The organism is Dyadobacter sp. 676, assembly GCF_040448675.1.
GTDB lineage: Bacteria > Bacteroidota > Bacteroidia > Cytophagales > Spirosomataceae > Dyadobacter.
In genome coordinates this window covers 1-57,024 of record NZ_CP159289.1, presented here as the reverse complement: position 1 = coordinate 57,024, position 57,024 = coordinate 1, and the positions used below count along the sequence as shown (strand labels likewise).

Below are 57,024 nucleotides of genomic sequence, written 5' to 3'. Positions count from 1 at the left end.
ACTCGACGTGAAAGCCAATTACATCGGTCAGAAAGGCGAGAACCGCCCGACGGTGTCGGATGCGAGCGATAACCCGGCCTATCTTTTCATCAGCCAGCCGCGCAGCATGCCCATGAGCATCCTGGCCAATTCGGCATGGACGGCCGAGGATGTGGCCAGGCAACTCGGGTATGGTACCGTTCCGTTTGTGGGAATGGAGAAAACCTACGCGACCAATTCATCAACTGCGAATCCGTACTGGACCGTCGATCATACCCGCAACTTCGACGACCGCCAGCGCTTGCTCGGGTTGATCCGGCTGAGCTACCAGTTCAACGACTGGATCCGGCTGACCGCCAAAACAGGTACCGATTTCTACACCGACCAGCGCCTGCGTTACCGCGAGAAAGGCACTTACCAGAGCGCCAACCGCAATGGCGACATATCGGAACAAGTAACCCGCGTGCGGGAAGACAACAGCGACATATTGCTGTCGCTCACACCGCAATTGACCAAAGACATTTCCCTGGGCCTGAACCTGGGAGCCAACCATCAGAAATTCTATTCGCGCACTACCGGTAACACCGGTACCGAGTTTATCGTACCAGGCCTGTACGCGATCAACAATACGCTGATCAACTCCTACGTATTCGGTTTGACGGAATCTTCGATCAACTCGGTGTATTTGTCGGGGCAGGTCGGGTTCAAGGAATACCTGTTCCTCGATTTCTCGGCACGCAACGACTGGTCTTCGACGCTTTCGCCGGAAAACAACTCTTTCTTTTACCCGGCTGTGAGTGCGAGCTTTGTGGTAACCGATGCTTTCAATATCCGGAGCAATGCATTGAGCTTTCTGAAAGTACGTGCATCCGTGGCGCAGGCGGGTAGCTCGGGATCGCCCTACCAGCTTACTGGGACCTATTCGCTGGATCAGGTAGCGCACGGGGGCGTGCCTCTGGCATCGTTTTCGTCGACCATTCCGGACCCGAACCTGAAAAATGAGCTTACGACTTCCATCGAGTTCGGTGTAGAGGCCAGGTTTTTCAAGAACCGCGCCGGACTTGCGTTTGCCTATTACAATGCATCCACCAAAAACCAGATCCTGGACGTGCCCCTGCCACCTTCGAGCACATTTGCTTCGCGGCGGATTAATGCAGGTGAAATCCGCAACCGCGGGGTAGAACTGACATTGAACGGCACACCCATAAAAACCGCCGACGGGTTTACCTGGGACGCGACTTTCAATTTTTCCAGGAACCGCAACCGGGTAATGTCGCTAGCGGAAGGGGTAGATACCTACGTACTCGGTGCCGACCGCGGTGTGAACGTCGTGGCCGAACCCGGCAAGCCGTTCGGAACGCTTATCGGAAACGGTTTTCAATGGCTGCGCGATGAAAACGGCAACCGCCTCATCGACCCGACGACCGGTTTACCGCTGAAATCCAATTCCAAAATCCTGTACGAATTGGGTAATGCCCTGCCGAACTGGATCGGCGGCTTCAATAATACATTCCGCTACAAGGGCATCAGCCTGTCGGGACTGTTCGATATCAGCCAGGGCGGCAAAATCTATTCGCAAAGCCTGCGCGAAGAGCTCATTTACGGCACCATTAAAAGGACATTGCCCGGCCGCGATGGTACTTATGTGGCCGAGGGGGTGGTAGCGTCGAAATCCGAAAACGGCAAGTGGGCAGGCACCGGTCAGGCCAACACCAAACAGGTGAAAGCGCAGGATTACTGGAATGTGGTGGCGCCGGACAAGGATAACGTAATCCCGGAAGAAATGCTTAACGACGCGAGTTATATCATGTTCCGCGAGCTGACGCTGAATTACCAGCTACCGAATTCGCTGGTGAGCCGGACGCCGTTCAAGGGCATCCGTGCAGGGATTTACGGCCGTAACCTGTTCTATCTCCAGCGCAAAACGGAAGGTTTCGCGCCCGAGGCCTCATCGTTCAACGTCAATAACTCGTCGCTTGGGTTGGAGTCGACCGCGCTGCCGTTGCTGCGGTATTTCGGGGTCAGCCTGAATGTGGAGTTGTAATTGTTCAAAACCGGAAATTTTTTTAGAAATGAGAAATATATTCCAAACCATCCTGTTGACCGGCGCGATCTGTATTACGCAGGCCTGCACGGGCGATTTCGAGGAAATTAATACACCGCCAACTTCCGTAACGACCATCGATCCGGGCCTGTTGCTCTCGAAGGTGCAGAAAGACGCCGCGTTTGCGGAAGGATACGAAGTACCCAACAGCCAGTACGGCTCCTGGATCCAGCATTGGGCGGGCGGCGTGCTGGTATCGAGCTCACGCTACATCGAGCAGAGCGACAACAGTACCTGGGACGCGCATTATACGCTCATCCGCAACATCAGCCAGATCCGCAACGAAGTGCTGAAAGGGAAGGAGAGCGATCCCTCGGGCCGCAGCAAGATCGCCATCGCCCGCATTGTCGAAATCTCCATATGGCAGCGCCTGACCGACCTTTTTGGCGATGTTCCGTATTCGCAGACGGCATTGGGCCCCGACGAAGTGAATACCAAGCCTGCATTCGACACGCAGGAATCGATTTACAAATCGCTGATCAGCGACCTGGACGCGGCCATGGCGCAACTTACGCCGGGCGATGCGAGCTACGGAAGCGCGGATTTTTATTACAAAGGGGATATTAACAAATGGAAAAAATATGCCAATTCGCTGAAACTGCGGCTCGGCATGCGCATCCGCTACGCCGATCCGGCATTGGCCCAAAAGACAGTGACGGAAGCGATGGGGCAGCCATTACTGGAAAGCGCGGCCGACGACGCCACCGTACCAACCTACAACAACGCCACCAACGCCAATGTGCACCCGGTCCTGAACCAGTTCCTGGCCGGCAGCCCCGACCTGAAATACCTCGCGGAAGGACTCGTAACACAGCTTGTAACAACCGCTGACCCGCGCCTGCCGCGTATCGCGCAGCCTTCGGTGAATTCGGTCAAGGCAGGTACGCCCGCTTACAAGGGCATGGGCGTTGCATTGACCGACGAACTGCTGAAAACCATTATCAAGGACGATTACAGCACCGTTTCGACCGCTACTTTCTTCAATCGCGAATATAGCCCGGCGATCCCGTGTATGGTAATGTCCTTTGCGGACGTATCTTTTTACAAGGCGGAGGCGGCGCTGGAAGGCTGGGGGAGCACTCCTGCGGAGGCCGAAAAGTATTATCAGGACGGTGTGAAGGCGGCGTTGGCCCAGAATCCGTACAACATCACGGCCATTCCAGCAGCATTTGAAAAGGAACTTTCATGGACGGGCCTGACTAAGGAGCAGAAGCTCGAAAAAATCGGCACTCAGAAATGGATCCAACTTTTCGGCCGGTCGTACGAAGCATTCATCGAATGGCGGAGAATGGGATATCCCGCATTGAAGCCCGGCCCTTTCCAGGGCTCCACCGGCGGTACGATTCCAAGAAGAACGATCTATTCGTCGCGCGAGGCGCTTTTGAACAAAGCCAACTACGAGCAGGCGGTAAGCCGGTTGTCGAATGGGGATTCCTACGTTTCAAAAGTGTGGTGGGATAAAAGATGATATTGAATATAGGTAAGCAGAATGCCCGGAATCGGTAATATTCCGGGCATTCTGCTTATCTATTATATAGATGCAGCTTCGCCGAAATGGTATCGATTTGAGAAATTGACCCGACGAAATGCGGTTTCGGCCAAACACCGGGAAGGGATCTCGTAATCTGACGCTAAAAACAGGACAGGTATGGTGCTTTTGGGGACGAATGATTGAATTTCGCGTATCTAATTTTCGGGCTCAGCGGTGCTCAAAGCCCTTATGTATTTTTCGATGTACTGGTTTTTTGCCGAGCTTTTATATTGCATGATAAACCTTGGGTGCTCCAAGGGTATGATCTTACGAAAAAAACCATGATCGTCATTGAGCTGCTTCAAGAACCTGGCGTTCTTTCCCGTCCCAAGGCAAAAGCAGATGTCCGTAGCTATTCCCAGGTCAATTAACTGCCGCATACTCTCAACAATAAAAGGTTGAACAGCTTTCATGAGCGTTGCGTTGTCGTAATAATTATAGTTGATTTCCTTTCCTTCCGAATTTATCTTCGTGATCGCCAGAGGGAATGGCGAATTGATATAAAATCTGCTGTAAAAATCGCTTACGCCTCCAAAAGCATTAATCATTTCGTAAATGAAAACAGAGGAAATTTCATGTGTGGGTTTTCCGTTGTATGGAATTTTACACTCGCTAACCAATCTTTTAGTATCTGTAAAGGGGATGCCTGTTACTCCCGCACCGAACCGGCTCGGATTGATACCCAGAATGATCCGGCGTTGTTTGTGATCGTCGAGGTACTTTTCTGCGAATGCCCTGAGGTTATTCATAGCCGTCGTTGACTCAACAAATGGATTGATAACGCGGATGCCGTCCGGTAACGATGGACCCGGATAGACCAACCGCTCATGAAATCGGATAACGTTTTGCCCAAAAGTCATAAATTTTTAATACTGCCCGCCGATGCATGTCAACGGCGGCGTGAATATCGAAAATATCTCAATTTTTTCCTGATATATATTCCAGGCGTTGCATACCGGCCGACAGCAGGCGCCCACACTTGCCGGTCACCGCTGTTTCGGTAATCGATTTATGATTTCTTTTAAGAATGGAAAAAAAACTTAGCCGGATTCGGAATATTTTCTGAAAACTTAACCGTCCGTTGGGGCAATACGTCATCCGGAGCTTACATGCTCAGGGACTGTCGGTGACTTAAATAGACAAGTGTCTGTACCAGACATCATATGGCAGAAGGCCGGTAAGATGGGTGTCGTTGTTATGGTTTGATAAAATCCTGAAAAAATGGTGACATCATGTGTTTGTTAAATATCATACATAGGTTACTTTTATAATCCAAACGCGTTTACGGCAAGTATCACTTACATCTTCAAAACCTCTATGAAACACCTCTTCCAATTTTTAATTGCCAGCCTGCTGTTGTTGCTGGTTGCGGTATGCTCGGTTCTAGGGCAAGCTACGTGTCCCGCAGACAGGTCAGTTTGTGCTAATGAAGCACCTTTCGCACTTTCGGGTGCCAGTCCTGCGGGCGGTACGTATAGCGGCCCGGGTGTTTCCGGTGGAATTTTTTCACCAGCGATAGCCGGAACCGGGGCGAAAACCATCACCTATACTTACCAGGATGGTGAAAACAACGTTTCCTGTACATTTATAATCACTGTTAATCCCGCGCCTGAGAAAATGGAGGTTTTGGGGTTAATACCTGTATGTATCGACGAGAGCGCAAACCTTCCCGAATATTTCGGAACAATAAAGTCATTTTATACAATTCCATCGGAACCTGTTTCAGTGTCGTGGTCGGGCGCAGGGATTACAGGAGACTCGGTAACCGGATACCAGTTCAATCCCGCGATGGCCGGTACAGGATTCCATAATATTTATGCTACGGCTACCACAAGCCAGGGGTGCACCTCCGGTCCGTTTGCAAGTTCAATTGCGGTTGACGGTCAATCTGCTGTATCCTGTCCAGGTGATACAACCATCTCCGTTCTTGACAGTGCGTTTACATTAACGGGGGCGAAAAATCTTACTGTCAGCGGTTTACCCTCTTCGTCGGGAAACCCTACTACTGCCGATGCAGGAGGAATATATGCGGGTATAGGTGTGAACAGTGCAACCTCGACCTTTGATCCATCGGTTGCGGGAGAGGGGGCGCATCAAATCACATACACTGTTGATACCGGTTGTGGCCCGGCCGCCTCGTGTATCTTCAATGTTAGAACAACCCCGATGCCCGTTAGGCTCGTAAGTTTTATGGCGAAGAAAAATGAAAACAAAATTCTTCTTAGCTGGAAAACATCGGAGGAAACCGGCTTTGACCGATTTGAAATTGAGAAAAGCGAAAGCCCGGACAAGCGTTTCGTCAATATTGGACACGTCGCGGGAAAAGGTGCCAAGCATGCTTACAGCTTCCTGGATGACAGTGCGATCGCACCGGGAACGACAGTTTACTATCGTCTTAAAATGGTCGATCTCGATGGGACATATGCTTACAGCAAAATCGTCCGGGAAGGGGTAGATGGTATTAATGTCACGATGGTTTACCCGAACCCGGTCTCTGGCGAATTATCCATTTTTTCTCAATCAGATCTGGTTGATATTCAATTGATCAATTCGAAAAATGTGACCGTAATGGCCCAAAAACCGGATCGATCGAAAATCAACAGACTGGATATCAGCCGGCTGCCGGTTGGTACGTATATTGTCCGCACTACGGACATTGACGGCCGGATGCATCAGTCGAAAGTGGTTATACAGAGATAGCGCGGCATCACGTAAACGGGAGATTTAATAAGGCGGCATACGCAGCAGGGCATTTTTGGAAAGGGCTTTTGTCCCGGCGTTGCCGCAACGTCCTCCCCGAGGTGAGGGCTGCTTATATTGGCGGAGCTGACCCGCTATTTATCGCTGGTGCGGGGATGATTTGTGACGGCCGATTCAGCGATACATAGGGCAAATGTTCCGGGGCCATACGAGACGGGAAGTCGAAACGTATGTCTCCGGGTTGAAAAAAATGAAGGTGAAGGATCGAGAAAACAAGGGAGCTGGATCGTAATTTCCCCGATCCGTCCCGGATAAATCACAAAGCCATGACAGTTCGGGAATTTTTGCGCACGAGGTTTACAATGCCGGTACTCTTAGCCGCAATGCTTTCCGGTTGCCACAGGGACAATGCTCCCAATCCGGGCTGTCGAGAACAACCACGAAATGATTCCGGCTGCTACGCGGCCTATGATCCTGTCTGCGGGTGTAATGGCAAAACATATAGCAACGACTGCGAAGCGCTCGCTCATGGAATCTCTTCATATCAACGCGGCAAGTGTCCGGATTCCAGGTAATCGTAATCGCCCGGGTTTGGCATGTCGATAAATAGGGGGCTTCTGTTCCAACTCCGCATTCAATCCTTTTCGAAGGCGACATGCCGGGCTTTTCCGGACGGTCTGGTGAATAAGGGCGATGCAGCTACGTAATTGTTCCACAAATTCGGTATTGTCTGCAAATTTGTCCCACGATTTCGACATCACCGTTTTCCGTATCTTTTCATTAATAAAAATGACTTCATAAGTAGCGGCATCAAAGAAACGTCGCCTGGGTGGTTCAATAATTCATGCCAGAATTATGCACATGTTACCTGGTAACAATGCTAAAAGTAATTAAACTATTTGGCGCTTGATTCATGTGATAATTTAATACTTCCGCAATTCCCGCCCGTCCCGCCGGGCTAGTTCAATGCCGGGGCATTGGGCAGGCATTTAAAACTCATTTAGGGTTAAAGAGGATTTTTACCTTTAAATAATATGCTCGGAATTACTTATATATTTTGATGGAAAAATTCTAATATGCATTATGTAACCATCTTCTATCTTTTTCATGCGTTTTAAACTGACACTCAAACCCCTTAAAGACAAGCAACAGCTTCTATTTAACTATCAATATCCGCTTCAAGCGTGGATCTATCAATTATTGCGGAATGCCGATTCCGACTACGCAGCGTTTTTGCACCAAAAGGGTTATGTTGTTCCGGATCGTTGTAAAACCTTTAAGCACTTTACATTTTCGTCCCTGATCATCCCGAAGATAGAAAGACCCAAGCCGGGGGACTCGTATATGATATTGAGTTCGAAAGAAATCGGATTAATTGTTTCTTTTTACATTGACAAGGCGGCAGAAGGTTTTATTACCGGCCTTTTTCAGAATCAAAGGATTAGTTTATATAACCGCGATTATCGGGCGGATTTTGTCGTGGAACGTGTGGAAACATTGCCGGTTCAAATTCCCGCCGGTAATCTTCCTACCGTTCGCCTTCGCACACTTTCGCCGATGGTAATTGCCGAGAAAATTGAAAATATGGACCGGTACCTGATGCCGGGAGACGAGAAGTTTGCTGCTTTACTTGCACATAATATGGTGGACAAATACCGGAGCATACAACATAACGGCGGCTTAATGATGGACGCGGAAACTGCCCGACGACTTGTCAGATTTGAGCTATTACCCAATCAGAAAATTAAGCAGCGTGGCATGTTGGTAAAAGAGGGAAAGGGAAATGAACAAACCAAGGTGATTGGTTATCACAACTTTGAATTTAATCTGACTGCCCCCAGGGCAATCATGGAAGCTGCGCTTGCGAGCGGGATTGGAAAGTATAGCAGTACGTTAGGATGTGGCTGTTGCGAGGTGGTAGAGTGAAATAGTAATCTTTTGCTCGATGATTGGTTTTTCGAGGAAGACTTTATCTACACTGTTGACTACGATGTGATAAGAAATGAAAATATATCCGTTTGACTATTAGAAACGATGATAAAAGAAATCGCTCAATTCGTAAACTCGCTAGACCCGGATTTTAAATCTCTTGGCCTGAAACCAAAAGACGGACTGCACATTCTGCTGCGGATACAGTCTGTCTCGGAAATCGATGTGCTCGCTGACGAATCACTTGTCACGGCTGTTTATACAAAAAGTAAGAGCCTTTTGCCGGAAGAACTGAATTGGTTGGACCATTTTGCGAGTTTGGCGCAATTGTCCTGGTGCGTAAACACAAATAAATGTTTCGATTTGCCCACGAAGGCGATTCATAGTTGCTCCCCATATTGTGTGGCAATGAAAAGGGAGAATCTGGTGAATGGAGAAAAATATCTTGTAAACGCGGCAAGCGGCAAATCACAAGTTTATGACCGGATTAATACATATTTATCGAAGGGGCAGGATCTGCTGGAAAACGAATCCGACAGGCAGCGGGTCGAAGTTTTTAAGCACGCATTGAACAATGAAGCGAAAATGCACGCCTGGCTGGACAGAATTTGCGCTTTTTCGGAGATGAAGGATGCCGAATATGTTATTTTTTATCTTGATGAACCAATAGAAAAATACCAGGCAGCTAATGCGAAGTATCTATCAGATAAGCTGTTCAATACGAGTGATTATAACAAAGTAGTTGGCGAGGAAATGTACGGGACCAGTGATTTTTTCAATGGATTCTCTTCGAAGAAAATGTTTCTAGTCCATCAGTCTGCAAGTTTCGATATATCCGGTCGTATATCGGCGAAGGATGCCAAATCCCTGTATGAATTTCAGGATTTAATGGGCCGGAATATTTTTCCACGGCCTCTTCCAATTTTTATTAACCCTGATGAACTGACGGAATCGTTGGCCCTCTTTAAGAAGAATGCCGAGGACGGCGGCAAAATGAGCTACAAGGAAATTATCGAGAGACTTTATGATAAGCATCGGTCAGAACTTGGAAATTATTACCTGCTTTTCCATCAGGCGGGCGTAATCAAGGACTTTGATTTTGTGTCAAAATTTGAGTATTACCTCACAGGTGAGAATGACAAACCGTGGAAGGTGGACGATATGTTCCACTGCAACTACTCGCCAGCCATAAAGAATGTTTTTGATTTTCAATATATTATACTATTTAAAATTTTTAACAACGCGCTTATCGTCAAAACCAAGAAGGGGGACTTTCAGCATAAATACTTTGACGACATCGATTCGGCGTATTGCAAATCGGATGTGACTTATCTGCAAGTCATGAGATACCGCCGGGCATTTTATGACTTTGTCTTTAAATCCAAACGCGGGTCCGTCACCCGGCAAATGTTCGATGACATTCTGCGGGCCAGTATTATAGAGGATATGAGGCTGGATGAATTTAAAAATAACAGTCATTCGCAATATTATCCTATCCGTGAAAAATTGAATATCTGGTTTAGTCTTTCCGAAAAATTTGACTTAAAATATAACCAACCTTTCACTATGGCGAGTAAACTAAAAGAGCACAGGGCATTTATCCAAAAGCTTACGAAAGGAGAAGCATCTATTGAAACAGATGACCAGTACGCTTTTACGGTCGGGCAGGTAATCGCTTATCTGATGTCTAAGAGCAAGACAGGGGACAAAAGTTACCAAAGGCTTGAACCCTTTTTGCAGCAAGTTCGATCCAGGGAGTTGAACAAGGCAATTGCTCGTATGTTTGACACTTACAAGCATGAAAACTTTTCAGCTAATTTTCGAATCCCTTTTGCCGAGGTTCTTGAATTTGAAACGAATTCCGTCCGCGACCTGATCCCCACCATACTAGCAGGTATTTTTTCAGAAAACGCGCTTTTTAGCGACAATGAGATGGCTCCCACCGACGTCACTGCGGAGCACGAAGTATCTGTATCAGAATAAACCTTTCACATTCATAAACCATCTAACATGAGCAATTCATTTAAAAATCGCGTATTTGGCTGCGTCATTATTAAATCTATTAATTCAAATTATAATGCCGATTTTTCTCACCAACCACGTACATTACCGGATGGAACGGTCTATGCGACGGATAAGGCTTTGAAATACTCCATTCGAAATTATATAGTGAAGAACTTTCCGGACGAAAGGGTTTTCTACTTTAAGAGTCTAACCGATACGATGCAACCGCGGGACCTGGACCAGACTTATATCAAACTTTTTGGAGAGTTCCCCAAAGTCGATAAAAAGGACGGGGCCAAAGCGAGAAAAGCGATTTTGGAGAAATTGCTTGAATGTATTGACGTAAGACTCTTCGGAGGAACATTTGCCAGTGAAGGTGCTAATTTGTCGCTTCACGGAACGGTTCAAATAGCCCATGGAGTAAATCGTTTCTCTGAAAATATTATCTATTCCGAGCAAATATCGTCTCCGTTCCGAAATTCGAATGATAGAAGTGCTGATTCCATGCAGACCACACTCGGTACTCAATTCAAATTGAAGGAAGGGCATTATGTTCACCATTTTTCGATCAATCCACGAAATTTGGAGGACATGGCCGGGCAAGTGGGAAGCGAAGGATTGACTTCCGGAGATATCGTAAAATTGAAGGAATCTTTACGTGCCGGAGTGACCTTTTACGATTCGGCGGCTAAATCGGGAACCGAAAATGAATTGTTACTTTGGGTACAGTTGAAAGAAGGTTCCAAGCTGGTGTTGCCATCCTTCATGGAGTCGATATTCATTAACGAGAATCGTGAAATTGACCTTGGCAAGGTATCTGCGATCCTTTCTCGTCAAAGCGTTGCAGCGGAAATAGCCGGTATTGAATTGTATTACGACGATGCGGTTACGAAGGTGTCGAATGCTCCCGTAGGTGCTAAAAAATTCGAACTGAATTAACCATGACGAAGAAGTTAGTCTCATTTGATCTCACCGCGGATTTTGGTTTTTTTAAGAAGCCCGACTACAATGATGGGATATTATTGTCCTATAATATGCTTCATAGGCCAGCGCTGCTCGGAATTTTAGGCTCGATTATCGGTTTAAGAGGATACGAACGAAAGGGTGAGCTTCCGGAATATTATCAGAGACTTTGCGATTTGCCCGTGGGAATTGAACCATTGTCCCACGAGCGGGGCAATTTTCAGAAGACGACCGTGAAATATACCAACACCGTTGGATATGCAAATGCCGACGGAAATTTGCTGGTCGAGGAGATGATGCTTATCAAACCGGCTTACCGATGTTACCTGCTGCTCGACGTGTCGAATGCCGATCATGAAAGGCTTTTTGTCAATTTGAAGGAAGGCAGGGCGGATTATATTCCTTATCTGGGTAAAAATGAATTTCAGGCCTGGTGGCTGGACGAGCACGGAGAGCCGACTTTTCGGGAACATGAATTTGAAGAGCGGAAGGGTGGCTTGGACGGATTTGGTGTTAGTACATTAGTTGATAAGCGCAATGTCACATTAAAAGACAGGATTGTCGAGGACGATTTTTTTGAAAACTACAACCCTTATGAGATCGTACTATCGCGGAATACCACCTTTATGTATTTTGAACGCCTGCCGGTTGGTATCGATACCGAATTGTTTCAATATGAAATGCACGATTTTGCATTTTCTAACTTTTCGTTGAAATCCGATACACCAATAGGTAGCTTGTATTTCTTGCGTGATCTACAAAGCTATGTGCAGCTCTCTTAGTTCAGTAAAAGAGATTCTTTCGACCATTCCGAATTTGAGGGAGTGGTTGAAAGACGCTGACAAATACCTCGCGCACAGATCGGCCGGGCGCGTATCGGAATCGCTCGAAGCGCACGTGGGGCTGGTAAACAGATATTTTGAAGACCTGGTGATAGTCCATAACCTTGATCCGGTGATCGATCGGCTGATTGGTAAATTGATTGAAGAAATTGAGTTTGAGTCGGTTGACAGATATCGGATTGCTTCGTTTGTCAAAAGGGCTATTGTAAAAGCAATTCACTTTCATGATTTCGGAAAGGTTAATGAGGATTTTCAGGCAAATCCCGGTAAAATGAACAACCCATTATTCAGGGCGATTGTAAATAATCCTCTTGGAGCGAGGCATTCGGCTTTGGGAGCTTATCTTTTCATTGTTACCCATTTGCAGGAGTCGATGACATTGCCAATCAAGGGAAGAGATTTATGGAAAATACATTTTATTATCATTTTGCTGTCGTATCCTATTTTCAGGCACCACGCCTCGTCCCTGTCAAAACCGATAGAGGGGGACATAGGATTTGGCGATGAGGTCGATGCCATGAAGAATTACCTGGATTTGTATCGATTTGATATTCATCCCGCATTTCAACAGCAATTCCCTAAGGAGCTTACGGCGCGTTTTTTCGGGCGATTTAGAGATCTCCCCATTCATTTTTCTTTATTTGCGCTTATTAAACTCAACTTTTCATTACTGACAGCGTCCGATTATCTGGCTACGCACGAGTACATAAGCGGGGAGAGAACTTCGGACTTCGGTGTTTTTCATACTCGTGAGCGGATTAAACAGATAGTTTTCAATTTGAGAAGCACGCAGGAACATAATCGAAACATATTTTCAAATATTGATGATTTTCGGTTCAATGAAGAAAATTTAAGGAACAAGTCCCGGGAAAATCTCAATGCGCTAAGGCACGAGATGGCAGTGGAACTGATTCAGACTGTCCGGGCACGCGCCGATAAGCATTTATTTTACATTGAAGCTCCGACGGGTGGCGGAAAGACGAATCTTTCCATGATCGCACTTACTGAGCTAATGGAAGCGAACGCGGAGTTGAACAAAGTTTATTTCGTGTTCCCTTTTACAACACTGATAACCCAGACCTGCAAGGCACTCAGGGAGACTTTGTTGCTGGATGATACTGAACTGGTCGAGCTTCATTCGAAGGCAGGATTTCACAGCAAGGAGGTTGCTGAGGAGGAGAGGAGGGATGGCGAATACGGGTCGGAAAAGAAGGACTTTATCGATAATCTGTTTGCACTCTACCCGCTCACAGTCCTTTCACATGTGAAATTTTTTGAAGTTCTGAAAACCAACAGGAAGGAAGCAAATTATCTTCTGCATCGGTTGGCTAATTCCGTTGTTGTGATTGACGAGCTCCAGACCTATAACCCCGGAATCTGGGACAGAATGTTGTATTTCATCGGGCAATATGCAGTTCCATTCAACATCCGATTTATTCTGATGTCGGCAACGTTACCTAAAATCAGTGACTTGAACATTCCTTCTATTGTCAAACCAGAATTTATAGAGCTGCTTCCGAATGCGCGAAAATACATTGTCAATCCAAATTTTGCAGAACGGGTTAGATTTAATTTCGAGCTTTTTGCACGAAGAGATTTGCAGTTAGACGAACTGGCACAATTCGTCATAGATAAATCAAGACTTCGTGGGCAGCAGAATGGCAGGGTACATACGATGGTGGAATTTATTTATAAGAAATCTGCGTCGGAATTTAAAATTATCATGGATTGTATCGACCATGGTTTTGATGAAATATTTGTGCTTTCAGGAACGATATTAGAGCCGCAGAGGAGAAAAATAATAGCGTATTTGAAGGATAAGGTTAATGCCGATAAAAACATTTTGCTAATCACTACGCAAGTTGTAGAAGCAGGTGTGGATATCGATATGGATTTAGGATTTAAAAACATATCATTATTGGACAGTGACGAGCAATTGGCGGGAAGGGTCAACCGAAATGCCTCAAAGATGAATTGCGAGGTATACCTGTTTAGAGTTGATGACCCGAAATTGCTTTATAAAAATGATAGCCGATTTAAAGTAACCAGCGAACGAATCTCCCGGGACGAGTATGAACACATTTTGAAGGACAAAAATTTTAAATACTTGTACGAATTGGTTTTTAAGCGTATGGATAGCTTCAATGGAAATGCGGGATGGTCCGATAATTTCACAAATTCTTTTCTGGAAAACGGGATTAATAAGCTTAGTTATGAGGTAGTTAATCGTGAGTTCAGGATCATCGACCAGCAAAGCGAAACCGTTTTTGTTCCCATAAAAATAGCGATTGACCAGGGCGATGGGGAGGCCATCTTTTCGAAGAAGGATCTGGATTTTTTGGAAAAGTCAGAGGTGTACAATAAGGGGGGACTTACATATTGAAGGAGAGAAGATCTGGGAACTGTACGAATCGTTGATTTTTCAAGCCATGGAAAACAGGAGGAAGAAGATAGGATTTGATATGGGAGGAGCGGTTTTATATAAAACCTTGCAGAGCGTCATGTCCAAGTTCACGTTTTCGCTTTTTTCGCATTCCAGGACGGTCGACAAAATCAAAGCTTTGGGATTCGGGGAAGAAAAATTCGGGTTTTTGTACCTCCACGCACGCGATTCCGATTTGGAACGAATTTATACCTTGGAAGGTGGTCTGAGCGAGGCGGAGTTAGACAATGACGGCGAAAACCTGTTCTTATAACCATGAACATCAACGCTACCCTCATCAATCTCTATCATGTATGCAAGCGGGAAATGTGGCTACACGCGCATGCGATCCGGATGGAGCATACGTCGGACGTCGTATATGAGGGAAAGTTAATCGGCGAAACAAGCTACCCGCAGCGGGCGGAGCGGTACACGGAGGTTGAGATATCGGTGGAGCCGGATGTTCCGGATGGAACCGGGCTGGCGGCGAAAATCGATTTTTATGACCCCTATAGTGGCGTGGTTCACGAGGTAAAGAAGTCGGCGGCGAAGGAGACGGCGCATATCGCGCAGGTACAGTTCTATCTCTATGTTCTGCGAAAAAACAACGTCAGGGCGGAGTATGGGATCATCGAATATCCCAAACTCCGGCAGACCGAGAGGGTGGAGCTGGACCGGGAAGGGGAGAAGATTCTGGAGGGTTGGATTGCCGATGCTACACGAATTATAGAAACGGAACAATGCCCGCCTTTGCTGACCAAGTCAAAGTGTAAATCGTGCAGTTACTTTGATTTTTGCTGGACGACGGAGGAATAATTCACACAGGTAATCGCAGGCTACCATAAAACGATGGTCAATGAAAAAATCTTTTTACTTGTTTAACCCGGGGCGCTTATCTCGAAAGGACAATACGCTTTGTTTTCAGCCGGTAGATGAAGATGGAAACGAATTGCAGCCCAGGTACCTGCCCATCGAGACTGTCGATAATTTGTATTGCTTCGGAAGTCTCGACGCCAACAGTGCGTTGTACAATTTTTTAGGAAAGCATCAGGTTGCAGTCCATTTTTTCGATTATTATGAGCATTATACCGGATCGTTTATGCCTAAGGAATATTTGCTGGCAGGTAAGATGCAGGTAGAGCAGACACGCCATTATTTGTCAGAGAAAAAACGACAGCTGATTGCCTGTAAGCTTGTAGAGGGTGCATCTTTTAATATCTCCAAGAATCTCGCCTATTACGCCAACAGGGGTAAGGACGTCAGTAGTTCTGTCGCTAAAATCGAGAGTTATCATGCAATGATCAATGAGGCCACTAAGATTGCGGAGTTGATGGGTATCGAAGGGAATATCCGTCAGGCTTATTATGATTCGTTCGATATTATTATTAATGATTTTGAAATGGGAGGCCGGAGCAAGCGGCCACCCAGAAATGAAATCAACGCGCTGATATCATTTGGCAATATGCTTTGCTACACCGTTTGTCTGGACCAGATCTATCATACGCAACTTAATCCGACGATCAGTTTCCTGCATGAGCCTGGCGCGCGGCGTTTCTCGCTGGCCCTCGACCTGGCGGAAATTTTCAAACCGTTGCTTGTCGACCGGACGATTTTCAGCATGCTTAACAAGCGTCAGATTCAGGCGTCGGACTTTCGCCAGGAATTGAACAGATGCGTGTTGAAGGAAGGAGCGCGTAAAACATTTGTACAGACATTCGAGGAGCGCTTAAAGGAAACGTTTAAGCATCGGAGTTTAGGAAGGAGCGTTAGCTATAAACATTTGGTAAAACTGGAATGCTACAAATTGCAGAAGCATCTTTTGGGGATGGAGGATTACAAGCCGTTTCGGATGATGTGGTGAATTTGGAGATTGTCCTGCTATGATAACGGGCATTTGTAAGATAATTTTTGCTTTATCTGCTTATTTTAAAGTACTGAATCATGTACGTTATCCTGGTTTACGATATCGGGGAAAAGCGAGTCGGGAAGATGCTAAAGCATTGCCGCAAATATCTGAACTGGATACAGAATTCGGTTTTTGAAGGGGAGATTACAGAAGTGAAATTGAAGGAAATGATCCATAATGCGCGCAAGATTATGGAAGAGGACCAGGATAGTTTGATTATCTTCAAGAGCCGGGACGAGCGTTGGCTGGACAAGGAAGTGATCGGCCAGGAACGCATGCCGACAGATAATTTTCTATAATCTGCGGCGACCGAAGTCGTCGAAGTTGTTCCCGGTATTTTCTTTGATGTCCTGAAAATTATACGGGCGGCTGTGGTAGCTGCTTAACATGCTGATTTTCAACAGTCGTCGATATCCCATCAAAATCATATGATCGGATATCGACGATTTTTTTGTTTGTTTTAAACGGAAAAATATGCGTTTATTGTAAAACAGGCCCGTTTCCGCAACGGGTCCTAATCGTACCATTGTGGAATTGAAATAAGTATGACGACTCTTATCCGGAGTTGGCAAGGAAGTCCTAATCGTACCATTGTGGAATTGAAATGTGCAAGAAGTAACCCCTTAAACGAAAACGAAAGAGTCCTAATCGTACCATTGTGGAATTGAAATGCGGTCAACTATACCATACCGTTGGAGCTGGTACTAGTCCTAATCGTACCATTGTGGAATTGAAATTAGATATAGGCTGGAAAGAACTATGAACCTACGCCTTGTCCTAATCGTACCATTGTGGAATTGAAATATTTATGTTCATAACCACTCTCGCTATGCAGTAAGCGGTCCTAATCGTACCATTGTGGAATTGAAATGCAAGGCGACCAGAAGCAGCCCCGACAGAAGTTTCTGTCCTAATCGTACCATTGTGGAATTGAAATTATCCGATTCAGTTTAAAATGAACGCCGTCTTTCCGGTCCTAATCGTACCATTGTGGAATTGAAATGATAGTCACGGCTTGCGTCAGGCGCCAGCAGTTGCGGTCCTAATCGTACCATTGTGGAATTGAAATATCACAAAGCGCGAATACTTCGCGGCAATGGCTATGGTCCTAATCGTACCATTGTGGAATTGAAATGATGAGGGGGATAATATAAGCCTCATAACCGGTGAGTCCTAATCGTACCATTGTGGAATTGAAATTTAAAAAGTAACCGAATGGATTTTCTTAGTGCTGCGTCCTAATCGTACCATTGTGGAATTGAAATTTACAATGTTGTTTTCCTGCGAGGAAGGCGATCCGCTTGTCCTAATCGTACCATTGTGGAATTGAAATACCCTGTCTGGATCGTCGGTCATTACCGGCAAGAAGTCCTAATCGTACCATTGTGGAATTGAAATGCCAAAGTAGCCAACGAGGGCATAGCATCTCTCCGAGTCCTAATCGTACCATTGTGGAATTGAAATTAGCGGGCGTGGATCAGAAAATCCACTGTGACTTCCGTCCTAATCGTACCATTGTGGAATTGAAATTGAGCTAGTAACCCCTTAAACGAAAACGAAAGATGGGTCCTAATCGTACCATTGTGGAATTGAAATCTCCAACCGGGGGAGGTCTGCGTTTTCAGGATTTCGAGTCCTAATCGTACCATTGTGGAATTGAAATGAAAGCAATCGTCGATACTACGACGACGGATGGGAGTCCTAATCGTACCATTGTGGAATTGAAATATGGTATTGAAGAAGGTTTCGAGCATATCGAGGTCAGTCCTAATCGTACCATTGTGGAATTGAAATAAAACATCGTAGAAAATACCTCCTACGCAATAGGGGGTCCTAATCGTACCATTGTGGAATTGAAATCTATCCAAAACAGAAGTAGACCCAAGATTAGCAGCGGTCCTAATCGTACCATTGTGGAATTGAAATATCCGGTCGAATACCTGGCGCAGCGGAGTCCCTTCCCGTCCTAATCGTACCCTTGTGGAATTGAAATAGCTAATATCGGATATCCCGTGCCTTTCGGCTATTTCTCGTCTGAGGATGTGGTGGTAGCTTACGCAATTGAATCACCTGCTTTTCGACAGCAGCGGGCATCTAACGAGTTGAGAAAACGCGGGATCTTTGTCGCGCCTTCAACTATTCGCTGTGTTTGGGTCAGACATGACCTGGAAACGTTTCAAAAGCGGTTGAAAGCATTGGATGCTAAGGTTGCCCAGGAGGGATTGATCCTTACCGATGTGCAGGTTGCGGCTCTTGAACGAAAAAAGGAAGAAGCGCAAAGCAAAGGTGAAATTGAAACGCATCACCCAGGTTATCTTGGCGCCCAGGACACTTACTACGTGGATACATAAAGGGTGTTGGCAAATCTACCAGCAAACATTCATTGACACATATAGCCGTGTGGCGTTTGCAAAGGTCTATGATCGTAAAAATGCTCTGGGCGCCGCAGACATGCTCAACGATAAAGTGCTCCCATTTTATCAGGAGCAAGAAATTGATCTTCTACGTATACTCACTGACCGGGGGACTGACGGGGCCGCCCTTTAGATTAGCTGAATGAAAGATTAACCGTTAACTTTCATTCGAGACGCGTGAGGGTGAACTATGGGGCCGCCTAGTAATCCGGCGGTGGTTACTGGCGCCGTAATTTACACTCAACCGCCGACGTCACTTCAAAAATCGACTAACGTCGGCGGTTTCAACCTTTACTTTAATGCCCGATTCAGGACACTGATCGTCGCAAACCCGACCGAGAGAATAACCTATCTCGGACTTTGGCCACATTTTCGCTGATGCGAGATTTTCTTATGCGGCAGTAGCGCATGGTGGTTCTGATACTCCGGTGGCCCAGCATTTTGCTGACATCTTCCATAGGAACGCCATTGTTAAGCATCATATCCGTGAAGAAATGCCGGGCGTCGTGTGTGTGTCGAGCCTTCTGATACCTCCATTAACATCTCGGATTTCACATAAACGTGTAGCGTCAAATAATCATAGAGGTCGTCGGCAAAGGTGTCTGGAAGGGAGGAAAAGTGAATGTCCTCGCGGTCGAAGTGATATTTGATAAATGCAGCTACCTTCTTTTTAGTGCTGCGCCAATGCTTCCAGTGTCTCGAAAGAAGCATTCTCCCGTTCGACCCGTTTCTCAAATTTAGCAATGGACTCGTCAAAGACTTCCAGGACGGTTTGCTCGTTCTTTGCTGCCGGTTTAGCAAGCTTAGGCTGCTCGACCGCGGGTTTTCCCTGGTAAACATTTTTGACCATCGCCGGAGTGACGTGTGGGAACTGCGTTTGAAGGCCGTTGAAGATGCGCTCGACATCAGTTTGTAGTTGGGCCAGTTTCTGATTCGCCAGTTTCACTTCCAGTCCTGAGCCAGTGACCTGTTTAGCATCCAAGTCCCAGGATGCCGGGTTTACTTTCTTTCCGGTTGACATTTCGGTGTACTTACCGTCGATTGTGATTCTCGCGTAAATGGGAGCTTTGCCGTCTGCTTTCGCTTTTTGTCTGTACAGCCAGAAAAGTACAGTCAGGTTCTGTTTGAAATTCATCATCCTCACAGTTTAAGGTTAGAAAAACATTGATGTTTGAGAAACCTTGGTCAAAATCGCCTCTGTCAAACATGTCCATTCGGTAACCTAATTTAGTAAGCAAAGCAGGTTACCGAATAGGTTACCGAATGCTTTGATCTGGAATGAATCAGAATGATATGCTTATCTTCGAAAACAGTGAAAAAATGACGTTTTTAAACGAAAAAAGCGCCCTTTGAGGCGCTTTCTTGTGATCCCGCTGGGCTTAAAACCAGTGGGTATCTAATTAACAATCAATTAATTATGGTATCAATCATTAATGAGTACCCGGAATAATACCTAAACCCCGGCCAATGCCTGGATTCTGTTCCTGTGAAGGGGTATTATACTACGATCCGAATACTCAGGCGACTTTCCCAGCAATACAGATTGCATCTGTTGTGAAAGCTTCAAGGCTTCTTGAGACGCCCGTAAGTTTTCCTGCAAGGCTCGGATTTGCTCATTCTTTTCTTTCAACTCCTGCTCGAACATTTTCTTTATCAGATCCAATACCTCGCTGCTACCGTCGGCATCAGAGCCATTACTTGGCTCAAATTGATAATTGACTAATTCGTCAACGCTGACGCCTAATACTTCTGCCCAGCGATCAATTTCACCTTCCTGCAAACTTGCCCGGACGTAAGTATTGTACACCTGTTGTTTCGAGATGCCTAGGTCACGAGCGATTCGCGTTGGAGATAAATTTTTTTGCTTAATAATCGTCTTGATTATCAGGCCAATAGGTGGTCTTGTCATGGTTAGTACAAAATTTTATTTGACTTTATCAAACATAATTATTTATCTTTATTACATGAATTTACATGATATAACCCAAATTAACACCAAACATTTGACAAATGGAAGGGAAAAAATTTCAAACGGCGGACAAACTCGCTTTTGTGCATTACTTGTATGATTATTGTGGCCGTCATACCAACGGACAGGTTAGATCTTTGTTTGCGCAGAAAATGGGCGTTTCTGAGCGTTCATTTAACAATAAAATGTACTCCAAAAATGGCTTCAAGGGTCAGGAATTAGACCAAGTTCAATCTTTATATAGGCAAGTGTTGGGCAATGAAGAATTTACGCAACAATTGACTCTTTTCCTTGCGAGGGCATCAGACGGAGATTATAGGACCAACGAAAATGCCGCCAACGCTGCTATTTCCGATCTCACCAAGCAAAACACCGATATGCTGACGTCACACTTTTTGTTATAAGCTACCCAATGACACCCCTGGAACTGCTCCGTAAAAAGATGCAGATACACAACCGGGATTGTATCGACATCCCGCCGGAAGATGAAGCCGAAGCCGAACGCCGGGAATTGCAAAGGAAAATCATCCAACTACAAATCGAATGTGAAGAATGGCGGTATTCTGTCCGGATGGCCTTTTGTATGTGCACCACAAAGACGGTGGTCGAAGTTTTCGACAATCTCCAAATCGAGAAAACCAGGACCGTATTCAAGTGGGAAGATTTTCGGGATCAGCAACTCGAAGCGATTGCCGAAAAGGAACTGATTGGTATCGAGTACCTGAACAAATTAATCAGACACACCTATATGACGCCAAAAGAGAAATTCGAAGCCGGGCTCCGCTTCACTATTCCCGGTAATGACATTCAATACAAACTAATCCAGGACAATTACGGCAGGGACTATGTCGGTTTCCTGAACAGCGGAAAGTGGGAATATGCATTCGGCATAACCCAGGTTACGGACGCGGCTTTGACGTATCCGGATGGGGAACATGGTAAGCAAAAGCAATTGCTGTTCAACGCCATGTCATTTATCAACGCATGAACCGGCCAGAACTTCGGCAGGCGATCGGCCTGATTTATGAGGGCGGGATCAACACGGCCAGTGAGGAACTTTATAATTGGCTCCGGCCGGGAAGGAAAAAAGAAACCCTGCAAACGCTGTTCGAATTGCTCGACTATCAAAATGCGCTGATCGAAGTTCTGGAAAAGGAGCTGATCGACCTGCGTATAGAGAAAAGCGAACTGAAACCGAAGTTCTATCCGATGTCATACACACCGAGAAAACGATACTGAAATGGATGTCTTATGGTGCTTCGTGGTCTGTGCATGGAAGTGCGTTTTGTGGTTCTTCGATTCCAACCGATCGCAGCAATGAACCACGGCAGTCTGTTTTCCGGCATCGGCGGGTTTGATCTGGCGGCAGAGCAAGCCGGCTTCACAAACATCTTTCATGTCGAGATTGATGCATTGAACCGTGAACACCTTCACTTGGCTTTTCCGAACGCGCATAGTTATGCAGACATCAGGCAGTTTGACGGCACCCCTTATCGCGGAACAATTGACATTATTTCCGGAGGTTTCCCATGTCAGGACATTTCGCCATCAAAAGCCCCTCGGGGAGGGAAAGCCCAGGGAATTAAAGGCCCGAAATCCGGCTTGTGGTCGGAATACGCCCGTGTGGTTCGGGAGGTTAGACCCGCAATCGTATGTTTTGAAAACAGCGCAATGCTCCTTCGTCGTGGCCTCGAATACGTCCTTTGCGATCTTTCCCAGCTCGGGTATGACACTGAATGGCGATGTTTTTATGCTGCGCAGTTCGGTTATGATCACTTCCGGCCACGGATATACGGTCTGGCCTACGCCCGCGGCCACCGATGGCATCATCTTATTGAAAACGGTGGAATCTTACAGGAAATACCTGCTGGCGGGCCACCAAGACAAGCTCGTGTTACAATGCCAGCTCAACGGATTGACCGCCGATCAGACTTTGGCCGTCTACGCATGGATGATGGGTTTCCCGCCGAACTGGATAAAGCGAAAATCTTCAGCTACGGAAACGCGATCGTAGTCGACATTGCACGTGTGATTTTCTCGTACCTCAAAAACGAACTTTAAGTTGCTCAACGCGCCCCTGATGCATATTTAAGAACAGGCATTATAACAGCCCTCAGGATTCGAGGCCCTCTCTGTCTTGGTCTATGTTAAATAAACTGTTCCGGTCCAATGGTTGCTTATCTAATAAAGATTTTTTCGTCAAGAATTCCGGCACCGTTTCGACGTGTGTCGTAGGCCACTGATGCCAATGATACTATCTCAATGAGCAAGGTGACAACAAACATGATTGGTAGTAAGCTATTAAACTTCATCTTAAATGGCCTCCCTTTAAATGGAAGAAATGCCAGGACACAACTTGCGACAACTGCGAAGAGAACTATTATAAATAGACTCCCAAAGAAGTCAATTATCACTATTGAATTATTCGACAACTCTGTACGATTGGATGTAGGAAAATAAAACCACTGCAATAGCATGAACACTATAAAGAGAATGCCAGAAAGTTGCCAAGTCCGTTTCGATGTCATAAATAGAAAAGCCCGGTTTAAGGTTACAAATGTAACACTAGTAATGAACAATGTCGTCAAAATTTCGAATTCGCCATAATGGGTTTATCTAAGCGTCGACTCTCCCCGGAAACCCCTCACACGCTCAAAAATCGAATACAACCATTTTGTAAATCCTCACACCATGCACGCAAGCGCACACACGGCGACGGCATCGTTGTTGCCCACAGACACACGCGTCGTTGATTTCAGTTTCGAGAAATACGCGAAACTCAAACCGCACTCGGTCGTCATTCAAAAGCGTTGGACGACGCAAACGACGCGGAAACAGGACAATGCAAATTCCCTGCTGAATCTGGACAAAGGTGCAGCCGGCCAGTACAACGGCTATATGTCTCCGGCCACGAAGCGGCGCGTGAAAGGAATCATTGAAAATTTCCTTACGGCCGTCCAGCTCAATACCTCCATGACATTTCCGAAATCGTTCCCGTCGACGGAGGTTTACCCGACGTTCCTCACAATGACGTTGCCAGGAAAGCAGTATCATTGCGACAAGGTGATCAAGGAGCTATTCGGCCGGTTCATGGAATACCTCACCGGTTCCGCCGAACGTGGGAATTCTGGCTGGAACGTGAAAAACTACATATGGGTAAGCGAAACACAGAAGAACGGCAACCTGCATTTCCACGTCATTCTCGATCGCGGCTTACCGGCCGCCCGCATTCAACAGGAATGGAACCGGATCATCGAGCGGCTGGGATATGTGACCCGGTTCCGGAACCGGCAGAATTACATCTATCAAAACGGCTTTCACGTCCGGCCCGATATGATGCGGTACGCCATCGACGCCCGGCGGAAGTATTGCCGGGCCAGTTCCGAAAAGTTCGACCTTCGCGCCACCCGGAAGGCCGAAACCCGGCGCCAGCGCGAAGCCTACGAAAAGGGGATAAAGAATGGTTGGAACAACCCGCCGACCACCAAAATTCACGCCATCCAGAATATCCGGAAGCTGACGGCCTACGTGGCAAAATATATGACCAAAGAGCCGGAGGTCGTTAAGCCCGCCCTGGCCGAAAATGAAAAATTGGTTCAGGAAAACGGGCTTTACTATGTCCAAACGGAAACCGCGACACCCTGGGAAAGCTTCGATCACGAAACCGGCGCCCCGATCTCGACGGAACAAGTTACCATCGAGAAAAAGCGGATCGATGTCAAATTCACGACCCGGACCATGCGCGGCCGGATTTGGGGCGCGTCCAACTCCCTGCACGTCGTCGACCTGAACCCCTATACCGTGGCCGTCGAGAGCTTTGCGCGCGTCACTACCACCACCTACGAGTACCGGACCGTGAAAGTGTCCGTCCCGAAATACGTTACCGGGTTGTTTGGCGAACCGGTGTTCGCCCACATGGAGGTAACCGAACAGATCAACCCGATACCAACAACCCGCAGCGACTTCGACCCGCCCGTGGTTGACCAGCACGCCGCCCGCTGGCTCGAATGGCTCGAAGCTGAGCACGTTCCAAAAGCCGACATCGAACGCGCCACGGCGAAGGCCGGCGAGCACTTTGCCCATTATGGCGGGAAAGTGATCCCGTTGGAACACCCACAAAAAGACTTGCTCCGGGCGTACAGCCCGCTGCTCTTCGAGCGGTATGCCGAACACTACCGCGCCATGTTCTGCGCACTTTACCCCACGGCTCCCGATGAATGAAAATTACACTGAAACAAAAGCCCACCGCGGTGTTCGGTGCCTGGGAGGTGTATCCCGATGGTACTTTGATAGGCAAGTTGAAAGGGCCAGGCGGGAAAGAGCATGAAGTGGAAATATACCCTGACCGGCTGACGGAACCCGATTTGCTACTCGCGATCCACGCCGACCGGCTTTCTGACGATTGGAACAACATCATACCGGCGTTTTTCGCGGCCTGCCACCTGGCGGGAGTGAAGTCGCTGACAATCAGTACAGATTTTGAATAACGAAGCTATGCAAAAGATTTATCAACTAAGGACCGGAGACATCCTCATTTGCCGGCCAGACAGCCTTCCCTTCATCCAGCATTTCGGCGTCGTAGTCCACGAAGGCCGGGAAACTTATGTATACCACATCGTGCCGGACCGCGACGTTTGCCGCGATACTGCAAAGGAGTTTTTAGCAACGCGTAAGCTTTTGGAAATCCGCCAGACGTCGGCCACGCGCAGGCATATTCTGAATCGATACCGGCAGGTTGCCGGCCGGAAATACAATGTGCTGGATTTTAATTGCGTTCATTTTGCCGAATATCTCACCGCATATATTACTTCACAGCGATTTTAGTTTGCATCACTATCTTTCCGCGTTTAGACCGCAGCATGTATAATCCAGCCGGGACGAAAGAGATTATCGGCTCGCTTTGCGAATAGCTCGCAATAAGTTGGCCCGACTGATTAAACAACTCATGTTGCCAAACGCTTCCAGGCGGCACCTTTACTAAGAACATTCCCTCGGAAGGATTTGGGTATACTGCAATGGCATCCGGCAACGGTTCTTGACCGGTAACGGTAATTGTTTCGGATTCAGAAGAGCACCCTTTTCGCGTTACCATAACTTTGTAAGAACCAGACCCTATTGCTAGGGTGGCCAGGGTATCGCCGGGCAATTTATTGCCGTCTTTGAACCACTGATTCCCGTTGGTGTAGTTAGACATCAAAACTGCGTCCTTAACACCGATAACTGGCTTTGCCGGGAACGGATTAACTTCAATAACAACCTCTTTAAGGGACTTTTCGGATATTCCACATTTATTACCTTTGGCATAATACCGCCCCGCTAATGTGGCTACGAAGGTAGCGCCGCTGCCGACTTTTGTATCATTTAAAAACCATTCGTACGAGTCATATCCGCTTCCCTGGATTTTAAGTTTTACAGATTCCCCCTCACAAATTTTCGTGCTGCCTTCGGCCACGACGTCCAGGCGTTTTGGGAACGGGCAAAAGTCCACTGAAAACTTATACGAATCGAAATGAAACGGATAACCTAATTCGGCACCGGTTTTCCCTTCTATCTCAATGTCATAATTCCCCCCCTTCCAATATGAAAAATTTGCTGTTGGCAGGGGCCGTAAAATCGCTTTCCCGTTTTGAGAATAGCCCTGACGCACCTTTGGGCAAGGTCGCCCGGAAAGTTACCAACCCCCGTGTGTCTAAATATACAGTGAAGCGATCCCGATCGAAGTCCTTGCCGGAAGGCGGCGGTGTCAAAAAGCCTTTATACTCCTGCCCGGAAGACACAACATAGGCATATTCGATGTCCTCCGGCTCGTCGAGGGCATAGTGATTTGTAAACGTCTGCTGTGGTAGTTTGGTGTGCCAAGTTGGTTCCCATGTGTCACTCGCTTGCTGATTACTGTTGTGAACTACGAAAAGATCGCCTTCAACTGAAAGGTAATTGAAAACATTCGCGCTATGCGATCTGACAACGTCGTCGTCGTAACCGCCATATCCACCAATTGTAATGCCTCCGACGCCCACTATACACGCCCATTTGAAGTCCATTGGGATCGATTTGCGATTGAGCCCAACAACGAACCCTGAATACCCATCGCAATCAATGTCCTGTGATTTATAAGTTTTGGGAACATTGGCCTCATGGCCGCCCCAAAGATAGTTTGCTGCGATATTCGGGCGGAAGTCGCGCGCGGCGTCAGACCATTCGTCGTACCCCAAAAGTCCAACAAGTCCCCAAGAGGAAATCTCGCTACCACCATGTGGCGTCCCGGATGTGATTACTTTGGCGACATGGTGAAAACCGTCGCCGACAGGCCAATTATCAGAGTTTTGCAGGCATTCCCGGATCGCAAGCCCCCCCCATGCTATGCCCAAATAGCACTATCTTTTTTGCTCCTGTAACAGACAATATCTTTCTGACAGCGAGCCCCACCGCGAAACCTTGTTTTGCGGCAGCCGCCTGGTTGCTTTGTGCGAAACTGGCTCCAACGTCGAAGTTGATGGCAAACAAATCATTATTCGGATCTAGGTAAGATTCCATATCCAAAACATCACCATACTGCGGACCTGATGCCCGCCGGTTGAGAAATGTTAAATTGGTAGCATTCAGCATAAAATCTAATCTGCTTCCATAGCCGCTTCGCTTTTGATTATGGTCTATGTCAACCTTTAATCCCTGGCTGGCAAGAAAATTCAGTTCTGTGTACCACGTGTCGTCACTGCCGTTCCAGCCATGTACAAACAAAATTGGATAAGGCAGTTTGGTTGCATTTTGCGCGCGGACCTGACTGTTGTAGATAAGAGCGAGGACAACGATAGCGGAGAGCAATTTGTGTGCCATAATTTTACTTTTTATCGAGGCAAAGCATATGAAAGCTGCGCAATACTGCCGGCAATGAAGTGCGTTTTTCAAACGGTATTGATGCCTAAACCAAAGGAATTTCCTTGCGAAAATGCCCTGTACAATGCCCCGTACAGTGCCCCACAAAAATACCCCAGCAAATGGCCCGTATAATAGGGTATCTGCTGGGGCTAATTGTTTCAGAGAGGCCGCGAATTCGCAGCCGTTAATGGTATTTTTCCTCCTTCGTCAGCGGTTCGCCGATCAACTTGTGCAGGGCCCTGACCTGTTTCGGCGTAAACCGCTGCTTTCCCGGTTTCCAATCCAGTACCTTTTTCCCTCTCGCGCCAATCAGCCGCTCGAAGCTTTTGTGTGTGGAAACATTGTATTGCCCAATCAGATCGGATTTTGAAAGAAAGTCCATGTAGATACGGTTGCTGGAAGTTGCTAATAGTTGCTGCAAGTTGCTGGTTGTTACTCTAATATAACACCTATTTGCGAATGTCACAAGTGCCGGTTTATCATTGCAACACGATTTTTAAAAAGGTCAAAATGAAACGATTATGTTACTGATCATCGTGGCAATCATATTTCTGTATTTGCTGACAAAGGCCTGACCGAATGGGACAATTAACGCTGCCACCTGACTACTTTCGAACCGCCGCCGAGCAGTATACGAAGAACCCGACAGAGCGGAAAGCGTGGCTCATCGACCAGATCAAAAAAGCGGAGGCATCGCTACTCCAATACCAGGCCGAGCTCAAAGAGATTGCGGCAGCACTGATAGAGCTCGATGCCGCACCGTCGGATGCCGGCAAGTTAACAGTGATTGGTGGTGTAGTATCCACAATCCCCACAGGTTATACCCAGGTGATCGGCAGCCTGCTTATGATTGCCGGAACCTTTTTCGCCCAGGCCGAAAACAAGGCCAAAGCCAAAAAGATCGAGGAATTAAAAAAAGTGGGGCAACAGCGTTACAACGAGGCGCTGAAAGTCGAGCAATACAGAAAGCGGTATGCCGCCGAGTTGCTCTTTTGGAAATGGCTACCGGTGCTTTTGGTGGCAATCATCCTTTGGTTAATAATTTCTTGACGGCATGGCATCAGTACCAATTAAAGGCGACCGACTAATGGCAAAAGTTGAACTTACGTCGTATAGCGATAAAGAGTGTACAAAAATGTCTCTGCCGATACCTCCGGGCCCGGGTGGATATAAAAAGAGTTTCCAGTTTCCTGCGAAGCGCGCCACTGGTGACGAAGTAGGTGTTTACACTGGAAATTCCTCAGATGTGGGTTATGAGGTAGAAATGGTGTGGAAATGGCGCGCAGGGAAACCGGGGATCCCTTGGAAGTATTTCGATGCGTACAAATTTGTGACTGCATGGGTAAAAAAAGATCAAGTTACCGGCTATTGGGATCAGGGAGTTGATAGCCCATTGAATGACCCCAAAAATCCAATTAACACACCGCCGCCGCAAGGAGACAAGGACAATACCAACACCTATTTACTACTGGCCGTCGGTGCCGGTTTGTTTTTCAAATTCGTTGCTCCAAAACTGAAAGGTAATGGCAAAAATTGAACTCGGAGGGCACCTGTACGATACGAATCTGGACATTGATGTTCAGGCAATATTGGACAAGGTACATGCAGCGGCCAATGGTGAGGAGATACCTGGTGTTCAGGTGTTTCATCTTCCGGAAAATCAATTTACGGCAGAAGAAAATACAACGGCGGCCGCAGCTGGTTTTTCATGGGTGACGATTGCAGTTATAGGAGGGATTATTGCATTGCTGTTTATACCCGCTAAAAAATGATCGACCCGAAAGACGTTCAGGGAATTGGCAATGACCTGCCGGTTATCTCCGAAAATATCAAAGGGACATTTTCCGATGAAGGCCTGATAAGCGCTACTGGTACGATGTATAGCGCGGCACTTTGGAAACTGAATGTCATTTCTGCGACGATTACGCCGGAACTTGGAACGTACATTTTCCTGCATCGTGAAAAATTTTCGTGGCTCGACATCCTGGCTTTTTCGATGGCTATCAGTTCGAAGGCAATCAACAAGTACACCGGGAAAGCGGGATATGTGGTGGGCAAACGGTTTCTGGATAAGATTTCACTGGTACTGATTTCTAAGGAAATTGCCGAGGGAGAGGACGGAAAAGACTGGAATGCGATTTTCGCCGAAAAGGCCAAAGTTGATCCGCTGATCGACGACACCAGCCAGCCGAACAGCCCTTTCAACTCCAATAGCCCATACTATGAACCGGACAAGCCGATTTTTACGTATGATCCCGACAATGGGCTGATTATATACAAGTCCGGATTGATTGTCTGGACGGGGACCGATAAAGAGTATTATGATCCTGACAACGGCCAGGCCGTAAGCTACGACAAGTATAAGAGCTTGATTTATTTCAGCTCCGGGGCGATACTAAATTTCGACACCCTCGAATTGACCAGGCCCGATGGCCAGGTCGAAACTGTGACCAATGACCCAAAGTGGTATGTGAAATATAAACTGGTGCTGATTGCAACGTCCGTACTGATCGTACTGATAATGATTGTAAAACGTCGCAGAAATGGGAAATAAACAAATCGCACTGATCATCATTGCCGTGCTCGTGCTCTGGTACTACACCATGAAAGCCCGTGCCGCCAATGCCCTTATGCTACGCTACTTGCTCCCGAAAAACGTTCGGATCAGCAAAGGCGCCGTAATGTGGGACCAGCCGGTGGTGATCACTAACCCAACCGGTACACCGCTGGGCGTGAACCGGTACTATATCCAAATCCGCCTCGAAGGTTACCCGATTGGCACCGCCTACGAAAACCTGTATGTGAAATTGGTAGCGGGGGGGCGACACAACGATTATAGCTAAGGTGGTGATACCCATCGACGGGCTGATCAGCGCGGTACCGAGCCTGCTCAATGCCGGATCGCAACTTGACTTTCACTTGGTGGGAAATGTAGTGGCCGAAGGGATTACGGCCCCTGTCGATACAACAATTAAAGTCCCGATACCAAAACTGTTCAAGTGATGGCAAGCGAAATTGACGATATTATTTACAACGCCGACGGTACGGTGACGGTAAAATATACCGACGGTACCGCCGTCACATCGGCCCAGCAGAAGGAAATCGATGAAACATCCGATAGCGGTTCGTCGGGTGGTTGGTTGTCAAGCCTGCTGGGGGCTATCCCCGGAATACTGCAATCGCTGTTCCCTAATGGGATCGGCAAGAACGATTACCCGACCGTAACGACCACGCCAGGCGTCACCACGGTCAACACCGGTGCAAACAGTATGAATACGCTGCTGATCGGACTGGTCGTAGCGCTGGTTTTGATCATTCTTTTTATGTCCACCAAACAGCCTGCAAGGGCCAGAAAATGAAGGTAGAAAAAGCAGTAGGTTGGGTACAGGGCGCCAATGGTACGGGCGTGGTGTATGAAATTTCGCATAACGGCGGGTATCTGTTGGCCGTGATCTGGCAGGACAACAAGTTCCACCACTTGACGCTCGATTTTCTCGCACAGCACATCGCGGAGGCCAAAGGCGCATTGACCGCCCCGCGTACCTACTATTTGCCGGAGGGTTCTTTCCCTGTCGATGCCGACGGCACCTTGCCGGTTTCGAACCCTGACGGATGGAAAAGGCTTTACGAAACGCCTACGCCGGCATCGGGCACGACGACCGAAGCCGACGAGCTGGAAATACCGGTAAGCGTTTCTTTTTCAGGAACATTGAAACTAAAAATGGGCGGGGTTTCCGCATTGTTAAAACTTTTTGAATAATGGCAAAAACGCAAACTTCCAACAAGCCCGTAGCGCCGAAGACGCCGCCCGTAAAACCCGCGGCAAGACCGGCTACGACAGCAAAATCCAATGTGCTTGCGCTCGCCGAGCCGGTGCAACAGATTTCAAACCAACCGGCCATGCCGTGGCAGTTCACGCTTTCGGACTACCACCGGGTGGCACCCGACGAAGACCGCCGGGCAGTACTTGCCGCGCTGGAAATCCCGGTGTTCAAGCATAAGGAAAGGCTCAATTATGCCGCCAGGTGGGGGCTCGATCCTGGTTATGTGCTGGTAACGGACATCCAGCCGGTTTAGATAGTATCAAAAATTACACTTCATCATAAATTTAAACATCATGGCAAAAGTACAGTATAACGTAGGTACGTTTAAAGGTTACCTGGGAACCGCCGTTTTGTATCTGGCTAAGACCGCATCCGGTACGGAGTTTCTGACCTACCTTGCTTTGGAGAACCAGACCGAGTATTGGACTTATATGTCCCGTACCGCCGCACAAGGTTATATGCTGAGCAACGACGTGATCCTTTCCAGCAATATCGATGTATCAAAACTGCCCGACGCGGCCCCGGACGGCGTGCTCGACGCAAACGGCCACGTGATTATCGATAACGGGAATGGCCTGCCCCGGCTTTCGACAGGGCAAGGGTACTACACGCTGAAAGGCGAAGGCATCGCCGATTACAGTGACGATGTAGGTACACCGACTTCCGGCACTAAAACTAACAGCACAGTCGTCGTCGCCAGTGGCGCGAAAACGCTCTCCGAGAGCCTGACAGAAGCGGGTGAATGGGCAAAGAAAAACTGGGTGATACTTGTAATCATCGGTGTTGTCCTGTTGGAGGTATTTGGTATAACCCACATTCTCGACAGCCTGAGCGGCAAAAAGAAAACGCTGAAAAAACGCCGCTCGCGATAAGGCGTATATAACACTCCGTCGGGGGGGGCAATTAGGCCACCCCCGGCAAAACATTCGAATAGTTTTCCATCCAAACCATTGTTTCAATCATGGCAAAAACAGCTGTCTCTATGGCTAAGAAAACCAAGCCAAAAAGACCCGATCTGACCGCCCCGCAAACCCAGTGGGATACCTACGAACGTAAGTTGAAAGAGTACGAAGACCACGAAAGAAGGCGAAAAACAGAGCTCAACCGTCGCCGGGGCGTCGGGCGTTCCAAGCGCAAATAACCTGCCTTTCCAACTACCGGCGCGGTGGTCGTCTGTGACCGCCGCGCCCATAAACAATACTGACCATGACCGCCGACAACGCAATACTTTGGTTACAGGCCGAAAGGTTCAATCAGTGGCGCCTTATCCGGGGAGACGCGGGGGGTGAGCGGGAAGAAAAGGTTTCGGAGTATTCCGCCGACGAAGAGTCGGAGGCCGAAGCTGTTGAACGCTTGCGAAACGTATTGCAATTGCTCCAACCGGGACGCTACACGTTGCGCGGCACGGTCGGTAGGCACAAGCAAGCCGCCGCAAGTACCTTCCGGTTCGAGATAACCAGGCAAACCGTTACGCCCATGCACCAGCCCCAAATAGACCAGAACGAAATGTTCGAAAGGGCCATGAAGCTGGCCCGCGAAGAGCTGGCCGTGGAAACCTTCAAAAAGGAGGTATTGACCCGGCTGGACAACCTGGAAAAGAAAGTGGCCGAAATCTCGGAGGCCGTTCTCGACCTGAACGACGACGACGAAGACAACGACAGCGGCGCGATCACCAAGCTCACCAATGTGGCCGCGCAACTTCCCACGCTCGCCAAAGGCTTTGAAACTATGCGCGGGCTATTCAAAACATAAACCGATTTGAAAAACCAAAAACAACGACCCGATGAAAACAAACGACAACACTACGGCAATGGACATGGAGGCGCCCAGGACCGAACAGGACATACTCGACGCCATGCGCGAATTTGCGCTGGTATCCTACCAGACGGTGGGCGCAGACGCTACCTGCCGTAACCTGAAATTTTTAACGAAAGTCATCAGCGAATCGCCGGAAACGTATCAGAAAATTACCAATCCCGACACGGTCGAGAAACTGCAAAAGCTGATTGCCAGCCGTAAAAACGGCAATATGGGCATGATGGAAATCATGTCGGTGATCAGCGAAGTGTCCACTATTTTATCGTAACCAGTATGGCAAAGGAAAACAACATATCCATTCTGCCGATCAGCCCGGAAAACATCAAAATCGCCGAATACTTTGTGATTGTTGTGGTATTGGTCTTGTATTTCCGCGGGCAGATCCGAAAAAACAGGCAGGCGAAGCAGTACGAGCAGGCCGGAACGGATGTGAACACTTCCCACGCCATCCAGGTACGCCAGGCCTGTAACCCGTCGGGGATCAATCTGATGATCGAGTTCGACGGCACCTGGGACAATGATTTGATGCTCGTCGCCGACCAGATCGGCGACCCCGACGCGGTGGGCAAGGCTTATCTGAACCTGTACAACGAAAATATGTACGAGCGCCTGGAAAAGGAGCTTACCAGCGCCAAGTTTCAGCAATGGGTTCAGCGGGCAAAAGCCACGCCGAAGGCGGAACAAACGGTGACGGCAACGGGCGCGAAGCTCGTCGCAGTGAAAGACACCGCCGTTTGGAGCGATACCGACAGCACCAAAGTAGCGCGGAAAGTGAAGGCCGGTGATGCGGTTGGCACCCGTTTGAGGGCCTACTACATCACCAACAGCGCGGGTAAAAAGGACCTGTATTATCTGGTCGGCTGGACGTCCTTTCTGTTCCTGTACAGCCAGGGACTGGTACCGGCCGCCGACGTAAAAGAAGCCTGACGATGGACGATAAGCAAAAAAGGGCGCTGGCACTGCTCGGACTTGGCGTTGGCGCGGTACTGATCGCGACGTCAAGGCCGCGAAAGGTCTCAAAGTATGTCCAGCAGGCCGGAACGATGACGGCCATTCAGCTGGCGCAGGCATACCGGGAACTGGTGAGCTCACCGCTTCGGGTGTTCATTAACCCGACCGATGAAAGCAACCCGGAAACAGGCATGCCCTGGGCTGTTGACCTGGCACATTACACGAAGAGCTACGAAGCGGTGAAAGCCGAATACCTGAAATATTACGGGCGCGACCTTTCCGAGGACCTGATCGCCTGGTTCTATCCGGCCGAGCTCTCGCAATACGTCGACGCACTTTGGAAAGCACACCAACAAGTAATGTCCTAATACGATGCAGATCAGCAGCCAGGCACTCGAAATATTGAAAAACCGTGAGGAATTACGGCTTACCGCCTATCAGGACTCCGCGGGCGTATGGACGATCGGTTACGGCTGCACCACCTACGAAAACGGCGCGAAAGTAAAGGCCGGGGACAAGATCACCGAGGCGAAGGCGGTGCAACTGCTGGGCTACCACGTCGGGAAAGCCGTGGCAACGGTGAACGGTGCGGTTACCGCCACGCTCAACCAGGGACAGTTTGACGCGCTTGTGAGCTTCACCTACAACGTCGGCGGGCCTGCGTTCCAGGGCTCGACATTGCGGGAGCTGGTCAACAAGGACCCAAGCGACCTGATCGTCATCCAGACTGAATTTCGCAGGTGGGTTTACGTGACCGTGAACGGTAAGAAGGTGAAAAGCGCCGGGCTGGTAAACCGGCGAGAGGAAGAAATAGCGATGTACCGGGGCGGAAAAAAAAGTTGAATGGTTCTGGCCCGCTGTTGCGGTCGTACTCCTGATTCTGATACGGTATGCAAAACGGTAACATCGAAAACAAAATCATTGCGGCCTGTATGGTGTTTTTCTGCCTTTTGATGGCGGCAATGGTGTTTTTAACCTACCGGGTGACGGGCCGGGCCTGCCGGTGTGAACAGGTAATCCCGGCCGGCATCCAGGAAATAGACAACGCGCTCGACGCGATAAGCCATGCGAAAGATTCGGTTTCTGTGCATTCTGATACTACTGTGCTCGGCTCGTACCGCGAGCTGCTCGAACGGTATGGGCGACACCCTCCGGACTGATTTGCCGGGCGTGGCCGAAATGTTGCCCCGGATCAACCGCGACCTGAAAATATGCGACCTCGTAAAAAAGGAAAATACACTACTCAACTTCCAGGCGGCAGGGCTGAAAACCGTCGCGTCACAAGAAACCAAGCGGGCCGACCGCGCCGAGCAGGCCGCCCGGCGTCAGAAGCGCAAACGTATCCGGTCGCACATCGTGCGGACGGTCGCGGAAGTAGCAGTAATGATGTTTATCCTAATGATTTAACAGTGGTCGAAATTTTGAAATTCGCCATCGGCGCCATCGCTGGCAGCACCATGCTGATGCAGATCGTCCGCCATTTCATCCAGCGAAAAAAGTACGAAATCGATGTCCGCAGACTGGAAATTGAAAACGATGGTTTGATTTCCGAACACTGGAAAGATTTGTATACCGAGCTACGGACGGTGCAGCAAGAGCAGGCCCGGCAAATCGAGCAGCTCGTGCGTGAAAACATGGAGCTGCGCGAAAAATGCGAAGCATTGCAGCGGCAGATAGAAATTAACCTGAACTGATATGTTCTTTTTCCTGGTCACCCATTTCGAAATTTTTCTGATCGTCTACGCGGCTGTTTTGCTCGATACCCTCGTCAGCGTCGGGCAAGCCGTGATCGGCCGCGTTTTTAACTGGCGCTTCCTTCCCGCGTTCCTGAACAAGCTCTTGAAATACACCGCCTACCTGATGTTCGGGAACCTGGTCGAATACTTCGCCGACCTGACCGGCTATGCAACCGACGGCCTGGGGCTTTATCTGGTAGCGTCGGTACTGATCGCGGCCGAAAGCGCCAGCGTACGCCGAAGCCTTTTAGCACTCACAAACCGCAATAAATCATGAAACTACTCGCAGCCATTTTTATCATCGTGATCCTGCTCGACATTCAGCGCAGGATCAAGGCGAGCTACGTCACGCAGAAACAGTTTGCAGACTACAAAGCCGGTCAGGACGCCATCAATAAGGACGTCGAAAAACGGCTTGCGTCGCTCGAATCGTCGGCTTTTGCCTAATACATCAAATTATACTTCATCGCAACATGAAAAAGTACATCCTTTTCGCGCTGCTCGCGCTGGCGGGCACACTTACTTTCGGGCAAGCCCCGGACACATCCACGCTGGAAAAGAAGGCCCGTTGGCATTACGGCCAGATCAAGGACAACAAGGTTCGGGCCATCACGCCGCTCAACTTCCGGAAGGCGTTCAATGCCGTTACGAACCTGGCCATGCAGACGATCATTCCCGACACCATTACGCACCCGCCGATCACCTGGGCGCCGGAAGACTACCCCGAAGGTCTTTCGATGTATTATATCAGGCCCCAGGATGGCTGGCCGTTTTTCGGGACGCTGTTTGTCGAAAAGAACGCGGAGGGGCATGTGGTGCAGACCATTACGGCCAATGACACCCCGTTCCTGGATCAACGGAAGCGGTCGAGCAATGCCGGTGGGGGGGCCTTTTACCTGGGGTGAATGGAATGTATACGTCGTGCAGGTAAACTACGACCCGCCGGTTTTAGGGCCGCAGGGGACGGACAACATAGACGTCCCCGCCCCAGGCGTTGACCGGTTTTCCCGGATTAAGCGCGTCATTATTTCCCAGGACGTAGCACCCGTTAAAATTAGTGTGAATGTTGATCCGGGCGTTGATGGACAAATAGGTGTTTTCTCGTATAACAGCGACCTTGCCAATCCCACCGATGCAAGTCCTGTTTCCCTGACGATTTTTATTGAAGACTGATATGGCAAAGAAGAAACAACCCGTCGCAAAAAAGGTAAAGGCGTTCTTTGCCGAAAAAGCCAACCGGAAATACATTGCCCTGGCCGTTGTCGTGCTGGCCGTTTTCATTGTTGCCAAACTGTCAAAGAAACCGACGACATCCAGTGATACCACCGGCAACAAGGATCAAACCGGAACCGGCGGCGGCTCTTCGGCCTTACCTGATTACAGCGCCAATGCCGACGCCGCACTCGGTAGCTATTCCATCAGCAAAGGCGGCCGGGAATTTACCTTTTCCCGTACGCCGGAATTTGCAATCCAGTTCAACGACGACGGCACGATTACCGACGTAACGCCAGGGCTTAATTTCGACGGCACGACTAACAAGATCGGTAACATGCGTGTCTACTACATGCTGGGTTACTGTGTATTCCAAAATTCGAACGGCACTTACAATAAGTTTGCGGGCGTGTACCTTCCTGATGGTATTTACACGCTCCGCCAGTTTGTGGCCGACGAGAACGTGGCGCCCAATCTGGGGGCCTTCAAACAGAAACTTTCCGGTTGGAACGGCGGCGTGAATGCCAGCAACAGCCGGCTTTCCGAAATATTCCTGTCCGTGAAAACAACGGCCTCGCAGGGAAATTCCGCTGTGCCCCGTTGGCTTCGGGTATCCCGGCACCTGGTATTCCCGTCGGTGGCCGTAGCAAAGGATTGGACGGCTTACAAAAAGTTCTTTTGCCTGGTAGACCAGAACAGGGGAAGCACCGCGCAGCAGTACCAGAACCTCGGAGTAAATACCGACCTAGACTACAACAATCCATCGCCGCAGCCGAAAACATGGAACACGCCACGTAAGGGCGATGCTACGATACAGCCGGAAAGCTGGTTCTACGACCAGGGAAAAGGCTGGATTGAGCGCTCCGGGCCGTCCAAACGCTTCGTTCTTACCGACGAGTACCCGGAAAATATGCAAGGGCAGGACCCACAGATCGATGAAAAGATGTACCATTTCTACAAGGGCGCATTGGATCGGATCGTTCAGGTCCATGGGCCGACCAACAAGCGGGACACCGGCCTGTATGGATCTTACGGGATTGACAATGTGGCCGGGCTCATCCGTACCGACGCGCTTCGCTACGACCGCGCCGTGTACGAGGAGTCTTTGACTACCCACATCCACGACATATACGACCCGGCCACTTCCCAATGGGCAGGGCCTTGCAAGTACTACACGACGGGCGCGGTCAACGTCCGGAATGTGAACCATTCGCGCTACATGTATAACGATGTGAAAATGCTTCCCTACGAAATCATCTATGTGAACGAGCGTGTCAAGATCGGAACCAAAACCTACCAGGGGCAGGACCGCGAGGCCAACATTATCGGCTTCGGCTGGGCAAAAGCGCAAAGCATGGTCGAACCCATCGGTTTTGGTATCGAATATGCCAGTACCGGCGAAATCATCCCATACCCGAACGGCGAACTACACAGCAAAGAAAACCTTGAGATACCCATGCCCTGGGAGGAAGCCTTCACGGCAGGGTTCTGGTGCACGCTTGTTTTCAATGGCGTCGCACTCTGGAATGCACCCGGCGCCCGCTTCGGCACCGACGCTTCGAAGTTGCACTGGTGGACAAACCAGCCGGTATTCTGGAAAAAGACCGGCGGGAATTGGGAGCCATACGTTTCCGGCCAGAACGGCGCACCGGTCAACAGCGATACCGGCTTGATGCACCGCTTGTGGGCATGCCCGATCGACGCCTATTACGCCGGGTCGGAGGCCGTTTGGGCCATCCGCGACCGTATCCAGGTCCTCGAACACGTCTCCTACCAATCCAGCAAAGGTACTTTCATCGCCCAGCCCGGTGCGGCCGGTTCGCACTTGAACGGCTTCGGCCCGGTGAACCAGCATTTCTTTGCCGTGCGCGACGCGCTCGATCAGGGAAAGGGGATTTCACTGCGCGGATCGGGCAACGCCGGGAAAGTGCTTATTTACTACAATGGTCATCTGGCGCCTCACGAATATGAGGACAACGTGATAATCGACGGCGTGAACCTTGGCCGGGTTTACGGCCGGCAGACAGTGTCTAGAGTTGTTTAGGGGTTAATTTGGTTTTTAGTATTGTTGATGATCGAAAAGCCAGCCTGGGTTCCGGGCTGGCTTTTTTTGTGTGTGAGCAACAAAGTGAGCCTTTTAAGGAGCGGACTGCACAGAAAATCCGCTCAAACATACCGATTGAGAATATTTTCAGCTAGGACCGTTACTTTTTTCTTTCACGGCGTATAAATGGTACCGGCGGTATGTCGGGCAATATGTGTCAATTGACGCCCGGAAGCTCTGTCGTTGTGCGTTTTGATGATCCATTAGCATCGTTTCTACGTTTCTAGGCGGCAAAAAAGATTTTGAGGCCTAGATGGCGGGGCCAAATACTGGTTGTTTCTATGGTGTAGAATTTTGTAGCTGATATTTATACATATTATGAGATGTTTGTTCTATACTAAGAATCAAAATATAACGACAAATTTTAATTTGGTAAAACAAAATTTGTCGTTATATTTCGACACATCATCAAACTAATACTCGTTGTAAATCTATCCTTTATCAACAGTAGCCTAACATTTAAATGCTTACCATGCGTGAACATTTAGCCTGCTATATTCGTGACGACTGGATCAGTAGTGTAACTTAATTAAGGTTAACTATTAAATATTTAAACGCAAGATCCATGAAACAGTTTAATACGGTATCAGTTAGCATCATATCCTTTTTCTTGATATTGATAATTTCGTGTCGTGAACTTGACCCCGACACCCACACACTGACCAGCAAAGAGCAGATGTTAGACAAGCTCACGATTGGAGAGGCTCAGGAATACTACAAAGATATTTTGAGCCTTACACCTGCACCCGAAGGCAATAGGTTGACGGCAGAAATGACTGGGCACCCGATTGAGAAAGATGTAAACTTCGATGCGGCATTTACATATCAGCTACCAAACGTTGAAGGAAACATTGTAGTTGCCCCCCTGAAGTACAAATTGATGGACGAGACTATGTACTTAGCTGGCGACGAAGCTAAGGGGTCGAAGCCAAAGAAAGAGGAATTTAGAAAAAAAGAAATAAATCATCTTAACAATTTGGTTGTCTTTAAGACCAGAGATGGAAAAGTCGAAAGTTGCGTACAAAGAATTATATCTTTTGATACAAAAAAGAAAAAAGGTCCAGCAGGAATCAAATGGGCTAACTTTAGCGGTTTGGTGGAATACTTTGACTGGAACGAAAATTTTCTCTTTGGCTTCGTGGTGAAGAGGGGAAAAGTGGCTAGTACAATTAACTCAATTAGTACAAATGGGAGTAGTTCAACAGATGGCCGCACCAATGCCTGCATAATAGAATCATGTTTCCATTACTACGCATGCAGCCGGAATTCTCAAACAGGGGCTTTGGAAAACTGTAGCGGTGTTACTTCTACATGTCAAATATTGAATGTCACCTGTATCGATACCTCTAATCCTAACCTTGGTTATTCTATTCCTCCTGGAATGGGTGGGACATATGTTGATCCAAATAATCCAGCCGTTGCTGCAATTTGGGACAGGGGACAGGTCGTGAATCAGATTCAGAATAACCCCATGTCTCTGCTTAACACTACTGATTGCCCGCAGAATGTCGCCTCGTGGGTCCCCTTATCAAAATTCGTCCCTTCGCAAAGTGTATTAGATAGATTGGCGCAATTAAATTCTATGACACTTTTCAATCCGTATTACCTACAGACCCTCGGTACAGCTAATGGAACAGTCGTAAACTGCGATTGGTTTTCAGTTACGGTATCAACTCTTCCAGCAGGATATACAAACAATCCTAGTGGATTTCTTGAGTACCTTAGACAAAATATAAACAGCTTCGCTACTGGCGGTGGAGGAACCACATTTGAAGGTCATCCACAAATACCAGGAGAACAGTCGAAATGGATAAATGATCCTTATACATCAGTCGTATTCATCGATGTCCCTGGCCCACAGAATGGCGCAGTTGTCACATCTCAAAAGTCATCTGACAGCTGGATCTTCTCTACTATACACGATCTGTAGGCTTTCCCGAATTTAGGACAGTGTAGGATTAGACTCGAAATGAGCTAATTTTAACTGTCACATGAAAAAGAAAAACTACTCAGAGACCCAGATCGTGGCGATCCTCAAACAGTATGAGGGTGGCCGAGAAGCCATGGATGTTTGCCGCGAATACGGCATTTCCAAGGCAACGTTGTTCAATTGGCGCAAAAGATACAGTGGTATGGAAGCTGCGCAATTGAAAGAACTGAAGGCTTTGCAGGATGAAAATCGACGATTGAAGCAGATGTATGCGGAACTAAGCCTGGATTACAAACTTGCAAAGGACATCATCGAAAAAAAGCTGTAGAGCCTTGTCGACAAAAGGAACTTGTGGGGTGGGCTGTTGAAGAAAAAGTATCCGTTGGCAGGGCTTGCCGGGTAGTTGGGTTACATCGATCTAAGTGGTACTACCGTAGCAGAAAAGATGATCAGCCAGTGATTGAAAAATTACGAGCATATGCGGAAGCCTACCCGACAAGAGGCTTTGACGACTACTATGGGAAACTTCGCAATGAGGGTTTAGTGTGGAACCGCAAAAGGGTTCTAAGAGTTTACCGACTGCTAAATTTGAAGCATCGCCGTCGTCACAAACGGCGTTTACCAGCTCGAATCAAGCAGCCCTTACAGGTACCCAGTGAGCCAAACAAGAGTTGGAGCATGGACTTTGTCTCTGATGCGCTGGTGAATAAACGTAAGATCCGAGTGCTGACAATTCTGGATGATTGCAGCAGAGAAGTACTTGCAGCACATGCAGATTTTTCACTTCCTGCTCAGAAAGTAATCGATGTTTTGGAACTAATAGCATTAGTCAGACCATACCCCGAACAAATTCGGGTTGACAATGGGCCTGAATTTCTAGCAGATAAATTCAGGCAATGGTGTGAAGATAAAGGCATCGCAATCCACTATATTCAGCCAGGAAAACCGATGCAAAATGGGTATGTGGAAAGATTGAACCGCACTTATCGCGAGGATGTCTTAGATGCCTATTTATTTGAATCCCTTGAACAGGTTCGTATTTTGTCTGACGAATGGATGGAAGATTACAATCGATTTCATCCGCATCAAGCACTGGCTGGCTTAGCACCGGCAACGTTTGTCAAGAAACTAGAAATGGATAAAGTCTAAACGTGCACTGTCCTCATTAGGGTAAGGCTTCAGATCCATATGCAGGGTATCATCCAGTCAGTGGAAATCGTCAATTTGGATATTATATAAATGGTAGCGGTACATATACGTTTTATGTAAGAGGAGTTGACCGAATAACAACGGGAGTCGAAGAGGTTCTCGGTAAAATTGCGACAGGATACCAAACCGATCCGATACAATTCGTACTTGCAGATGGCCTCTGGGGATCGTTTACTAAAAACATTCGCGACTACGTAAATTCACACGGAGGGAGCGCGGTCCTCAATCAGCCGGTTACTAAACGCCCTAATTGGTATGACGTAGCCGACGTACTAAACGGCACGAAACCTTTGAGTGCCTTGAATTGTCCATGATCGCCACATACCATCCTATGAAGAAGATAATTGTAATAGCATTACTGGTGATTCTTATTGATGCGTTGTTTAACGCCACACTGGCTGCGATAGCCATTATTGAAAATAATTATATATTGCCAGTCCATGAACAAACTCCAATAAAAAATTTCATAGGGGCACTGTTCTTTTATAGCACAATGTATATTCTGTATGCTGTGCCTATATATGTTTTGTTGATTGTGGCCTATATATCTATGCTTAGACTAGTGAAGCCGACAATGTCTAAAAGTATTACTCTGGCAGCAACACTTGCCGTTGGGTGTTACCTTATCTGTGAATATGCGCTGTCAACGGAGTCGTCATTCAACTATTTTTATTTGAAGGCGATTTGGTACGCAATAGCAGGTGCGTTGTTTGGCTGGCTATATTTTCACTATGTTCTAAGCCCCAAAAACAGATAAATGTCCCAAAACGTACCGAGATAGGGTATAAAGCCTATCTCGGTATTGAAGAGTTTATGCTGATCGATAATGTTACACTTAGTGAAAGATTTGCCAATTTACGGATAGTCAGTATAGTTCTGATTACATTTTGGCCGTCCTTATTACTCGATTTTGAATATACGTCAGATGACAACTGGATGTTGCTGAGCAACTCAAACATCTGGAACAAAGACATTTCCTTTGTGCTACGTCAAATATTTACGCGTTTTGAATATGGACAATACTCTCCCTTAAACACGCTGCTCTACCGGTTAGTATTTCAAATTTTTGGCATGAAAAGTGTCTACTTCCATACAATGGGGCTAATTTTTCATATCACAAATTGTCTCCTAACGTACCGGTTAATTTGTATTGTATTGTCTTTGTTTAGCACAAGTTATGGAAATGAAAGTGCCTTGTATGCTGCCATTTTCTTTGCTATTTTACCTGTACATGCAGAAGTTATTTCCTGGATTGCTGCCTCAAAAATTCTTGGCTGTACTTTATTTTCGCTAGTTGCATTAATTTCATTTGGGAAAAACCTTGAAAAATCAAGTGTTTTTAGGAACCTAAGTACTGTCGGATCCTTAGTTGCTGCTTTTGGTTTTAAAGAACAAGCAATCATGGTTCCGCCAATATTAGTTTTACTGGCAGCAATGTATCAAAAGAAGGGACTGTCAATGGCATTGGCTAAACACGGGTACTTGCTAATACTTAGTGTGATGGGGTTGTATTGGTCATATCTTGGTTCTCTTGGCTTAGCCCATGTCTTTCCTAAAAAACTAGCATCGGGGATAATCCATACATTTTGTATGCCGTTACACTGTCTTTATCTATATGTCCAACATGCATTTATTCCTTATAATTTATCCATTAGGTATTCTTCACCATCTTTCCAAGAATGCATGTTTTCATTGGTATTAACTTTAATGCTGGTGATATTTTTCAAGCGATCTTGGCGAATCATCGCAGTCAACCAAGGCGTAGTTTTTGGGCTAGGTTTTTTTTTAATTTCAATATTCTGCTTTTTAAACATAATGCCGCTGCCGAGACCATCTGTTGCAGCAGATAGGTATCTATACTTTTCGTCGGTTGGTTTGACATTTGTAACCGTACCAATTTTTCAATTCCTGCTGAAAAGAAGGTGGGGCTATGCGCTATTAATTATATACATTTCAATAATGATGGTGAACACTTTTGAACGGTGTTTGACGTGGTCATTTGTGTAGCCTCTATCTTTAGGCAGGATTGGATTGGTCAGTCGAAGTTAGCTTCATGATTTTTCATAATTCTTTCAGACACTCAGCCGCTCGACTTTCGGGTTTTGACTATTTTTGAAGAATGAGTTAGGCTGTAAATCCTCCCGCCCCAGCCCAGATTGAGAGTTACACAGTTTATGTGTAACACTCCCAGGCTGTATTTACTAAGGTAACGATTACCGGTGCTTCCTTGCCTTGAGTTGACTTGTGTCTATGCTGCTCTTAAATGTGCAGTACTGTCGATAATTGTTTGTTGCAGTAGGGCCGCATAGGTCGTCTCCGTGGTTTTTATTGATTTGTGCCCCAGTATCCTACTCACGACTTCAATCCGGACCCCGTGGTTTAGTAGATAAGTACCCGCCGTTTTGCGGCCAACGTGTGTGGTCAAGTGCTTGTCTATACCAACTATTTTTGCGATTTCTTTTAACTTGGCGTTCATTTTTTGATTGCTGATAATCGGCAGATTTTCGCCGTAGGTCTCTATAAGCTCGTCGACATATGGCAAAACCGGAATAGTGAACAATGTGCTACTTTTTTCGCGCGCATATTGGATACATCTCACACCACATATTTCACGGATGTGTTTTTTGGGAGAAAAGCGTTTCAGGTCGCAGTAACATAGGCCGGTAAAGCACTGAAGTAGGAAAGCATCGGCAATACGGCGTTGCCCCGCTGTAAGTAAGTCCGTCTTCCGAAGCAGCTCTATTTCCTTTTCTGTAATAAATGTAATTTCGGCTGGTTCAAGCTTTGATTCGGAGAGGTGGGCAAGCGGATTGGCATTCACAAATCCATCCTCGACGGCAGTGTCAATGATCGATTTCAAATAGTTTAAACATCGCACTAGATAATTTTGGGCGTATTGCTTGGTGGATCGACAGTAGAGAACAAACTCTTTCCCAAACGCCAGTCGGACCTGCGCTAGCGAAATATCCTTTCTTTTTTTGTGGTTCAGAAAGCCTCTGACAACTCGGTCGAGGGTAGTATGCACCTTTAATGTGCCTTTGGCGAATCCCGGAGCCCCGACCTGGGCTTTGAACCACTTCAGATGATGATCCAGGCATTGCACCAAAGTTCTGTTCTCCCGCTGCTTTAAATATCTGTTTCTAATATCTTGGGCGGTGACGCCGTCCATCGTTCGCCGCAGCTCGCGATATAGTATCCGGATGTCCTCCTTGATGTCGCATAGGTGCTGGTTGTGGACTTCCAGGGCTTGCTCATTGAACAGCTGGCTTTTTTGCTGCCAGGAAGGATGATAGGGCACATGGGTTGAAAAGTCCGTCGCGACGGTACCCGCTACGCTTATACGGCAATAAATAAATCGTTGGTTGCCGGTCATCTTGAGCCGGAAGTAGATGTGCAAAGGTTTTGTAACGTCATTCATAGTGTCTGTATTAAGAATTGAGTTTGGGTACGATGTAGTTTGCAGAATCCGCAATACCTCGCATCTGACAGACCGAAGTATGATTAGCCTAGAACGGGTTGCAGATTGGAGGGTTGGATCACAATTATTCCCCGGTAGGTAGATGAGTATTCGGGGGGAATGGCAAAAAGAAAGGTCTTCCTCGCTATCGGGGAAGACCTTTGTCGGTACTCAAAAATGAGTTGATACCTTGTTTTGATTACTTTCTTGTGATCCCGCTGGAATCATTTTTATCGCCTAACTGTCTCAAAAACAGCAAACTTTCAGACTGTATTTTCCAGGTTACCGGATAGGTTACCAGATGAAATGCTCGATTTTAAAGAAACTTGACCGATTCCACGTACCAAATTTACAAATTGGAGGCTAGCATGTCAAAGACTGTAAGAATTTTACTGAGATCTCACTGACAATGGCTGCCTTCATCTCTGACCATGTAGTTTTCCAAATCGATTCTTTTGCCAATTACTTTTCGGAAACTAAGGCAGGTTAACTATGCTGTAAATGCATTCCCTTTGATGATTTATCGCACCGGTAAACTTACACTCCCAATACCATCTTCAATATAGTTATCAAAGCCACTAGCCACGGTTGATGAGCTCGAAGCTCCCATTTTTTGAAAAATTCCGGGCCTAGGCAAGGATTTACATCTGTATCAACGCAAAGAAAAATCGTCGATCGGTAATTTGCGATATAAAGTTCTTCCGATAATGCTGCGGACCAGGAAGATGACAAAAATATAGCTAACAGGCTTATTGAACACTGCAACAAAAGTTAACTCCGTCCTCCCACAGGGCGTGCCATACCTTAAGATAAGCGGGATGAAGCGATCTCAGCCACTTCGGTATGCAAAACACTGGCGCGTTGATCTTGATCCTTGTACTGCTTGCGATCATACATTGGGATCGACTGTACGTCATTTGTAGAATAATTTTTAAATTCGACATCGCAAACTACTAAGTTCTCTTTTCATAAGTGGCTATTTTAACACTCCGGGTATTGTCACTTTTGACATTGACAACCATTATCCTTTCAAGGGCCCTCGCTCAGCAGCGCGATGAGAGCCACCTTAGCCGCTTCCACAGCGAGCATTTTACAGTCGGAAACGGCCTTCCCCAAAACAGCGTGTATTCAATCGTACGAGACCAACTGGGCTTTATGTGGCTTTCCACGGAACGTGGTCTGGTTCGCTATGATGGAAAAGAATTTACCGTTTTTGACGATTTCGGCGATACATATACCTCAGGGAGCATCCGTAATATCGGTATTGATCCCCGACCGACTGCGCGTGGCCTCTACGCAATCAACAATGAGCACCGCTTCATCCGAATTTATCAGGGTTCCGCGGTCGCCGATACCTCATTGATTAACGACCTCAGGCAGCTACCCTTCCCATATCCGTCGCAGTATAAAGGGCACCTTTTAGAACGCCTGCCTAAACTTGATGACATTCCCGGTCTGACGCCCTACGTAGCCCCCATGGGACAGGGTCGCTATTTTGTTTACGATCAGAAGACGCTACGCTATTATGATAACAACCAACTAAAAGGGAACTTGGCTTTTCCCAACAAGCACCCCTGGGGTTTCTTCCGCTTAGGCAACAGCCTTTATCACTGGGAAAATGGACGACTTACCCGATTTCGTGCTTCTTCTGAACGATTTAAAAATGAGCCGGCTGTATTCAAAGGCGCGCTGGTCGGTAATCCTTGTTTGAATGATCCTGATGCCTTTGAGCTTTTTTGGAACAATGCGAGCAATCAAACATTTATTCGCTTAAACCAGTCGTTATATTACATTACGGTGGATGAGAACGGAAATCTGGATTCAAAGCTAATCCTGGAAGGCTTCAATTTCTCCAAGGACATTATCAGAGCAGTTTATTATGATCAAAAAGCGGAACGGATTTTCCTTGGCAGCCATATCAATGGGCTATTCATGCTGACCAGGAAGAAATTTGCCACCCATGCCATCCCATTTCCCGACACTGACCAGGTATACTACGGCCAGGCGAGTATGGGAAAGCGAAGCATTTTATCAAGCCAGGGCATTGTCTATGAAATCGATTCTGTTGGCCAAAGAGTCGTCGCACGTCAGATCCCTCTGGTAACAAAAAGCGTGACATGGGACAAAACCAGCATTGTGGTCGATGCGAATGGCGATATCTGGTGCAAAAAACAAAATAGATTAATGCTTATCAGCGCAGGGGGATTGAAAATGAAGGCCTCCTGGAACCTTCCGTCAGAAATCACACAATTATATCATGGCCCGGACGCGACGATTTGGATCGGTACCCTCACAGCTGGCATTTTTCAAATGAAAGCGCCGTTAAAAGCCGGTGACGCTCCTAACCGGTTTATCGGTCCATTATCCGAGGTTTCATGGATACAGCAAGCTGCCGATTTTTTGTGGATTGGGACAGTGGATGGTCTTCTGCGCGTGGAAAAGGCTACTGGTAAGGTTATCAGGATAAAGGGTTTAAATGGCATTTATGTTAGAAGCCTGCATATTTCCACCGACGGATCAGAAGTCTGGGTCACTACCTATAAAAATGGATTTTTCCTATTGAAAAATTCGAAATTAACCCGGTTTCCACTCGACCGGAAGGGATACCTGGCCAATACGCATTGCATAGTAGAAGACCTTAACGGGTTCTTCTGGATACCGACTAATCACGGGCTTTTTCAGGTGCTTAAAAATGATCTCTTAAGTTATGCCCGCCATGGTAGCCGGATATACTATCACCTCTATTCCAAGGAGGACGGCTTTAACAGTGACGAATTTAACGGTAGGTGCGAGCCGTGTGCGGTGAGACTTGGCACCGGTCATGTGTCCCTTCCCTCGATGGATGGTCTGGTTTGGTATAAACCGGAAACCATTGCGGCAGAAGTCCCTGACCGGCCGGTCATCATCAACAGCATCCAGGTTGATCGGCATATCCAGCCAGCCGGGCAGGCAGTGTCTTTTTCCCAAAACCAAAAGGAGCTTCGCATAGAGTTGCTTACACCATTTTTCGGAAACCAGAACAATTTGGAATTTTCATACGCGTTGCGCGAGAAAGGTTCGTTCCCGGCAGAAGCGGATTGGTTGCCTATAGAGGTGGTGTCAGGGAACAAGGCCCTAATCACTATCTTGACGTTAGGTAAAGGCAATTACACGCTGTTTGTCAGAAAAATGAACGGTTTTGGTCGGCAAAGCTTCTCATATAAAGCCATCGATATTTCCGTACCGCCTTTTTGGTACCAAACTTGGTGGTTCTATTCACTAGCGAGCATCCTCTTGATTGCCGCCGCTGCTGGACTAGGCAGGTACCGTATCAACCGCGTGCGAAGAGTGAACCTTGCGTTGGAAAAACAAGTCAATGTACGAACCGCTCAACTGCAGACAACGCTCAGGGATCTACAAAAATCGCAGGACAGAATAGTCAGTCAGATGCGCTTACAGTCGCGCTTAATGGCTTCCATTGCGCACGATGTCCGCTCGCCATTAAGGGCGGTAATTGCGGTGGCGGGCGAACAGCAAAAGATGATCGACAAGGGGCAACATAAAATGGCTTCCAGTGTCAGCAAAGACATTGAAGAGTCGATAAAGCAAGTTAAAGCGTCATTGGAAGAAATGCTTGCCTACGCAAAATTCCGCATTTATGACCATGAACCGCGGACAGAGGTTGTCAACCTAAACCAGCTCATTGACGAAACAATGCAACTTTATGGGAATAATACACGCATCTATCCCAACACCTTTGTAAATCAGGTCCCCTTGGACATCTGCGTGACAACGAACGTGCCACTCTTGAAAATCATTGTCCATAACCTGATCGATAATGCCAACAAGTTTACCGACAATGGTGTAATCAAAGCCTATGTACTATCTCAACCCGACTCGCTACGACTGTTTATCGAAGACAACGGACGCGGCATTTCCCAAGAGCTGGTCACGTGGTTTGACAGGGAGGATCGAAGCGAAAAAGAGGAGCCGCCCACAGGGATCGGCCTAGTGATGGTCAAAGAGCTTAGCGCCGAGCGTAGTCAAAAGTATCCGGATCGAGCGGCTGTACCCTGGGACGCGCCTCACGCTGACTTTTTATAACCAGTAACCATATTCGTCTCATCATTGGCAAATACAGCGTTCAGCGTAGGCGCGTAGGCGGTCGGCAGCACTTTCCAAATTATTCGGCGGCACTACTGCAGACCGTTCTTGGTGGCTGTTTTCCATCGCATCTTTTGCCCGATGCTTTTCGGGGCGCTACTGCTGGCCGTGCATTGGTTCAACCAGCGCACGGCCAGCAATTCTTTTTATCCAACCAAATTACACTTGATATGGACTGCACGCAAATTGCCCTTGCCGATATTGACCTTAACCCGTTAAACTCCTGAAATATCGCGTTGGTGGCAAAGGCAGCATTGCGCGCCTGCTTCAGGTTATTTCTCGCTTGACCCAGGCCCGGATCAATTACCGGTTAATCTTACTTTGTCAATTTGCAAAAGAGACTTCTTTGAGCATTCGCAGGAGCCGCTTTGCGTCGCATATTGCATTATAATGCAGCGCAAAAGATGGTTTGAAATAAATTGTCGTCGGTTTTGGTTCAGGTAACTTCTGAACTCCGGCATTAATTGTAACTGGGTGTGTCACGCATTCCGACATATTTGGCTTAAAATTATCTATTTCAAGTCCTTTAAAGACTCAATCCTATAAACTTTTACAGTAAAAATTTGTAGTATTTATTCGATAAATTTTGTCTTGACATCTCGTTCTTCTTCATTTCAAATCTCGACAAATGGTCTGGTGGTAGCTTCTTACATTTGCTTCAGCGAAATAGTTGTACAACTTCACCGGAAAATTATCGGCATTCGGCATCTGAATAAGCTGATATGGTTTACCAGCTTCCCGCAGTCAGGATCCACTTGCGGAGACTCGATTACATAATAGCGTTTGCATTGGTTGAACAGGTCAAAATAACCTGGATGGGACAGTTATGTCTCAAATCAATGGAGGCAATTCTTCAAATCATATCTAATAACGCCTATGAAAAAACAAGAGGTTGATTTCAATGCGGTTTTTATTTTTCACAAACGAGATTGAATTATGCAAAAAGACTTACAATTAAAAGGCCCAATACCGCAAAAATGCGGACACCACAGGACAATGCATCGACCGGTCAAACATCTGCTGGCAATGGGGCTGGCATTCTGCTTGTTTTTGCTTACACAATCCAGGCTTCACGCGCAGGAAGTTGGCCTTCAATGGGCCGACGGCTTGCTGACCGGGCAAACCTGTAGTCCCACCGGAGTCGCGACCGACGCTAACAAAAACGTCTATGTGACTGGCTATTTTACCGGCACGGTCGATTTCAATCCAGCGGCAGCCGCAGCCAATCTTACGTCACTAGGGGGTAGTGATATTTTCGTCGCCAAGTATGACCAGTTTGGCAGGTATTTATGGGCCAAACGTATCGGAGCCGCCGACGAAGAACGTGGCTATGAACTGGTAGCCGACGCTGCCGGAAATGTCTATGTAACCGGCTTTTTCAGTGGCACAGTAGATTTTGACCCCAATGCAGGGGTAAGCAACCTGACAACCACGGGAGGTGCCGCCGGCCAGGATCCGTATCTTTTAAAGCTGAACACAAGCGGGAATTTTGTTTGGGCCAGAAGAATGGGGGTTGGAGGCTTTGCATGGGGTTTGTCCTTTGACCCGGCAGGTAACATCATCGTAGGGGGGATATATGGGTGCTGGAACAGGCACATTCGGCTCCTTCTCTGTTACTTCCGCAGGCGGGTTTGATGGTTTTGTTACGAAAATCAATACTGCGGGCACATTCCTATGGGTAAGAAGAGTCGGCGGGACGGGCGGCGATATGATTCACGCTGTGGGTACGGATCCTGCTGGCAACATTTATATTGCCGGGCGTTCAGGTGGCAATACTACCGGGATTGGCAATTTTGCAGCTGGCGCCTTTGTAGCCAAATTAAATAGCAACGGTGTCCTGACATGGTCGAACGTTCTCAGCGGGACAGGCGAGTTCAGAAGCATCCTGGTCAATCCGGCCGGGGATGCCTATGCCGGATATTACGGTGGAGGTGGTACTGTCATGAACCTGATGAAAGTAAACGCTAATGGAACACGCGCCTGGACGAAGGCACTTGGCACTGGAGTGGGGGAAATGGCCCTGGCAGCCAACGATGACGTCTATATATCGGGGGTTTATGAGGGAAGCATCGCGATGGGCGGCACTACACTGACCTCCAGAGGCTCCGACGATGTCTATATTGCCAGAATGACGCCTGCGGGCGACTTTGTTTGGGCGAAGTCTGTGGGAGGTGCCGGCGGAGAATTTACGTTCCGGATGACCGCCGATCTCAGCGGCGAAATCATTGTCAGCGGCACTTTCCAGCAGACCAGTGATTTTGACCCGAACGCATGCGTCTATAACCTGACCACGACCGGCACCAGCGGTTTTGTCATCAAGCTCAGCGAAAAGCCCTTTCCGGATGGCTTTGCGGTTTCTGAAAGCACCCTTACGCCCATGACACAGGACGCTTGCAGCCTGGGTATCCCGCAGGTAATCGAGGGTAATGCAGTCGGCGTGACTGCGCCTTCCGGCTTTACGGCCACCATCAGTTACCAGTGGCAAAAGGCAACCAGCTCCGCCGGCCCCTGGGAAGATATGCCCGGGGAGGTATTCAAGGATTTGCAGCCGCTTTCTTCCAGCGAAACCCTGTACTACCGGCGTCTGGTGTTTGCCAAAAACTTTTTTTGTGAACTGGATTCGGTCGGCGCCTCACAAGTGGCCACCGTAAACATCGGTGCGAATACCGCCCCGATCGCCAATGCCGACGGTCCGCAATGGTTTGTGTGCGGCACCGGTAGCAACACCGTTGCACTGAACGGATCGGCCACAGGAGGGACTGGCCCCTACACCTATCAATGGTATGCCGGCAGCACATCCGGCGCCGTGGTGGGCAGCGTCGCCAACTTTACGACCCCGGCTGTAACGCAGGCAACAACCTATACACTGCAGGTCACCGACGCAGCCGGCTGTAAAGATATTGATCAGGTAACCGTCGTACCGGCCATCGCTAATGCCGGGCCGGACCGCTCCATGTGCCAGGGCGCCGGTGGGGTGCAGATCGGCGCGCCTCCTGTTTCGAGCCCTTCCGTTACTTACAGCTGGACACGGGTTTCCGGCGGTGCTATTTCTACATTGAGCTGTACCACCTGCGCCCAGCCGATTGCCAACCCGACCGTGGCAACTGTGTACCGATTGACCGTTACCGTCCGCCAAAAAAGCGGCGCAACCTGTACGACCACGGATGACGTAACCGTCGCCCCGGTGAATGCCCCTAATAGCACATTGGCATTCGCAGGCACCGACAAAAACATATGTAAAAATACGTCGGTCACTTTGGGCGGTACTGCCGACAACACATTTGCATACACCTGGACGCCGGGCCAATATCTGTCCGCTTCACAAGGGGCAAACCCCGTATTCAATGCAGGTACGGCAGCCGTTGACGGAGGGTCGATCAACTACACGGTGTCGGCTGTGAAAAGCGGCTGTACTTTTACCGACGAGGTAAAAGTGTCGGTCCTTAATTCTGCGATCACTGATCAAAATGAAACTATTTGCGGGCCTGCATGGAGCAGGCATTCCGGCGAAGAGAATGCAGCGGGAGCTACCTACACATGGAGCGTCGTGTCGGGCAGCGGCACGGTATTGCAAACGGCCAATTCCGGTAAGGATGCCTACCTGAAAAGCAACAGCGGCGTGACAAGGTTCCGCCGTACGGTAACCTTAAACGGCGTTTCATGTACGGCAGATGTGCTGGTCCAGGCTTGCGCCGGCCAGGCTTGTGATTTTGAAATTGTGACACTCTCTCCACAGGCGTGCCCGAAGGTATTCGGCGCTGCTGGCTTGCAACTTGGGACTACCCTTGCAGATGCGGCTAATTACAATTTCTCGTGGAGCCCTGCCAATCTGGTGGACAATTACCGGGCTGCTTCGGTTAATATCACTTCTACTTCACAGGCGACCATCACCGTAACGGTTACCAACAAGTACGATGCCTCCATTACTTGCAGCGAGTCGATCGTTATTAACCCGCCAAGCTGGTCATTGCCTGCTTTTCCAACGCAGGATAAGAACACATGTCCAAACACAGCCATTCAAATTGGCAATGCGCCTGTTGCCGGCTTTACTTATTTGTGGCAACCAGCAGCAGGTCTAAGCAGCGCAACCGTCTCCAATCCGACGGCAACGGTTGCCGGCACAACCCAATTTAATGTAGCCGTTACGGAAACTGCCACCGGTTGTACCAATCAGGCTTCGGTAACAGTTAACGTTTCGGCCCCTGTGGCTGACGCGGGTAACGACCGTGCCGTATGTAACGGGGCCACCGTTACGTTGGGGAGCCCCGCGCCCGAAGGTACAAGCTGGACCTATTCATGGGAGCCTTCCAACGCGGCCTGGACCAATGGTACCGGCCCGACCGATGCCCAACCACAGGTCCAGTTTGCCGCTGCGAGCCCTCAGAGCTTTATCCTGACGGTCACCGATCCGTTATCGAACTGCGTGGCCAAAGACACCGTCGTGCTTCGTAATACAATTAATGCGGGTGAGTATGCTGGCCCAGCGGTAACCACCTGTCAGGGAGAGCCGGTCCAGCTGGGACGTGAAGCGGAGCCTTTCGCCCAGTACGAATGGTTTATGGCCGATGGCGTAACGCCGGCCACCGGTTTGAGCAGCAATACAGTCGCCAACCCGACCGTACTTGATCCGATAGCCACAACAACCTATACCGTCAAAGTCAGCTATCCGGGATGTACGACGCCGGCCAGCGACCAGGTGACCGTGACGGTTAACCAGGTGACCGGCCTTGAACTGGCCGACAAGAACGTCTGCCCTGCCGGACCGATCGCGATCGGCTACGGAGCCGCAGGCAACCCGGCCGCGCCGGCAGGGGCGACCTATCTTTGGGCACCGGCTACCGGTTTGAGTAGCACCACTGCCGCTAACCCCACAGCCACCGTCACCAGTGAAACCACCTACACGGTCACTGTTACCCTTCCAAGTGGGTGCGTGTTTACCGACGAAGTGACAGTTCGCCGGACCGCGGATGCAGGCTCTGACGCGACCCTTTGCCCCGGAGAGTCGACCGTGATCGGTACCCCGGCGATAGCTGGCGCGACCTATTCATGGTCGGGAGCCGGCATAGTAGGCCCGGCCAATGTAGCACAGCCAACCGTGCGCCCCACCGCAACAACGACTTATACCGTCAGCGTAACCTTGAACGGCTGTACCACCACCGACCAGGTAGTTGTGGTAGTCAACAACCCTGCCAACTTCTCCATCACCGGTAACACGGCGATTTGCGAAGGGGGCCTGGCGACACTGTCGCTGGTGGGGGCCCCTGCGGCGAATACGACCTGGCAATGGAGCCCGCTGACCGGCGTGGCAAGCCCTAACAGCACATCCACTACTGTGGCAGCTACTTCAACACAGACCTACCGCCTGACGCAAACTAACCTGACAACCGGTTGTAGCAATTACAAGGAAGTGGTGGTCGTGGTAAACCCCAACACCATTGCAGCGACCGCCGGTGATGTAGCCCTTTGCGAAGGCGCTTCGGCCACTTTGCCGTTGAATGTAACCTCTTCGGGCAGCTATTCATACGCATGGAGCCCGTCGACTGGCCTGTCTAACGCCTTTGTTGCCAATCCGACAGTGACCACCAATTCCCCCCGCACTTATACGGTGACTGTAACCGACAATGCGAGCCAATGCCAGCTGGTCAGATCCGTCGATGTGACGATCAATGCGCCTGAGGCCTGCTTTGCCCCGGTTTCTTTGTCGGGTAATGTCTTCCATGATGCCAATGGATTGAAAGATGTCACCGTCAACACTACCTCACCGGACCCGATACCTACGGGCCTGTATGTAACACTGGTGGATTCCACTGGTGCGCCGGTTAAAACTGTGGCTGTAAATGCGAACGGTTCCTATGATTTTGGCATAACTGCTCCGGGAACTTACAGCATCGTGCTGCACCAGACAGCGGCTGGCTCAACCACGCCTTCGCTTCCGGGAGGCTGGCTGAACATGGGTGAAAACCTGGGCGCAGGCGCGGGCAGCGATGACGCTGTGAGCGGTATTCTCACCAACGTACAAGTCCTGAATGTGGATGTGACCAATGCCAACTTCGGTATCGAAGTCGCACCTTCGGCCGATCCCTACCACCGCATCATCGACCAGCCGACCGTTGGCCAGATTACCAACCTGAGTGGCAGCTTGCCCGAGCTGACCGGGGCCGACCCCGAAGACCAGCCGGTTTCCGGTTCACTGAGCGGTAAAACCGTGGTCATTACTGTGCTTCCGACCAATACCACCCTGCTCTACGACGGCCAGCCGGTGATGGCGGGTGTGGAAATCCGCAGTTTCGATCCGCTGAAATTGCAGGTGCAGTTTACCCAGGAAACAATCGGCGATATCAGCACTTCATTTGAGTATGCCTGGGTGGATGCGGCCGGCGTACAAGGCACACCAGCGATTTACAGCCTGGAATGGGGTGACCCGATGCCGGTGACGCTGGTAAGCTTCGAAGCACGCGTCCAGGAAGGCCAAACCGCGCTGGTCTGGACGACGACCGAAGAAACGAATTCCGACCGTTTCGAGATCGAGCACAGCACCAATGGCAAGGCCTGGACGAAAGTGGGCACGGTACTGGCCAAAGGTGAAAGCAACGTGAAAGTAAGCTACACATTCAAGCATTCGCAGCCGGTGAACGGGGAGAACCTGTACCGCCTGAAAATGATCGATGCCGATGAAACCTTCGCGTATAGCGCTGTCCGAAGCGTTCGCCTGGACGTGCATTCCGAGCTCACGGCTTACCCGAACCCGGTAAGCGACAGGCTGATGATCCGCAATTATCAGCAGATCAAACAAGTTGTTTTACATAACGCTGCGGGTGTAAAGATCTACCAGAGCCAGAAACTGCCTTCCGAAGGCATCGATGTTTCGAAGCTGCAACAAGGTACTTACACCATTACCATGACCCTGTTCGACGGCACTATTAGCACACACAAAGTGGCCGTGATCAGGTAATACCAGATCCGAATCCGGGCAGTAGCTTACTGCCCGGATTTTTACCACT

Annotated in this window: 60 protein-coding genes, 1 pseudogene and 1 CRISPR repeat array (1 of these 62 only partly in view); of the genes and pseudogenes, 52 read left to right on the top strand and 9 right to left on the bottom strand. The window is 48.3% G+C overall.

Going from position 1 to position 57,024, the window contains the following annotated elements; all coding sequences use genetic code 11:
- A protein-coding gene (locus ABV298_RS00305) for a SusC/RagA family TonB-linked outer membrane protein (RefSeq protein WP_353720215.1) crosses the window boundary here: on the top strand, positions 1-2,023 show its 3' portion. 1,619 nt of this gene lie to the left of the window's left edge; the window shows 2,023 of its 3,642 coding nt (coding positions 1,620-3,642); the start codon falls outside the window, past its left edge; the stop codon is at positions 2,021-2,023.
- A gap of 28 nt (positions 2,024-2,051) precedes the next feature.
- A complete protein-coding gene (locus tag ABV298_RS00300; RefSeq protein ID WP_353720214.1) occupies positions 2,052-3,551 on the top strand; it encodes a SusD/RagB family nutrient-binding outer membrane lipoprotein in 1,500 nt (499 codons plus the stop codon).
- 218 nt (positions 3,552-3,769) lie between these two features.
- Here ABV298_RS00300 and ABV298_RS00295 read toward each other — a convergent pair whose 3' ends face one another.
- Positions 3,770-4,363: a uracil-DNA glycosylase family protein gene (locus tag ABV298_RS00295; RefSeq protein ID WP_353720213.1), complete on the bottom strand. Its 594-nt coding sequence runs from the start codon at positions 4,361-4,363 to the stop codon at positions 3,770-3,772.
- A gap of 568 nt (positions 4,364-4,931) precedes the next feature.
- On the opposite strand from ABV298_RS00295, the gene ABV298_RS00290 reads away from it, so the two are divergent.
- The 12 genes and pseudogenes from ABV298_RS00290 to ABV298_RS00235 all read left to right on the top strand — a co-directional run.
- The gene (locus ABV298_RS00290) at positions 4,932-6,314 is read left to right on the top strand and encodes a T9SS type A sorting domain-containing protein (RefSeq protein ID WP_353720212.1); all 1,383 of its coding nucleotides are present in this window, start codon (positions 4,932-4,934) and stop codon (positions 6,312-6,314) included.
- A gap of 326 nt (positions 6,315-6,640) precedes the next feature.
- Positions 6,641-6,889 carry a Kazal-type serine protease inhibitor domain-containing protein gene (locus ABV298_RS00285; protein WP_353720211.1) on the top strand — a complete coding sequence of 83 codons (249 nt, stop codon included), beginning with the start codon at positions 6,641-6,643 and terminating at the stop codon, positions 6,887-6,889.
- Positions 6,890-7,421: 532 nt separating this feature from the next.
- Positions 7,422-8,240: a CRISPR-associated endoribonuclease Cas6 gene (gene cas6, locus ABV298_RS00280; protein WP_353720210.1), complete on the top strand. Its 819-nt coding sequence runs from the start codon at positions 7,422-7,424 to the stop codon at positions 8,238-8,240.
- 108 nt (positions 8,241-8,348) lie between these two features.
- Positions 8,349-10,226, top strand: coding sequence for a hypothetical protein (locus ABV298_RS00275; RefSeq protein WP_353720209.1), 1,878 nt, complete (start codon positions 8,349-8,351; stop codon positions 10,224-10,226).
- Positions 10,227-10,253: 27 nt separating this feature from the next.
- Positions 10,254-11,186, top strand: coding sequence for a type I CRISPR-associated protein Cas7 (locus ABV298_RS00270; protein WP_353720208.1), 933 nt, complete (start codon positions 10,254-10,256; stop codon positions 11,184-11,186).
- Between the two features lie 2 nt (positions 11,187-11,188).
- Positions 11,189-11,992, top strand: a complete 804-nt coding sequence (gene cas5, locus ABV298_RS00265) for a CRISPR-associated protein Cas5 (RefSeq protein WP_353720207.1) — start codon at positions 11,189-11,191, stop codon at positions 11,990-11,992.
- Complete coding sequence (gene cas3, locus ABV298_RS00260) at positions 11,976-14,435, top strand: CRISPR-associated helicase Cas3' (RefSeq protein ID WP_353720206.1); 2,460 nt, start codon at positions 11,976-11,978, stop codon at positions 14,433-14,435. The genes cas5 and cas3 overlap by 17 nt, the downstream gene beginning before the upstream one ends.
- A gap of 118 nt (positions 14,436-14,553) precedes the next feature.
- Positions 14,554-14,748, top strand: a complete 195-nt coding sequence (locus ABV298_RS00255) for a hypothetical protein (RefSeq protein WP_353720205.1) — start codon at positions 14,554-14,556, stop codon at positions 14,746-14,748.
- Positions 14,749-14,750: 2 nt separating this feature from the next.
- A complete protein-coding gene (cas4, locus tag ABV298_RS00250; RefSeq protein ID WP_353720204.1) occupies positions 14,751-15,290 on the top strand; it encodes a CRISPR-associated protein Cas4 in 540 nt (179 codons plus the stop codon).
- Between the two features lie 40 nt (positions 15,291-15,330).
- Positions 15,331-16,335 carry a type I-B CRISPR-associated endonuclease Cas1b gene (gene cas1b, locus ABV298_RS00245; protein ID WP_353720203.1) on the top strand — a complete coding sequence of 335 codons (1,005 nt, stop codon included), beginning with the start codon at positions 15,331-15,333 and terminating at the stop codon, positions 16,333-16,335.
- 80 nt (positions 16,336-16,415) lie between these two features.
- The gene (cas2, locus tag ABV298_RS00240) at positions 16,416-16,679 is read left to right on the top strand and encodes a CRISPR-associated endonuclease Cas2 (RefSeq protein ID WP_353720202.1); all 264 of its coding nucleotides are present in this window, start codon (positions 16,416-16,418) and stop codon (positions 16,677-16,679) included.
- Positions 16,680-16,891: 212 nt separating this feature from the next.
- Positions 16,892-18,373: direct repeats of the CRISPR family, unit length 30 nt; unit sequence GTCCTAATCGTACCATTGTGGAATTGAAAT.
- Between the two features lie 40 nt (positions 18,374-18,413).
- A pseudogene (locus ABV298_RS00235) lies at positions 18,414-18,912 on the top strand (IS481 family transposase); the annotation flags it as partial.
- 190 nt (positions 18,913-19,102) lie between these two features.
- Here the strand turns inward: ABV298_RS00235 and ABV298_RS00230 are convergent.
- The 3 genes from ABV298_RS00230 to ABV298_RS00220 all read right to left on the bottom strand — a co-directional run bounded on the left by ABV298_RS00230 (position 19,103) and on the right by ABV298_RS00220 (position 20,703).
- Positions 19,103-19,273, bottom strand: a complete 171-nt coding sequence (locus ABV298_RS00230) for a tyrosine-type recombinase/integrase (protein WP_353723282.1) — start codon at positions 19,271-19,273, stop codon at positions 19,103-19,105.
- 191 nt (positions 19,274-19,464) lie between these two features.
- The gene (locus ABV298_RS00225; protein WP_353720201.1) at positions 19,465-19,932 is read right to left on the bottom strand and encodes an Arm DNA-binding domain-containing protein; all 468 of its coding nucleotides are present in this window, start codon (positions 19,930-19,932) and stop codon (positions 19,465-19,467) included.
- 315 nt (positions 19,933-20,247) lie between these two features.
- On the bottom strand, positions 20,248-20,703 hold the full coding sequence (locus ABV298_RS00220; protein ID WP_353720200.1) for a helix-turn-helix transcriptional regulator: 456 nt from the start codon (positions 20,701-20,703) through the stop codon (positions 20,248-20,250).
- Between the two features lie 101 nt (positions 20,704-20,804).
- On the opposite strand from ABV298_RS00220, the gene ABV298_RS00215 reads away from it, so the two are divergent.
- From ABV298_RS00215 to ABV298_RS00185, 7 genes are all read left to right on the top strand, one after another.
- On the top strand, positions 20,805-21,167 hold the full coding sequence (locus tag ABV298_RS00215; RefSeq protein ID WP_353720199.1) for a hypothetical protein: 363 nt from the start codon (positions 20,805-20,807) through the stop codon (positions 21,165-21,167).
- 8 nt (positions 21,168-21,175) lie between these two features.
- Positions 21,176-21,751: a hypothetical protein gene (locus ABV298_RS00210; protein WP_353720198.1), complete on the top strand. Its 576-nt coding sequence runs from the start codon at positions 21,176-21,178 to the stop codon at positions 21,749-21,751.
- Positions 21,748-22,002: a hypothetical protein gene (locus tag ABV298_RS00205; RefSeq protein WP_353720197.1), complete on the top strand. Its 255-nt coding sequence runs from the start codon at positions 21,748-21,750 to the stop codon at positions 22,000-22,002. The genes ABV298_RS00210 and ABV298_RS00205 overlap by 4 nt, the downstream gene beginning before the upstream one ends.
- Before the next feature lie 12 nt (positions 22,003-22,014).
- Positions 22,015-22,824: a DNA cytosine methyltransferase gene (locus tag ABV298_RS00200; RefSeq protein WP_353720196.1), complete on the top strand. Its 810-nt coding sequence runs from the start codon at positions 22,015-22,017 to the stop codon at positions 22,822-22,824.
- A 630-nt stretch (positions 22,825-23,454) separates the two neighbouring features.
- Positions 23,455-24,984: a hypothetical protein gene (locus ABV298_RS00195; protein WP_353720195.1), complete on the top strand. Its 1,530-nt coding sequence runs from the start codon at positions 23,455-23,457 to the stop codon at positions 24,982-24,984.
- Entirely contained in the window at positions 24,981-25,250 is a 270-nt protein-coding gene (locus tag ABV298_RS00190; RefSeq protein WP_353720194.1) for a hypothetical protein, read from the top strand. The genes ABV298_RS00195 and ABV298_RS00190 overlap by 4 nt, the downstream gene beginning before the upstream one ends.
- 7 nt (positions 25,251-25,257) lie before the next feature.
- The gene (locus ABV298_RS00185; RefSeq protein WP_353720193.1) at positions 25,258-25,587 is read left to right on the top strand and encodes a hypothetical protein; all 330 of its coding nucleotides are present in this window, start codon (positions 25,258-25,260) and stop codon (positions 25,585-25,587) included.
- On the opposite strand, the gene ABV298_RS00180 is transcribed toward ABV298_RS00185, so the two are convergent.
- The 4 genes from ABV298_RS00180 to ABV298_RS00165 all read right to left on the bottom strand — a co-directional run bounded on the left by ABV298_RS00180 (position 25,568) and on the right by ABV298_RS00165 (position 28,021).
- Complete coding sequence (locus ABV298_RS00180; protein WP_353720192.1) at positions 25,568-26,410, bottom strand: T9SS type A sorting domain-containing protein; 843 nt, start codon at positions 26,408-26,410, stop codon at positions 25,568-25,570. The genes ABV298_RS00185 and ABV298_RS00180 overlap by 20 nt on opposite strands.
- The gene (locus ABV298_RS00175) at positions 26,322-27,131 is read right to left on the bottom strand and encodes a hypothetical protein (protein WP_353720191.1); all 810 of its coding nucleotides are present in this window, start codon (positions 27,129-27,131) and stop codon (positions 26,322-26,324) included. The genes ABV298_RS00180 and ABV298_RS00175 overlap by 89 nt, the downstream gene beginning before the upstream one ends.
- Positions 27,079-27,597, bottom strand: coding sequence for an alpha/beta hydrolase (locus tag ABV298_RS00170; RefSeq protein ID WP_353720190.1), 519 nt, complete (start codon positions 27,595-27,597; stop codon positions 27,079-27,081). The genes ABV298_RS00175 and ABV298_RS00170 overlap by 53 nt, the downstream gene beginning before the upstream one ends.
- Before the next feature lie 226 nt (positions 27,598-27,823).
- Entirely contained in the window at positions 27,824-28,021 is a 198-nt protein-coding gene (locus ABV298_RS00165; protein WP_353720189.1) for a hypothetical protein, read from the bottom strand.
- 197 nt (positions 28,022-28,218) lie between these two features.
- On the opposite strand from ABV298_RS00165, the gene ABV298_RS00160 reads away from it, so the two are divergent.
- The 28 genes from ABV298_RS00160 (at position 28,219) to ABV298_RS00025 (ending at position 44,430) form a co-directional block, all read left to right on the top strand.
- Positions 28,219-28,689: a hypothetical protein gene (locus ABV298_RS00160; RefSeq protein ID WP_353720188.1), complete on the top strand. Its 471-nt coding sequence runs from the start codon at positions 28,219-28,221 to the stop codon at positions 28,687-28,689.
- A gap of 4 nt (positions 28,690-28,693) precedes the next feature.
- Positions 28,694-29,176, top strand: coding sequence for a hypothetical protein (locus tag ABV298_RS00155; RefSeq protein WP_353720187.1), 483 nt, complete (start codon positions 28,694-28,696; stop codon positions 29,174-29,176).
- Positions 29,163-29,411, top strand: a complete 249-nt coding sequence (locus ABV298_RS00150) for a hypothetical protein (RefSeq protein ID WP_353720186.1) — start codon at positions 29,163-29,165, stop codon at positions 29,409-29,411. The genes ABV298_RS00155 and ABV298_RS00150 overlap by 14 nt, the downstream gene beginning before the upstream one ends.
- Complete coding sequence (locus tag ABV298_RS00145) at positions 29,408-30,193, top strand: hypothetical protein (protein WP_353720185.1); 786 nt, start codon at positions 29,408-29,410, stop codon at positions 30,191-30,193. Before ABV298_RS00150 ends, ABV298_RS00145 begins: the two co-directional genes overlap by 4 nt.
- On the top strand, positions 30,183-30,482 hold the full coding sequence (locus ABV298_RS00140; protein WP_353720184.1) for a hypothetical protein: 300 nt from the start codon (positions 30,183-30,185) through the stop codon (positions 30,480-30,482). The genes ABV298_RS00145 and ABV298_RS00140 overlap by 11 nt, the downstream gene beginning before the upstream one ends.
- Before the next feature lie 159 nt (positions 30,483-30,641).
- Positions 30,642-30,998, top strand: coding sequence for a hypothetical protein (locus ABV298_RS00135; protein ID WP_353720183.1), 357 nt, complete (start codon positions 30,642-30,644; stop codon positions 30,996-30,998).
- Entirely contained in the window at positions 30,995-31,399 is a 405-nt protein-coding gene (locus tag ABV298_RS00130) for a hypothetical protein (RefSeq protein ID WP_353720182.1), read from the top strand. The genes ABV298_RS00135 and ABV298_RS00130 overlap by 4 nt, the downstream gene beginning before the upstream one ends.
- Positions 31,399-31,716, top strand: coding sequence for a hypothetical protein (locus tag ABV298_RS00125; RefSeq protein WP_353720181.1), 318 nt, complete (start codon positions 31,399-31,401; stop codon positions 31,714-31,716). Before ABV298_RS00130 ends, ABV298_RS00125 begins: the two co-directional genes overlap by 1 nt.
- A gap of 40 nt (positions 31,717-31,756) precedes the next feature.
- Complete coding sequence (locus ABV298_RS00120; RefSeq protein ID WP_353720180.1) at positions 31,757-32,335, top strand: hypothetical protein; 579 nt, start codon at positions 31,757-31,759, stop codon at positions 32,333-32,335.
- 110 nt (positions 32,336-32,445) lie between these two features.
- The gene (locus ABV298_RS00115) at positions 32,446-32,604 is read left to right on the top strand and encodes a hypothetical protein (protein ID WP_353720179.1); all 159 of its coding nucleotides are present in this window, start codon (positions 32,446-32,448) and stop codon (positions 32,602-32,604) included.
- Positions 32,605-32,669: 65 nt separating this feature from the next.
- The gene (locus ABV298_RS00110; protein WP_353720178.1) at positions 32,670-33,215 is read left to right on the top strand and encodes a hypothetical protein; all 546 of its coding nucleotides are present in this window, start codon (positions 32,670-32,672) and stop codon (positions 33,213-33,215) included.
- A 31-nt stretch (positions 33,216-33,246) separates the two neighbouring features.
- Complete coding sequence (locus ABV298_RS00105) at positions 33,247-33,549, top strand: hypothetical protein (RefSeq protein ID WP_353720177.1); 303 nt, start codon at positions 33,247-33,249, stop codon at positions 33,547-33,549.
- Positions 33,550-33,554: 5 nt separating this feature from the next.
- Positions 33,555-34,208, top strand: a complete 654-nt coding sequence (locus ABV298_RS00100) for a hypothetical protein (protein ID WP_353720176.1) — start codon at positions 33,555-33,557, stop codon at positions 34,206-34,208.
- 2 nt (positions 34,209-34,210) lie between these two features.
- Positions 34,211-34,600, top strand: coding sequence for a hypothetical protein (locus tag ABV298_RS00095; RefSeq protein WP_353720175.1), 390 nt, complete (start codon positions 34,211-34,213; stop codon positions 34,598-34,600).
- A 4-nt stretch (positions 34,601-34,604) separates the two neighbouring features.
- Complete coding sequence (locus ABV298_RS00090; RefSeq protein ID WP_353720174.1) at positions 34,605-35,075, top strand: lysozyme; 471 nt, start codon at positions 34,605-34,607, stop codon at positions 35,073-35,075.
- A gap of 47 nt (positions 35,076-35,122) precedes the next feature.
- Complete coding sequence (locus ABV298_RS00085) at positions 35,123-35,392, top strand: hypothetical protein (protein WP_353720173.1); 270 nt, start codon at positions 35,123-35,125, stop codon at positions 35,390-35,392.
- Complete coding sequence (locus ABV298_RS00080) at positions 35,370-35,639, top strand: hypothetical protein (RefSeq protein ID WP_353720172.1); 270 nt, start codon at positions 35,370-35,372, stop codon at positions 35,637-35,639. The genes ABV298_RS00085 and ABV298_RS00080 overlap by 23 nt, the downstream gene beginning before the upstream one ends.
- A gap of 14 nt (positions 35,640-35,653) precedes the next feature.
- Positions 35,654-35,926: a hypothetical protein gene (locus ABV298_RS00075; protein WP_353720171.1), complete on the top strand. Its 273-nt coding sequence runs from the start codon at positions 35,654-35,656 to the stop codon at positions 35,924-35,926.
- Between the two features lies 1 nt (position 35,927).
- Positions 35,928-36,245 carry a hypothetical protein gene (locus ABV298_RS00070; protein WP_353720170.1) on the top strand — a complete coding sequence of 106 codons (318 nt, stop codon included), beginning with the start codon at positions 35,928-35,930 and terminating at the stop codon, positions 36,243-36,245.
- A complete protein-coding gene (locus tag ABV298_RS00065; RefSeq protein ID WP_353720169.1) occupies positions 36,242-36,415 on the top strand; it encodes a hypothetical protein in 174 nt (57 codons plus the stop codon). Before ABV298_RS00070 ends, ABV298_RS00065 begins: the two co-directional genes overlap by 4 nt.
- Before the next feature lie 26 nt (positions 36,416-36,441).
- Positions 36,442-36,873, top strand: a complete 432-nt coding sequence (locus ABV298_RS00060) for a hypothetical protein (RefSeq protein ID WP_353720168.1) — start codon at positions 36,442-36,444, stop codon at positions 36,871-36,873.
- Positions 36,842-37,141 (top strand): hypothetical protein, encoded by a 300-nt coding sequence (locus ABV298_RS00055; protein WP_353720167.1) that lies wholly within the window; start codon positions 36,842-36,844, stop codon positions 37,139-37,141. Before ABV298_RS00060 ends, ABV298_RS00055 begins: the two co-directional genes overlap by 32 nt.
- Before the next feature lies 1 nt (position 37,142).
- Positions 37,143-39,224 carry a hypothetical protein gene (locus ABV298_RS00050; protein ID WP_353720166.1) on the top strand — a complete coding sequence of 694 codons (2,082 nt, stop codon included), beginning with the start codon at positions 37,143-37,145 and terminating at the stop codon, positions 39,222-39,224.
- Between the two features lie 625 nt (positions 39,225-39,849).
- Positions 39,850-41,214 (top strand): hypothetical protein, encoded by a 1,365-nt coding sequence (locus ABV298_RS00045; RefSeq protein ID WP_353720165.1) that lies wholly within the window; start codon positions 39,850-39,852, stop codon positions 41,212-41,214.
- Between the two features lie 61 nt (positions 41,215-41,275).
- Positions 41,276-41,542 carry a transposase gene (locus ABV298_RS00040; RefSeq protein ID WP_353718688.1) on the top strand — a complete coding sequence of 89 codons (267 nt, stop codon included), beginning with the start codon at positions 41,276-41,278 and terminating at the stop codon, positions 41,540-41,542.
- Positions 41,470-42,363, top strand: coding sequence for an IS3 family transposase (locus ABV298_RS00035; protein ID WP_353723163.1), 894 nt, complete (start codon positions 41,470-41,472; stop codon positions 42,361-42,363). The genes ABV298_RS00040 and ABV298_RS00035 overlap by 73 nt, the downstream gene beginning before the upstream one ends.
- A 391-nt stretch (positions 42,364-42,754) precedes the next feature.
- Positions 42,755-43,180 (top strand): hypothetical protein, encoded by a 426-nt coding sequence (locus ABV298_RS00030; RefSeq protein WP_353720164.1) that lies wholly within the window; start codon positions 42,755-42,757, stop codon positions 43,178-43,180.
- Positions 43,181-43,578: 398 nt separating this feature from the next.
- Positions 43,579-44,430 (top strand): hypothetical protein, encoded by an 852-nt coding sequence (locus ABV298_RS00025; RefSeq protein WP_353720163.1) that lies wholly within the window; start codon positions 43,579-43,581, stop codon positions 44,428-44,430.
- 241 nt (positions 44,431-44,671) lie between these two features.
- Here ABV298_RS00025 and ABV298_RS00020 read toward each other — a convergent pair whose 3' ends face one another.
- A complete protein-coding gene (locus tag ABV298_RS00020; RefSeq protein ID WP_353720162.1) occupies positions 44,672-45,841 on the bottom strand; it encodes a tyrosine-type recombinase/integrase in 1,170 nt (389 codons plus the stop codon).
- A gap of 1,035 nt (positions 45,842-46,876) precedes the next feature.
- Between ABV298_RS00020 and ABV298_RS00015 the strand changes: the two genes are divergently transcribed.
- From ABV298_RS00015 to ABV298_RS00005, 3 genes are all read left to right on the top strand, one after another.
- A complete protein-coding gene (locus tag ABV298_RS00015; RefSeq protein WP_353720161.1) occupies positions 46,877-49,963 on the top strand; it encodes an ATP-binding protein in 3,087 nt (1,028 codons plus the stop codon).
- 1,056 nt (positions 49,964-51,019) lie between these two features.
- Entirely contained in the window at positions 51,020-51,658 is a 639-nt protein-coding gene (locus tag ABV298_RS00010; protein ID WP_353720160.1) for a hypothetical protein, read from the top strand.
- A complete protein-coding gene (locus tag ABV298_RS00005) occupies positions 51,600-56,975 on the top strand; it encodes a T9SS type A sorting domain-containing protein (protein WP_353720159.1) in 5,376 nt (1,791 codons plus the stop codon). Before ABV298_RS00010 ends, ABV298_RS00005 begins: the two co-directional genes overlap by 59 nt.
- The last annotated feature ends 49 nt before the right edge of the window (positions 56,976-57,024 follow it).

What these genes read in the sequence shown, in the direction of transcription:
- ABV298_RS00300 (WP_353720214.1), top strand. Translation starts at nt 2,052, where the DNA reads ATGAGAAATATATTCCAAACCATCCTGTTGACCGGCGCGATCTGTATT.
- ABV298_RS00295 (WP_353720213.1), bottom strand. Translation starts at nt 4,363, where the DNA reads ATGAATAACCTCAGGGCATTCGCAGAAAAGTACCTCGACGATCACAAA.
- ABV298_RS00290 (WP_353720212.1), top strand. Translation starts at nt 4,932, where the DNA reads ATGAAACACCTCTTCCAATTTTTAATTGCCAGCCTGCTGTTGTTGCTG.
- ABV298_RS00285 (WP_353720211.1), top strand. Translation starts at nt 6,641, where the DNA reads ATGACAGTTCGGGAATTTTTGCGCACGAGGTTTACAATGCCGGTACTC.
- cas6 (WP_353720210.1), top strand. Translation starts at nt 7,422, where the DNA reads ATGCGTTTTAAACTGACACTCAAACCCCTTAAAGACAAGCAACAGCTT.
- ABV298_RS00275 (WP_353720209.1), top strand. Translation starts at nt 8,349, where the DNA reads ATGATAAAAGAAATCGCTCAATTCGTAAACTCGCTAGACCCGGATTTT.
- ABV298_RS00270 (WP_353720208.1), top strand. Translation starts at nt 10,254, where the DNA reads ATGAGCAATTCATTTAAAAATCGCGTATTTGGCTGCGTCATTATTAAA.
- cas5 (WP_353720207.1), top strand. Translation starts at nt 11,189, where the DNA reads ATGACGAAGAAGTTAGTCTCATTTGATCTCACCGCGGATTTTGGTTTT.
- cas3 (WP_353720206.1), top strand. Translation starts at nt 11,976, where the DNA reads ATGTGCAGCTCTCTTAGTTCAGTAAAAGAGATTCTTTCGACCATTCCG.
- ABV298_RS00255 (WP_353720205.1), top strand. Translation starts at nt 14,554, where the DNA reads ATGTCCAAGTTCACGTTTTCGCTTTTTTCGCATTCCAGGACGGTCGAC.
- cas4 (WP_353720204.1), top strand. Translation starts at nt 14,751, where the DNA reads ATGAACATCAACGCTACCCTCATCAATCTCTATCATGTATGCAAGCGG.
- cas1b (WP_353720203.1), top strand. Translation starts at nt 15,331, where the DNA reads ATGAAAAAATCTTTTTACTTGTTTAACCCGGGGCGCTTATCTCGAAAG.
- cas2 (WP_353720202.1), top strand. Translation starts at nt 16,416, where the DNA reads ATGTACGTTATCCTGGTTTACGATATCGGGGAAAAGCGAGTCGGGAAG.
- ABV298_RS00230 (WP_353723282.1), bottom strand. Translation starts at nt 19,273, where the DNA reads ATGCTTAACAATGGCGTTCCTATGGAAGATGTCAGCAAAATGCTGGGC.
- ABV298_RS00225 (WP_353720201.1), bottom strand. Translation starts at nt 19,932, where the DNA reads ATGATGAATTTCAAACAGAACCTGACTGTACTTTTCTGGCTGTACAGA.
- ABV298_RS00220 (WP_353720200.1), bottom strand. Translation starts at nt 20,703, where the DNA reads ATGACAAGACCACCTATTGGCCTGATAATCAAGACGATTATTAAGCAA.
- ABV298_RS00215 (WP_353720199.1), top strand. Translation starts at nt 20,805, where the DNA reads ATGGAAGGGAAAAAATTTCAAACGGCGGACAAACTCGCTTTTGTGCAT.
- ABV298_RS00210 (WP_353720198.1), top strand. Translation starts at nt 21,176, where the DNA reads ATGACACCCCTGGAACTGCTCCGTAAAAAGATGCAGATACACAACCGG.
- ABV298_RS00205 (WP_353720197.1), top strand. Translation starts at nt 21,748, where the DNA reads ATGAACCGGCCAGAACTTCGGCAGGCGATCGGCCTGATTTATGAGGGC.
- ABV298_RS00200 (WP_353720196.1), top strand. Translation starts at nt 22,015, where the DNA reads ATGGTGCTTCGTGGTCTGTGCATGGAAGTGCGTTTTGTGGTTCTTCGA.
- ABV298_RS00195 (WP_353720195.1), top strand. Translation starts at nt 23,455, where the DNA reads ATGCACGCAAGCGCACACACGGCGACGGCATCGTTGTTGCCCACAGAC.
- ABV298_RS00190 (WP_353720194.1), top strand. Translation starts at nt 24,981, where the DNA reads ATGAAAATTACACTGAAACAAAAGCCCACCGCGGTGTTCGGTGCCTGG.
- ABV298_RS00185 (WP_353720193.1), top strand. Translation starts at nt 25,258, where the DNA reads ATGCAAAAGATTTATCAACTAAGGACCGGAGACATCCTCATTTGCCGG.
- ABV298_RS00170 (WP_353720190.1), bottom strand. Translation starts at nt 27,597, where the DNA reads ATGGCACACAAATTGCTCTCCGCTATCGTTGTCCTCGCTCTTATCTAC.
- ABV298_RS00165 (WP_353720189.1), bottom strand. Translation starts at nt 28,021, where the DNA reads ATGGACTTTCTTTCAAAATCCGATCTGATTGGGCAATACAATGTTTCC.
- ABV298_RS00160 (WP_353720188.1), top strand. Translation starts at nt 28,219, where the DNA reads ATGGGACAATTAACGCTGCCACCTGACTACTTTCGAACCGCCGCCGAG.
- ABV298_RS00155 (WP_353720187.1), top strand. Translation starts at nt 28,694, where the DNA reads ATGGCATCAGTACCAATTAAAGGCGACCGACTAATGGCAAAAGTTGAA.
- ABV298_RS00150 (WP_353720186.1), top strand. Translation starts at nt 29,163, where the DNA reads ATGGCAAAAATTGAACTCGGAGGGCACCTGTACGATACGAATCTGGAC.
- ABV298_RS00145 (WP_353720185.1), top strand. Translation starts at nt 29,408, where the DNA reads ATGATCGACCCGAAAGACGTTCAGGGAATTGGCAATGACCTGCCGGTT.
- ABV298_RS00140 (WP_353720184.1), top strand. Translation starts at nt 30,183, where the DNA reads ATGGGAAATAAACAAATCGCACTGATCATCATTGCCGTGCTCGTGCTC.
- ABV298_RS00135 (WP_353720183.1), top strand. Translation starts at nt 30,642, where the DNA reads ATGGCAAGCGAAATTGACGATATTATTTACAACGCCGACGGTACGGTG.
- ABV298_RS00130 (WP_353720182.1), top strand. Translation starts at nt 30,995, where the DNA reads ATGAAGGTAGAAAAAGCAGTAGGTTGGGTACAGGGCGCCAATGGTACG.
- ABV298_RS00125 (WP_353720181.1), top strand. Translation starts at nt 31,399, where the DNA reads ATGGCAAAAACGCAAACTTCCAACAAGCCCGTAGCGCCGAAGACGCCG.
- ABV298_RS00120 (WP_353720180.1), top strand. Translation starts at nt 31,757, where the DNA reads ATGGCAAAAGTACAGTATAACGTAGGTACGTTTAAAGGTTACCTGGGA.
- ABV298_RS00115 (WP_353720179.1), top strand. Translation starts at nt 32,446, where the DNA reads ATGGCTAAGAAAACCAAGCCAAAAAGACCCGATCTGACCGCCCCGCAA.
- ABV298_RS00110 (WP_353720178.1), top strand. Translation starts at nt 32,670, where the DNA reads ATGACCGCCGACAACGCAATACTTTGGTTACAGGCCGAAAGGTTCAAT.
- ABV298_RS00105 (WP_353720177.1), top strand. Translation starts at nt 33,247, where the DNA reads ATGAAAACAAACGACAACACTACGGCAATGGACATGGAGGCGCCCAGG.
- ABV298_RS00100 (WP_353720176.1), top strand. Translation starts at nt 33,555, where the DNA reads ATGGCAAAGGAAAACAACATATCCATTCTGCCGATCAGCCCGGAAAAC.
- ABV298_RS00095 (WP_353720175.1), top strand. Translation starts at nt 34,211, where the DNA reads ATGGACGATAAGCAAAAAAGGGCGCTGGCACTGCTCGGACTTGGCGTT.
- ABV298_RS00090 (WP_353720174.1), top strand. Translation starts at nt 34,605, where the DNA reads ATGCAGATCAGCAGCCAGGCACTCGAAATATTGAAAAACCGTGAGGAA.
- ABV298_RS00085 (WP_353720173.1), top strand. Translation starts at nt 35,123, where the DNA reads ATGCAAAACGGTAACATCGAAAACAAAATCATTGCGGCCTGTATGGTG.
- ABV298_RS00080 (WP_353720172.1), top strand. Translation starts at nt 35,370, where the DNA reads ATGGGCGACACCCTCCGGACTGATTTGCCGGGCGTGGCCGAAATGTTG.
- ABV298_RS00070 (WP_353720170.1), top strand. Translation starts at nt 35,928, where the DNA reads ATGTTCTTTTTCCTGGTCACCCATTTCGAAATTTTTCTGATCGTCTAC.
- ABV298_RS00065 (WP_353720169.1), top strand. Translation starts at nt 36,242, where the DNA reads ATGAAACTACTCGCAGCCATTTTTATCATCGTGATCCTGCTCGACATT.
- ABV298_RS00060 (WP_353720168.1), top strand. Translation starts at nt 36,442, where the DNA reads ATGAAAAAGTACATCCTTTTCGCGCTGCTCGCGCTGGCGGGCACACTT.
- ABV298_RS00055 (WP_353720167.1), top strand. Translation starts at nt 36,842, where the DNA reads ATGCCGGTGGGGGGGCCTTTTACCTGGGGTGAATGGAATGTATACGTC.
- ABV298_RS00050 (WP_353720166.1), top strand. Translation starts at nt 37,143, where the DNA reads ATGGCAAAGAAGAAACAACCCGTCGCAAAAAAGGTAAAGGCGTTCTTT.
- ABV298_RS00045 (WP_353720165.1), top strand. Translation starts at nt 39,850, where the DNA reads ATGAAACAGTTTAATACGGTATCAGTTAGCATCATATCCTTTTTCTTG.
- ABV298_RS00040 (WP_353718688.1), top strand. Translation starts at nt 41,276, where the DNA reads ATGAAAAAGAAAAACTACTCAGAGACCCAGATCGTGGCGATCCTCAAA.
- ABV298_RS00030 (WP_353720164.1), top strand. Translation starts at nt 42,755, where the DNA reads ATGAAGAAGATAATTGTAATAGCATTACTGGTGATTCTTATTGATGCG.
- ABV298_RS00020 (WP_353720162.1), bottom strand. Translation starts at nt 45,841, where the DNA reads ATGAATGACGTTACAAAACCTTTGCACATCTACTTCCGGCTCAAGATG.
- ABV298_RS00010 (WP_353720160.1), top strand. Translation starts at nt 51,020, where the DNA reads ATGCATCGACCGGTCAAACATCTGCTGGCAATGGGGCTGGCATTCTGC.
- ABV298_RS00005 (WP_353720159.1), top strand. Translation starts at nt 51,600, where the DNA reads ATGGGTGCTGGAACAGGCACATTCGGCTCCTTCTCTGTTACTTCCGCA.